The sequence below is a fragment of the Terriglobia bacterium genome (assembly GCA_020072565.1).
Lineage (GTDB): Bacteria > Acidobacteriota > UBA6911 > UBA6911 > UBA6911 > JAFNAG01.
In genome coordinates this window covers 1-57,671 of record JAIQGI010000041.1, presented here as the reverse complement: position 1 = coordinate 57,671, position 57,671 = coordinate 1, and the positions used below count along the sequence as shown (strand labels likewise).

The following is a 57,671-nucleotide window of genomic DNA, read 5'->3' as shown; positions in this document are numbered from 1 at the left end:
CAATCGTGAGCGGGCAGACCGTGCGCATGACTTACGACAAGATCGTGAGCGTGGAGCAAGGGACACCACCCTATTTTGCACAAATGGAAAGAACCAGTAATGTCTCAAATGGGCAAAACATGGTGGGTGGCGTCCCTAGTTTTGTTGTGATGGTTTTGGCGCCGCGTGGCCACAATTGAGTGACAATGCCCCGAAAATGGCGTTTCGCCTTGAAAACTGTAAAGGCAAAGATATAATCTTTTCTGCTATTTACAGGTTGGAGGAATGGCCGAGTGGTCGAAGGCGGCGGTCTTGAAAACCGTTAGGGGGGCAACTCCCTCGTGGGTTCGAATCCTACTTCCTCCGCCACACCCTTAATGTTCATCAATTCAGACTGCACACTGGCGCGGATTATTCGTGAATGTGCGACCAAAATGCAGTTTCGGACGCGGGAAAACGCTGACAGACGCTGACCGTTCGGTGTTGGCCGGCGTGCACTTCTGTCGCTTTTCACCGAGGTGCGGTTCTGCCTCATGAATCTTCTTTTCCTTTTTATCTGGTTCCGCCCGATTCCGGTCAGTTCTCAAACGAGTTTCCAGCGAACTTGACAGGGCCTCTTCTTGCAGGCTATACGTTGAGCAGCTCAAGCCGATCGATTATCGCGCACGCAAGGTCCACCACATCGGCAGGGCCTCAAAAGGGGTGCTTGACGAGGTTCTCTCCATTCTTGATGCCTGCATTTACCGGAGGCCTGACAAAGCCCTCCAGCGGACGCGAAAAGCCGCGCCGCTGAGCGCCGGTGTTGGGCGGCGGAGGCAACTGTGATGCTCGAAACGGTCCTCTGGGTCGTGGTCGGTCTCTTTCCCATTTCGGAGATCGCGCTCGCGATCCTCAAACGGGCCGACTCGCGCTCCGCCCAAAGTAAAGACCGCGGCTCGATGCGGCTCCTATGGCTCGCCATCGGGCTCGGCATCACCTGCGCCATAGCTTTCCAGTGGGTCCCCTCAGCCAGGCTTCGGTTACCCGGCAGCCTGGTTCACGGCCTTGCCCTCGCCTTTCTCCTCACAGGGCTCACCATTCGCTGGATCTCGATCGTGACTCTCGGTCGTCTCTTCACCGTCGATGTCGCCATCCAACAGAACCACGCGTTGGTTCAGCACGGTCTGTACCGCCTGGTTCGGCACCCCTCGTATTCGGGGCTTCTCCTGGCCTTGTTCGGCCTGGGTCTGTTTTACGCCAACTGGCTCAGCCTCCTCGGCCTCATGGCGCCGAGCACCCTCGCGGTCATCAACCGAATTGCGAAAGAAGAACGAGCGCTTCTTGTGGCCCTCGGTCCGCCCTATGCTGCCTACTGTGCGCGCACGAAGCGTCTCTTTCCCGGTTTGATGTAGCTCTGTGGCCGCTCGCTGCCGAAGCGGCGCCTGCAGCGGGCGGGCGCGTGGGGACTGAGGTTGACCTGGTTGTAGAGGTCAATTCACTATTCACAGCGGAGCACCTTGATCGGATCAATTCCTCCGGCGCGACGTCCAGGTATGTAACTGGCCAGGAGTGCAATGAAGATGACCAGTAATGAAACAAACGCTAAGGCAGGCGGATCCATCGGGCTGATTTCGAATAACAGGCTGGAGATGAACCGGGCCAGCGCCAGGTACACAAGCAGTCCTGCCGCGAGCCCCGTGATGGCCACGCCGCCCCCTTCCCTCAGTAGAAGCATCCGCACGTTGCGTGAAGGGGCTCCCAAGGCAATGCGGATCCCCAGCTCTCGGGTGCGCTGGTTCAATGAGTGCGCGATCAGCGCGTATATTCCGACAACTACGATCGAGAAGGCGATCACGGCAAGAACCGTGGTCAGAATCGTCAGCATCCGGTCCGTTGCGATGGAATCGCTGAGCATTTCTGCCAGCGTGCTGGTCTTTCCGAGTTTGATCCTCGGATCGACGGCGCTCAGTTCACCCTGAATGGCCGACAGCAGATGCTCCCCTCGGTGCGAGGTGCGCAGGCATAAGGTTCCCGGCGTCCCGTTGTCCTGCAGCACCGGGAGATCGATATGAGGAATCGCGGGCTCGCGCAGGCTGTGATACTTCCGATCCCCGGCCACCCCCACAATCTCATAACAGGCAGAACTCCTGGATCGGGAAGACCAGAGCTTTTTACCGATCGGATTTTGTCCCGGGAAATAAAGGCGTGCAAAAGCCAGGTTGATAATGGCAACCGGCGGCGAACCCGCGCGATCGGACTCGGCAAACCCACGACCCTGCAGGATCGGAGTTCCGATGAGTTCATGATAGCCCGGCCCCACAAGATTGTAATCAGCGCTGGGGATCACGTCCGACTGAGACTCATAACCTTCAGGCCAGATGCTTCGTCCGGCGCTCGCCCCGCCAAACGGGATAATATTGGCAGCACTGACCGCCTCGATTCCGGGGAGATGCTTGAGGCGTTCGGCGACCCGCAGGTAGAGATCCCCGTTGTGGGCTATGCTGTCTGCGCCCGGCAAATCAACGCGCACCAGAAAAACGTCATTCATTGCCGGATCAATTGCGAACAGATGCAGCAGATTCCTGATCAACAGTCCGGCTCCGAGAAGCACGACGACCGCCAAGGCGATCTCGATCCCCACCATCGCATGTCGCAGGCCATAACGGCGCACGCCGTGAGTCAAGCCTGCCCTGTCGCCCTTGAGTGCGGTGGTCAGATCCGGCTTGGAACAGTGAAGTGCCGCCGCGGATCCCGATATCAGGCCGGCAACAGCCGAGACCAGAAGCGCAAAAAGAAGAATTCGGCCATCAGGGGTCGCAGCAAGGGGGCTGGTGGCCAGATCAATGTTCGGCTGAGACGCGATCCACAGGCGAGTGATCCACTGCGCCAGCAGAATGCCGGCGACACCGCCGCAAATGCAGAGGATGACGCCCTCCATAAGAAGCTGGACAATCAGGCGGATCCTGGGAGCTCCCAAGGCCCGGCGAATTGCCATCTCACGCCGTCTCGAAATGGTCCGCGCCAGCAGCAGACTCGATATATTGATGCAGGCGATCAACAGGATCAAACCCACGACGACCATGAGCAGAGCAAGCGGCCTCTCCAGATTCTGGCGGAGAAACGAGAGACCCCTGCCGACAGGTTCGAGTGACAATTGGAGCTCACGGTGACGCGCAGCCCGATACCCAGCCGCATAGGCCGGATTGACAACGCGCTTCAGCAACACATTCATCGCCGTTTGAGCCTGAACCATGCTGATCCCCGGCTTGAGCCGGCCCCATACGTTCAGCCAGTGGTAAGTCGGCCGATCTGTATTGCGGTCGTCCGGCCGGACGCCGGCGCGCATCGCAAGAGGCACCCAAATCTCAGTGGCCCTGTCGGCATAGGCTCCGTTGAAGCCTTTGCGCGCCACGCCCACCACCACATAGCTTGCCTGATTGATCGTCATGGTCCGGCCGACGGCGTCGGGGGATGAGCCGAACCATCGCTGCCACAGACCGTAGGAAATCACCACCGCGGGCACCTTTTCCTCCGGCAGGAGAACCCGTCCTATGGCAGCATCCACTCCCAGCATGTCGAAGTAGTTTGTGGATACCAACGCTCCGCGCACGGTCGGCCGCTGATCGCCGACCCCTATGCTCAGACTCTCGTTTGAAAAGGCGAGCAAGCCCGAGAAGACTTCGTTTTCATCACAATAAGCCCTGTATTCGGGGTACGAGAATTGATTGTTTGCATTATCGGCCCGATAGCCCCAGGTGAGTGCCAGGAGTTCCTGAGGCGCTTTTACGGGCAGGGAGCGCAGGAGCAGCCGGTCTACCAGGCCGAACACTGCGGCATTCGCACCAATTCCAACCGCAAGGGTAACCAGGGCCATCGCCGCAAATCCTGGACTTCGACGTATCCCGCGCAAGCTGTAACGCAAGTCCTGCCCGAGTTCATCGAGCCATCGCAGGCCGCGGGCATCGCGGCACTCTTCCTTGTGCTGCTCGACGCCGCCCAGCTCGCGCAGAGCGGCATAACGAGCTTCTTCCGGCGCCATCCCCTGCGCAATGTATTGCTGGATCTCGTTTTCCAGATGGTAGCGGAGCTCTTCGTCGAGCTCCTTTTCGACACGGCTGCGGCGGAATAACGAGCGGAGACGCAGCGGCAATTTGTAGGTCCAGCGCGCCATTTTTCGCTTCGCCTCAAGGTGTCTCGAGCACCAGGTCAATGGCCGCGGACAACCGGTCCCAATTCGCGCGCTCCCGATTCAGATACTTGCGGCCCGCCGGCGTCACCGAGTAATACCTGGCACGGCGATTGTTCTCCGACTCGCCCCACTTCGCCTTGATCCACCCCTGCTGTTCCAGGCGGTGCAGGGCGGGGTAGAGCGCTCCCTGATTTACCTGCAGCACCTCCTTCGAGACCAGCTTGATGCGCTGCGCGATCCCCCAGCCGTGCATCGGTTCGAGCGCAATGGTCTTGAGGATCAGAAGATCCAAAGTACCCTGCACAAGGTCGGTCGGCTTACCCATGGGTTCTCCCCTCAATTATTGACAAGCGCAATATCGGCCCTCTCGTGTCAATAGTCAAGGGGAAAAAACGCGCCGCGAGCTGAATCCGGCCCGCATGTCAACCAACCGGGTGAACCCGGCCTCTGCGAGAGGGTCGAGATTTTCGTGTGGGGCGGCCTGATCCTGACCACTTATTGAGAACGCGCGGGATTGACTCATAGCCGGCCACAGACCATTTTGATCTCTGCCTGATCCAAAACAGTCCCTTATTGAGATGCGCGGCTGTCATGAAAGAGCAGGGACGACGCATCCATGAAGACCTTAGGCATCACCGCGTCAGAGCGCGCCGGCCGGGCCGCCGCAGATTTTTCTTGACTGTCTATACCGTATGGACTAATATGTCTATGTACTATAGACACCGGGAGGATCCGATGACCATCCACGAAGCGCTGCTGAAGAAGGCCCGAGCCGCCGGGACCCGGCTTGCCGACGCCGAACGTCAGGTTCAACTGGCTCGTAATGAGTATCACGCAATCGTCCGCCGAATGCACCTGGCCGGAGGTTCCTTGAGGGAAATCGCCCAGGCGCTCGATTTGAGCCATCAGCGCGTGCAGCAGATGGTCGACGGGGCCGGCGGCAGCTGGTGGCAAAGGGTCTGGCGCGCGCGCAACGTGAAGAACGACTTGACCTGCACCTTCTGCAATCGCCCGCAAAGCCAGGTTGCCAGGCTTATCGCAGGGCCCAAGGTCTACATTTGTGACGCGTGTATCGCAGCTGCGGAAGAGAGCATGACCGGCAGTTCCCCTTATGGTTCTCTGGCCTTGGCCGGCGAGGGTGCGAGGGCCCGGTGCTCCTTCTGCGGCAAAGGCAGGACGAGCGACAGGCTGCTGCTCACGGGCCCGCGAGGAAATGTCTGCGGTGAGTGCCTCAATGTCTGTCGACAGATTCTCATAGACAGCGCAGCGTGAGGGTCCGCATTGGGGTGAAGGGCGGACTCTGCGCGGCGGCGGACCGCGCGACCAGAAAACGGGTTACCGAAAAACCGGCGAGAATAAATGTACCAATCCGTATTCCGGTCAAGTGGCTGGCCGGAAATCAGCCTTAGGCCCGCATGATTGACTTGCTGACGGCTCCCTGGATTGCGGCTACTTGATAACCTCGGTGTCGACGAGTTTGCCATCCGGGGCAACCGTGATCTCCGTCTGCCGGCCGCCTTTTTCGAATACCGCCGCAAAAACGGTCTTGCCGTCTTCCAGGACCTTTTTCGTCGAGATGATCTTGCCACCCGCCGCTTGGGCATCAATGGTTTTGCGCGCGGCTTCGGGAACTTCGGACAGCGGTATATCTTCCTCGGAGCCGGTCAGTTTTCCATCGGGGGCTACCGAAATCTCTGATTGTTTCCCGCCCTTTTCGATCACCGCGCCAAAAGCCGTCTTGCCGTTTTCAAAGACCTTTTCTGTCGAAACGACTTTGCCGCCAGCAGCATGGGCATCCATGACCTTGCGCGCGGCTTCGGGAACCTCCGACGGTGGTATTTCCTCTTCTGAGGTCAGCAACTTCCCGTCCGGGGTTATTGAGACCTCGGCTTTTCTCCCACCCTTCTCGATCTCGAATTCATAGGCCATCGTGCCATCTACATCGCCCTTGGTGATCTTTTTGATTTCTGCTGGGGATGCGTACGTTTTGATCGCTTGTTGGACCTTCTGGGGCACCTGAGACATTTTCAGGACCGGATCTTTTTCTTCTGGTTTTGCCTGCGACCACACTCGAACCGCGCATCCCGCGGCGATTGCCAAAACAGCCATACTGAGGATGATCCGTCTCAACTTCATAGGCTCGCTCCCTCGTTTTGTCTTTGGTTTGTCCCCAATCACACTGCTCATGGAGAAAGGCCGGATCTGGGTAATGGATCCATGGGTACCCGAGCGCGGCAGGATTGACGAAGTCGATTGCCCTAAGACTCATGACGTCGCCATTCCGCCGTCGCCGGTTTTAGGCAAAACAAGACACGCGGCACATCTACACGGGGCCACCAGCCTTGTCAGAACCAAACCTCACAGATCCGGCTCCAGTCCCACTATCATGCCACAAAGCCCAAGACCATTCATCCATTTGCTGAGCGGATTTCACTGCTTATTCGGGCTTTTATTCCCCTGTGTCTGAGAGGCTTTGGCCTGGTGTCTGCGTTCCAGCTCGGCAGTCAGCGCGGCGCGGAACGGGGGATTGGGGTTGGCTTGAGGGAGCGGCGGCTTATAGGCCTCGGTGGTATACACATTGCGCGCGTTCCAGGCACAGAAGCCGAAGGCTCCGGCGTCGCGGAGCGCCTGGATCTGCTCCAGAATCATGTGCCGGTCATAGATGGCCCCCAGATCGAAGTCCTGAATCCAGGGCCGCAATTTCGCTCGTTGCCCCTTGATCTTGTCCAGCCCTCTCACGCAGCTGTCGTAGACCACTTTGTAAGGGTGTTCGGCAGGCTTTGCGAAGCCCATGTAGCCCGGTGGGTAGTGTGAGGGATATACCATGGGACAGAGATAATCCACATAGGGCGCTATGTCATCGATCTTCTGTCCGATGTTAAGGTCGTCCTCGGCGACTGTTGTGAGTCCGAAAATATCGGCAGACACGAGGACGTCCAGCGGCTTCAGCTCTTGGTCCAGGTATCTGAAAAATTCCTTTATCACCTGGTGCTTTGGAACGTCCGCCTTGTATAAGGGATATGCCAGATCCTCGAGACGGCCATCGGTGGGGAAGCGAACGTAATCGAATTGGACCTCGTCGAATCCCCTGGAGGCCGCCTCCTTGGCGAGGTTCAGGTTATATTCCCATACCTTGCGTGACGAGGAATCAACCCAGGTCTGGCCGTTGCGGTCCTTCCAGGTGGCGCCGCCGGTGGTCTTTACCGCCAGCTCCGGCTTGGCTGAGGCAAGCACCGGATCCTGAAAGACGGCAATACGCGCGATCGTGTGTATTTTCCGCTCCTGGCAATAGTTGAGCACCGCTCCCAGGTCACGGATGCGTCGCTCATGAGCCTTGATCTCGGCCACCAAAGGCACCGCCGAATCGTAGCCGACCTTTCCGGAACAATCCTTGATGTCGATGACCAGCGTGTTGAGCTCGGAACTGGCCATGCCGTCGGCGATTTCCCGGAACCGCTTCATTCCTGCTATCCAGGAGGTTACGTAGAGACCTCGGGCTTCCTGATTCAGGAAGTCCCGTTTCCGAGGCACCTGCGGTTGAGCCGGCGCCGCAGCGACCTGACCTGGAGCCTCAGCCGGGATGGGCGTGGAAAGCGCGCTTGGGCGCGTGATCTGGAGGGCCGTGACCAAAAGCGACACGCCGGCTGCGAAATACGAAACCAAGAGTGGCTTGTTCAATGGAAATTCCTTAATTTATCAGGGTTCTGCATAAAATGAATCTGAGCGGAGAACCACATCTGACAGCACATGCGCCGTAACCGAGGGGAAAGACAGATACGCTTCCTCTCTACTCTTCGGCCGGAATTTCCCTGCGGTTAAGGCTTTTCCGCTCGCGAAAACGCGGAACGCGACCGGGCCGGCATCGCTGCCTCAAATCTCCGGCAAACGGAGGTCGCACTGCCTTCAGTACTCGATGGGAGGAATCAACAACGAAGGACGTGTTCAGGAGTTGAGCGAAAAACCGCGTCGCGTACGGTCACCGAGAAGAGCAGCCGTCGCGGGTGCGGATGCGCGGATCTTTCATCCGCTTCACCTGCACGTGGATGGGCCGGCGGCGCGCGTCGTCCGAAGCAGCCGCTCATGCGCCGGGGCACACCCTAGGATGCATGAAAATAGGGGCGATGTTGGGAGACATGAGGAGGGGCGCGGCCCGCCCGACCGCGCCCGGCAGAGTCAATTTTTGGAACAGGGGTGGTGTACGCGATTTGTTTCTCACCTAACCGTGAATTCCCCGCGCAGGTGGATATCCTTGGAAGAGCTGCCGACGAGCACACGGAACGTCCCCGGTTCGACCACCCACTTCATGTCCCGGTCGAGCATTCTCAGCTCGGCGGGGCCAAGGGTGAACGCCACGGTCGCGCGCGCTCCCGGCGCGAGGTGAATGCGGCGGAATCCTTTCAATTCGATGACCGGCTGCGCCACCGATGCCAGCACATCGCGGATATATAGCTGCACGACTTCGTCGCCGGCGCGCGCGCCCGTATTTTCGACCGTGCATCGTATTTGTACCGTGTCCGACGCCCCTATTTCCTGCGGGTGGATCGCCAAGTCCGAGTACTCGAAGGTTGTGTAGCTCAATCCGAAGCCGAACGGGAAGAGCGGCATCCCGGTGAGATCTGCGTAGTCGTCTCCTCGACCGGTCGGTTTGTGGTTGTAGCAGAGCGGCAACTGACCTTCGAACACCGGAAACGTGATCGGCAGGCGGGCGGCGGGGTTGGCGTCGCCAAAAAGCACATCGGCCACCGCAGGTCCGCCCGCCTCGCCCGGATACCAGGCATCGAGCACGGCGTCCACCTGGTCGAGCCACGGAGACATCGTGATGGCGCTGCCGCCGACGAGCACCACGATGGTCGGCTTGCCCGTCTTTGCGATCGCCTCGATCAGTTCTTCCTGCCGGCCCGGCAGGCTCAGTCTTGCACGGTCGCGGAACTCGCCTTCTTCGAGACCGGCAACTACGACGGCCGCATCGCTCTCGCGGGCGACCGCCACTGCGCTGCCGATTTTCGCGCTCGATTCGTCCTTCACTCCCGCATCCCACACGAGGCGCAACCGCGCGTTGCCGGCACTCTCGAAGTACTCGAGCTTGATGGTGTGATGCGATCCTGGTAGCCACGCGGTTTCGGCGGTGCGCCGGCCGTAGGACCGTTTGATCCAATCGTCGATCACCAGCTTACCGTCCAGGTACAGACGGTAGCCGTCATTCGCCTCGACGCCGATTCGGCGGACTCCTTCCGCCGGCGCAGTGATCGTGCCGGTCCAGCGAATCGAGTACCAGTCGAAAGGGATGCTGCGTCCGGGAGAATTCAGCGTCCACCGGAAGTCCAAACGCAAATCGGCGCGTGCGAACCGCGGCTGGCCTTCGAAGCGCCGATTGTCAAAGTACTCGCCCGTGAGCCCGCGCACCTCCTGGCCTTTGGACTGCGATGCCAGCGCGCCGGCCGGCACAACCACGAAGTCCGGCACGACTCTCCCGGGGCCGGGCGCGTAGCGAATCTCGACCGTCGATCCGAGCGCTTGACGAATGCCCTCGAGAATCGACTCCTTCTTCGATCCCGGCCCGCTGTAGCCCCCGAGGCGCGCCTCCTCCGCGTCGGCGCCCACCACCGCGATCGACCGTATCGTCTTGGCGAGCGGCAGCACGCGGTTGTCATTCTTCAGCAGGACGATCGACTCACGCGCCGCCTCGCGCGCGAGCGCCCGATGTTCCACCGAACCGTTCGCCGCCGCCGCGGCGCCCGGATCGACGTACGGTTGCTCGAACAGGCCCAACTCGAACTTCGCGCGCAGCACGCGCGCCACCGCGGCGTCGATGATTTCCGGCGCTATCAGGCCACGCTGAAACGCGTCCAGATAGGGCCGCTGCTGGCCGTACTGCGACTGGAACACGACGTCCAGCCCCGCCTCGAACGCGTCCTGCACCGCGCTCGCCGTGCTCGCCTCGGTCATGTGGAGCACCGTCGCCCCGCTCGTGGCCGATGCGTCGGAGATCACGAAGCCGCGGAACCCCCATTCGCCTTTCAGAATGCCGTTCAGCAAGCGCCGATTCTGCGTCGCCGGCGATCCTTCGACGGAGTTGTACGATGTCATGACCGAGCGTGCGCCCGCGTCCCTGATGGCCGCGATGAATGGCGGGAAGTACCGTTCTGCGAGGGTGCGCTCGCTCACACCGATCGGATAGCTGTCGCGCCCCCCCTCGCCCACGTTGGCCACAAAGTGCTTCGGCGTCGCGACCACGCCTTTCTTCTCAAACGTCGCTACGAACGCGCGCGCCATCGCCGACGCCAGATATGGATCCTCGCCGTAGGTTTCCTCCACCCGCCCCCAGCGCACATCGTCGGCGATATTCACGACCGGCGAGAGCACATCCCGAATGCCGCGCGTCCTTACTTCATCCGCGATCGCGCCGGCTACCCGTTCCATCAACCCCATGTCCCAGGTCGCGGAGAGCGCGATCGCCTGCGGGAACACGGTCGCGCCTTCGCGCTGGATGCCGTGCACGGCCTCTTCGAAAGGGATGATCGGAATGCCGAGGCGCGTCTTCTCGACGAAGTAGCGCTGAATCGCGTTGATGCGCTCGGCGTGCGCGCGTGCGAGCGCCGCTGCCGTCGCCCCGTCCCCCGACTGCCGGCGCGCGGTCGCAATCTGCAGCCCGAAGATACCTTGCGAGTAGTCGTTTGCCGGATTATCGAGATCGCCGGGAATCATGAACAACTGCCAGAACTTTTCTTCGAGCGTCATGCGAGATATGAGGTCACGCACGCGCACCTCGACCGGCAGGCTGGCGTTGCGGTAGGGCGGCGGCTCCTGGCTCCGGGACAGAAGTGCCGTGCCGATGGCGCAGACGGCAATGAGGACGACCAGGGATCGACGGAAATGACGGGGCATGATCCTGCTCATAGTGGACCTCGGCTGAAAATAGCATGAGGAACTATGCCTGACAGCGATCCGGAATTCGGGCACCCGCGAGCCCGGATTATTCATGAATGTGCCACCAAAATGCATTTTTGGACGCGGAAAAACGCTGACCGACGCCGACCGTTCGCTCTTACTCGGCGTGCGGTTCTGCTTCGTGAACAATTCAGGCTAGCGCTGCACCGGTTCGCCTCCCTGTTCGTACACTATGCCGCCCTTCATGACAAAACGAACTTTGCGAATCGCTGAAAGATCACGGGTCGGATCGCCGTCGACCGCGATCAGATCCGCGAACAGACCGGCCTTGACCTGCCCGACCTGATCTTCCATGTGCAGCACGCGCGCGTCGACCGAGGTGGCGGAACGCAAGGCATTCAGGAGCGGCATGCCGAAGCCCACCATGATTTCAATCTCGCGGGCATTGTCTCCGTGCGCGAACACGCCGACGTCGCTGCCGCTGGCAATCGTGACGCCGGCATCGAGCGCGGCTTTGAAACTGGCGCGTTTGCGGGCCGAATTGGGCCCGGCAACAGAAACGGTTGGGCAAAGAACCGTGCCATGCTCCTTCATCAACTGGAAGACCTCGGGCGTGCCGCCGTCGCCGTGCTCGATCGTTTCCACGCCTGCGAGTACGCAGCGGCGCATCGCCTCGGCGGTTGTGGCGTGCGCCGAGACCGGTCTTCCGCTGCTGCGGGCGGTTTCCACGGCGAGCTTGATCTCGTCGATCGAAAAAGTGGGAGCGGTCGTACCATTCGCGCCCCAACGATAATCGGCGTACAGTTTGACCCAGTCGGCGCCATGGCCGATCTGGTCGCGCACGACTCGAATCAGGCTGTCGATCCCGTCCGCCTCCTCCGCACCTTGCGGCACGCGCCATTCCGAGGCAAAGCCTTTCGGCCCATAGCTCCCGGTAGCGACGATGGCGCGGGTGGCGACCTGCATTCTCGGACCCGGAATGATTCCCTGCTGGACCGCCTGCTTGAGACCCACATCTGCGTAGCCGGCGCCTTCCGTCCCAAGGTCCCGAAGGGTTGTGAACCCGGCCAGCAGCGTATTGCGCAGGTGATTCGTCGCCCGCGCCACGCGCAACGAGAGAGATTCATGCGCGACCTGGTCGTTCCAGGAAGTCTCACTATAAGGGTGCAAAAGAACGTGGGCGTGAGCCTCGATGAGGCCCGGCATTAAGGTTGTCCCGGACATTTCTATCACTTTGGCATCCGCGGGAGCTTTGACCTCAGCCGCGGGGCCGACCGCCTCGATGCGTTCGCCGCGGACGCTAACGACCCAGCCATCGTGCGGTTGATCCGTCACGCCATCCCAGACACGGGATGGCTTGAGCAGATATGCCGTCGCGGGCCGGCTTTGCTGATTCTGCGCCGCCGGCCGGTTCTGTGCCGGCATTCGAACAATGAGACACAGGATCAGGCACAAAAACAATATGGATGCCCTCGCGATTCTGCTCATAAGCCTCCTTTTCCGATGAATTGTAACTCTTCCAGACCCCGGCTTATTTCGCCGCCGAGATCTTGAGCAGCATGCAGCCGTGACGCGGAATTTCGCCGGTGTACTCGTTGGTGAATGTGCCGAGGTTTTTCTGCCGCCACAGGTCGCGCACTACCTGCCCGCCGCTGATGCCCAGATCGGACCACCTGGCTGTCACCCTCATCGGCATCTCTTCGAGATTGAACAGGCCGACCGCCTTGGAACCGTCCGACAGCGGGCGCGCCCAGACCTGCAGGTTTGCGCCGGGTGATCTGTAAACGGTCTTGGCTCCCCTGCCCATCGGGTCCTGATCGACTGCCAGAACTTCGTCGTTGGTCAGCAAACCTACCGTGAAGTCATCGGCCTGCGCCAGGTCGCACCCAAGGATGAGCGGCGCAGCGTGGAGCGTCCAGAGCGAGACGTGGCTGAGTTGCTCGGCGGGCGACAGGTTCGATTCGTGCTGCGGCTCGTAGCTCCAGCCGACGACGCCGACGACCAGCATGTCGACATCGTTCCAGTGGCCGGGCCCTCCGTACTGGCCGATGTCGATCTCCGACCAGCGGGGGTTGAAGCCGATTTGCATCGTCTGGGGCCAATTGTCGCGAATGTCACCGGTGGTGCGCCATGAATTGCCGCAGATGTCGGGCTCGGCGCCCCATTCCCAAACGTTGCCGTTGCCGTACTGGCATATGCTGTACACAATATCTCGCGGAGCCTTGTTGAGCAGAGTGCGCATCAGCTGGTAAGGCTTCTTCAGCCCCGCCAGGCCCGGCGCCTCCGCCCGGTAGCTGCACCAGTCGTACTTCAGGTAATCAACGCCCCATGAGCACCACTGCCTGACATCCTGTTCCTCGTGCTAAAGCTCGCCTCGAGCCCCTGGCAGGTGGTCGGGCCGGGGCTGCTGTAAATGCCGAACTTGAGCCCCTTGCTGTGGATGTAATCCCCGAGCGCCTTCATGTCGGGAAATTTCTTGTTGGGAATGAAGTTGCCCTGCTCGTCGCGCGTCGGCCCTTCGAACAACTCGTCGCTCTGGCGCGGGCTGCGTTCCCAGCCATCGTCGATGCAGATGTAGGTCCAGCCGTGATCGATGAGGCCCTTGTCCACGAAGGCGTCGGCCGTCCGGCGCACGAGGGCCTCGGTGACGTTGCGGCCGCGTGCGTTCCAACTGTTCCAGCCCAGCGCCGGGGTCAGCGACAGTTGGCCTTCGGCCACGATCTTGAATTCCTTCCGGGCTTCGCCCGCCGAATTCCGGGCGCGAAGTGTGACCGGGCAGGTCCCCTTGTTCTGGATCGTGCCGGTGATGATGCCGGTCGCCGGATCGACCTTGAGCCCTCCAGGAAGTCTGTCGACCGAATAGGAAATGGGCCTGGTTCCCGTTGCGGGGATCTTGTAGAGCACAGGTCGTCCGGGTGTCACTCCCGTCAGCGCGGGGCCATTGATCCTGGGTTTGGGACCGACCTTGGGCGTCAGCACCTCCCTGGCCTCGCCGGGGATCTCGACCACCACCGGCTTTGTGCCCGATACTTCGAATCTCGCCTCAGCCAGATCGTAGTGCGCAGAGCCGCCCCCGCCGCCTCCCCGTCCTCCGCGCCCGCCGCCGCCACTGTTGACGATGATGGCCATCAGACTGACGCCTTTGGTGTCGACTTCTATCGGCACACCATCGCTGCCGGGCGGGATGGCATTGTTTTCATAGAGCATTTTGTTCTCGTCGGCGAGAATGCGCACACTCATCGGGAGCGTCGACGCTCCGCCCCGGCCGCCTGAACCCTGGCCCGCGCCCCCGCGCCCCGATTGGCCGGCGGCCCCGCCGGAGGGTTGCGGGCTCACCTGACTTTCATCATCGACGCCCAGAATGGCGGAAAACTCATCGCTGCCGCCATTCAGCCGGATGTATAAGACTGTGTAGCCATTGACGCAAATGCCCCGGCCAAAGGTCTGTTTGTTGATAGTGAGTGTTTTGCCGTCGATGGTCTTGTCGATCGCCGGCCGGACCTTGTCCGTCACTCTTGCTTTCGAGAGATCAAGCGATGAAAGCCAGATCGTTTCGGTCCGGGGGGCACCCGTGAGGAGTCCGATCGCCGCGCCGATTGCGCATAAGCCTGCCAGGCATGGAATGCCGGGATGCTGCGTCATAGCCATTTTCCCCATTTGAAGTCTGAGATCCCGATTGATCATGGGAGTGCATATGGTCGCTGAGACGACGCGCTTATCTTAGAGAAACAGCTTGGAATTGTCGATTCAATACCGCAAAAACCACAGCCGGTGCGGAACGAGCATCGCTTACAAATGATCCCGAGTACGCCAACCATGGAGTACGACCTGCCGTCGAGCGTGAGGGTCCGTCCCGGGGCGGCGCGGTTTCTATCAAAAAAAGCCACTGCCAGCATCCGTCAATGGGGTGTTTGTTGCGCGCAACTCATTTCTTCAAAATGATTAGGATCAGGATGGTCAACTGACTTAAAATACGACCAGTCGACTTACTTGTAGCTCACCAAGTCCAACCAGATGTGGAGTACTGGGATGAATACCGCATTTCATAGGGTTCGGGTCGGGCTCCTCTGCAGATTCAGTCTCTCGATCCTTCACCTCGTACGATCTGGGGAGCATGAGCCCCACTGAGGCTGCACCCGTTACCTATCATTGGCCCTGGACCAGAGGGCTGGCGCTTTTCCTGCCGGCAATCATCATTTTGCCCTTCCTTCTCATCAAGCCCAACCGCCGAGCCGCGGCCTGGCTGATGCTGATCCCGCAGTATCGCGAGCGGCTGAAGGCTGTCTTCAATGTCGCCCCCGCGCCCCAACAACCACAGCGGCAAACTGCCGTGGCGGGTAGTCAGGCGCCCTGATAATTAAGCGGAGCGCGGGCGGACCGCCCGCGCCCACGACGTGGATCGCGGCTGCCAGCCGCGACCCTCCTCATGTCTCCCAACGTTGCCCCGATTTTCATGCGTCACTGAGTGCGCCGCGGCGCGTGAGGGGCTGCTTCGAAAATAGCGCCCCTCACAAACATCGTAGTCGTGATCGGTTTTATTGATGTACATAAACTACCGGGCACGACCGCGATCACGACCCATGACAGAAAAGGCAGGGCGGTAAATTGTCATTTTCATGCCGCTTCCCCTCGTCATTATCTTGACGAACGGCCTGGGGATGTGAGATGAAGACTCCCGGTTTGATCTTTCCGGAACCCTAGCGGACAATTTGTGGGAACCTTTTGATTGAAAGGCGCCAGTCCTGAGAAATTGCAGCGGCGCAGTCTCATGGCACATGCACACGACATTTTGATGAGAGCCGGAGTGAATCTGGAACTCCACGATCAGCTTGTGGCATATAACGACGCATTGCATGAGAGAACGTGCCGTGCGGCGAGGAACCGCCCGGCCGCAATGGAGTTCTTCGATCGGGCGTTTCATGCTTCCCACGCAGAGCGTGTCGAGGAGATCCTCGAGTACCGCGCAAAGGGGGGGAAGTCGATCGGGACATTCTGCATCTACGTACCCGATGAAATCGCGCTGGCTGCCGGTGTCTTGCCGATTCCGCTCTGCGGCGGCTCGCACTGGCCGGTTGATTACGCCGACAAGATGTTCCCGAGAGACATCTGCCCGCTGATCAGGTCGACCTTTGGCATGGTGTTCAGCAACACCTGCCCTTACCGGAGATTGAAGGATGGCGTGGTCGGCGAAACAACCTGCGACGCCAAGAAGAAAGCATGGGACCTCCTCGGTTTTGAAGTGATGGAGGTCCCTCAAAAGAAAAACGAGATGGACCGCGCGCTCTGGCATTCGGAGGTCAGGCGCTTCCGGGAATATGTCGAGAAGCTGTCAGGTGTGACTGTGACTGTTTCAAAGCTGAAAGAGACGATCGCCCTCGTGAACAAGCGGCGGAGGGTCCTCCAGCAGATAAACGCGTTTCGCAGGCTTCCTGATCCTCCGATCTCGGGTCTCGATGCCCTTCTTGTTTCTCAAATTGCCTTAAATCAGGATGTCCAGGTGTTCATCGCTGCCTGTGAAGAGCTGATCAGCGAGCTGGAAAGCAGGGTGAAACAGGGCATTTCATCATACGAATGGCGCGGGCCCAGGATTCTGCTGGCGGGGACCCCGTCGCCGATGGGAAATGTCAAAGTGCATTATGCCCTCGAGTCGTCCGGCCTGCAGGTGGTCGCAGACGAGTCCTGCACCGGGATGCGCTATTATCGTGATCTCGTGGACGAATCGCCGGATGATCTGGATGGAATGATGGCAGCCATCGCCGACCGGTATTTCTCCATCGATTGCGCCTGCTTCAGTCCGAACACGGAGCGGGTACAGAACATCTTGAAAACAGTCCGTGAGTACGACATTGACGGCGTGGCCCAGAGCATCCTCGCGTTCTGTCATACTTACAACATTGAGGCGAAAGTCATTGACAAAGCACTTGCGTCGGCGAATGTCCCATCGCTGAAGATTGTCACCGATTTTTCATTCGAGGATCTCGAGCAGCTGAAGGTGAGGATCGAATCCTTTGGCGAGCTCATCCAGTCGAAAAAGGCGCAACCGGCCTGATATGCTCGCCTGCGGATTGGACATAGGATCGACCACGATCGAGATTGTGCTGCTCGAGGGCAGGAGTGTGGTCGGGAAGTGCATGGCGCTTTCAGGTGCTTCCCCTGCCGAGCACGCCAAAAGAGCCCTGGAAGGACTTCTCGAGGAGGTTCGGCTCGAGCGTTCTGCCATCGCCCGCATCATAACCACCGGCTTTGGACGGAATTACTTTGCCCAGGCCGATCGCGCCATCTCTGAAATCACCTGTCACGCCGCCGGAGTCGTCTCCGAAATCCCCGAAGCCCGCACCATCATAGAAATCGGTGGCCAGGATTCAAAGATGATGCGGCTGGACCAACGAGGATTGGTGCAGGATTTTGTGATGAATGACCGTTGCGCAGCCGGTACCGGGAAATTCATCGAGACCGTGGCGCGGACACTGTCGATCCCCGTCGAGATGACAGGAGAGGCGGGCCTGCGTGCGGACAAGCCGCATGAAATATCGTCGATGTGCGCCGTGTTTGCCGAGACGGAGATTGTCGGGCTCCTGCATCAGGGAGCATCGCTGGAATCAGTGCTGCGCGGCGTGTTCAACGCCGTGGCGCGAAGAATCCTCGGCATGTCGGGAAGGATCGGACTGCAGAACGATGTTGTGTTCACAGGCGGTGTGGCCAAAAACGTGGGGGTCCGCAAGGCGCTCGCTGAAATTACCGGGCATGCAATCCGAGTCCCCTCGGAGCCTCAATTCACCGGGGCGCTCGGCGCAGCCATTCTCGCCGACCGATTTTCCCAAAATCCGGAGGCATTACTGGTCCGGCATCCGTGCGGAGGCTGAATGGAAATCGTCCCGACGCCGGCATCCCCGTCCGGAATGAGTATCGCTCCTCCGTATCGAGCACACGGTTCAAAGTTCGGCAGGGCTTACCCGCTGGACGCCAGCACCTGATGATGCGACAAACAATCCGCCCCAAAGGCGGCACGGTTCGCAGAGCTCCTGGACCCGCGGTAAAATATCAGGCGGATGAAAGGGATTGAGCGTGCGCATCCTCGTTGTGGAAGATGACAAGAAAGTGGCGGGATTCATTCAGCAGGGCTTGCAGCAGGAGAGCCATGCGGTGGATGTCGCCCACGACGGCGAGAGCGGAGCTTACCAGGCTGAGAGCTTCGAGTACGACCTGGTCATTTTAGACCTCATGCTGCCGCGCGTGCCGGGCTTGGAAGTGCTGCGGCGCATCCGGGCCAGGAATCCACAGCTGCCGGTTCTGATACTCACCGCCAAGACCGATCTCGAGGACAGAGTAACCGGCCTGGACAGCGGAGCAGATGACTACCTGATCAAACCGTTCGCTTATGCCGAGCTTTCCGCCCGGGTTCGCGCCTTGCTCCGCCGGGCCTCCAAGGAAGACGTCAAGCTCCGGATCGCCGACCTGGAAATGGACACCTCCACCCGCATTGTGAAGAGAGCAGGGCAGCGCATCGAGTTGAAGCCCAAGGAGTATGCGCTGCTCGAATTCCTGCTCCGGAATGCCAACTGCCCGGTGACCCGGAATATGATCGTCGAACATGTCTGGGACATTCATTTTGATGCCGTCAGCAACGTCGTGGATGTCCACATCAATTGGCTGCGCAACAAGATCGACAAAGGCTTTTCGCCCCCCCTGATACACACACTGCGCGGGGTGGGCTACCTCCTCACGGACACCCCTCCATGAAGCCGCCCAAGCTGCGCACCAAACTGGCCCTCTTTTACGCCGCGGTCATCACATTGCTCCTGGCCATCGCGAGCCTGCTGTTCTACAACCTGCTGGCGTACCAGTTGGACAGGGATCTGCATGCTGAATTGCGGGAACGCACCGCCGCTCTGCGGGGATATCTGCATTTCAAGGGCGATCAAGCGGATCTGGTCTATGACCCGGCTGACCCGGAAGAGGCGTTTTTCGTGGGAAACGCAATCCGGTACTATCAGATCTACGACGCTGCCAGCGGCGCCATGATCACGCGTTCACCGCAATTGGAAGCGCTGGGATTTCAATACACACCCGACGAGCTGAAGGAACTGGTCAGGCAGGTGGCCCAGGGCTCTGACTTCACCGGACTCGAGACGGATCAAGTGGAGTTGCTGTTTCACAACGATCTGGTACGACTCCCTGCCGGGCAATCCTATCTCCTGCAGGTCGGCGCTCCACTCACGCCACGGAAGACCACCTTGCGCCAATCACTCCAAATCATTTTATGGCTGCTCCCCTCCGGGATCATACTCGCCGTGTTCTCGGGGTGGTGGATCGCTGGGAGGGTGCTGCGGCCGCTGGAATCCCTGAGTGCCACCGTCCAGGAAATGAGCATCTCCCAGCTTCACAAGCGGCTGCCTTTGACGGGCACCGGGGACGAGCTGGACCGGCTGGCAAACACCTTCAATGACATGTTTGGCCGCCTGGAAAAGTCCGTCGGGCAAATGAAGGAATTCACAGCCAGCATTTCGCATGAGTTCCGCACTCCGCTGACGGCCTTGAGAGGAGAGGCTGAAATCGCACTGGCCAAAGCGGGCAGCGCGAGCGATTACCGGCGGGTGCTGGAAAGCCAGCTGGAGGAGTTTGCCAAGCTTTCGCAAATGACCGACCAGATGCTTACCCTGGCGCGCGCAGAGGCGGGACAGATCAAGCTCGCACGCGAAAATGTGAACCTCTCGGATCTGGCACGGTCCCTCGTGGAACAGATGGAAATCTTGGCCGCCAACAAAGCCATCACCCTCGAGGGCGTGCAGGAAGGCGAGGTTACCGTCGTCGGTGATGCAGGGTGGTTGGAGCGAGTCATCCTGAATCTTCTCGATAACGCGATCAAATTTACCCGCGACGGCGGCCGCGTCGAGATCAGCGTTCGCAGGCAGGATGGCGACGCTGTCCTGGAAGTGCGCGACAACGGTATCGGAATAGAGGCGCAGGCACTGCCGCACGTTTTTGAGCTCTTCTATCGAGGCGATCCATCACGCTCCAAGGAGCTGGACGGAGCCGGGCTGGGCCTCAGCCTGGTCGAGTGGGTCGTAAAAGAACATCAGGGCCGAGTCAGCGTGGATAGCCAGCCTAAACAGGGGACTGTCTTTCGCGTGACGCTTCCGCTGGCGCCTGCCGATTCCCACACAACCTGATCTCTCCAGATCTAACGGCAGCGAGAGGATTAATCAGGAAATAATTTGGGCTTAATCCTGGCTTAATCGTCCGGTTGGTAGCCTTTGTCTCGAGAGTGCAGTGGCAATCTCAAGCATGATTGAAAGGAGACAAGGATATGAAGCGTGCTGTAACTTTAGCGATGGGGCTGATCCTCCTCATGGCCCTCGCAGCTTTTGCTCAAGGAACCGCGGCTGGAACCAGTGCCAAGACGACCAAGCCGAGGGCGGTTGTAACCCATACGGCAATGGGAGTCGTCAGCTCAGTGGAAGCGAACAAGCTGGTGCTCTCCCACCGAGTGAAGGGCAAAGAGGAACAATCGACCTTCCTGATCAACGATCAGACCAAGAAGGAAGGCGATATGAAGGCAGGTGACAGAGCCACCGTGCATTACCGGGTGGAGAAGGGTCAAGACATCGCAACCATGGTCAAGGCCTCTCCCGCTGTGGCCAAGGCCAGCAAGCCCAAAAAATAGCCGGTCTGGAGGCTGTTAAAGGCAGCCGCGCACGGCACGAATTTCACGAATGTCGCTATTCTCGAAATCCGAGCCATTCGTGGCTGCTTTCCGTTCTTGAGGAGTCACTTCCGGAGCACAGGCCGGCTCCGGCCCCTAGTCCTGCAATGCCAACATGAGACAGGGCGATGCCGCATGTCCCTATTGATCAAGCCGTCCCTCTTGCGTAAGCTGTGTGTGTATTGACCTAGGAATGTCCAATCGGAATCAACTGCAAAGCCAAATGCAAAAGTAAGAGGAGTCTCTACATGAACAGGAAAACCGTATGGCTCAGTTTGGTTGCAACTATCGCCCTGCTGGCGATGATTTCCACAGTGTCCCTCGCCGCCCAGCAATCCCAGGACGTTTTGAAACCAGGAACGTATTCCGCCAAGGTGAAGGCGATCGTGTGTGGCGGGTGCGGCCCGCTCATCAAACAGACATTGGAAAAAATGAAGGAGATTGATGCTGTTTCGGTGGATACCTCGAAGATGACGCTCCAGTTTACCGTCAAAAAAGACAGCACCGTCAAATTGTCGGATGTTCAGAAAGCTCTCAAGGTCGCTGCCGACCAGATGAAGATGGGGGCAGACTATACGCTTTCTGATGTGAAGCCTACAAAGTAGGAAAATCAGGATCCGGCCAAGTTCGTCCATCTGCCGCGGAGATGTTGCCGAAGGCTGCAACACATGCAGCCTCGGCAACCGCTGTCGACCTCAGCCGGACGAGGATGGCCTCCGGGCTCCGCCACAGAATCCACGAAATACACGAAGCACGCGAAAAGGATTTCATGTGTTTGTGGCTTGAATGTTGGCCGCGGACGTCAGGCGGCATTGCGTTCCCCCGCGTCTATCCGTAGTTTCCTGGGTTTGAGCACGGCATGTTTGCCGGGCGAATGGGGTCAGAGGAATAACGTCCATGGAAAAACGGCAACTGGGCAACACCGGCTTTGAAATTACTCCGATCGGATTGGGGGCCTGGGCGATGGGGGGTGGAGGTTGGGCATTCGCATGGGGTCCCCAGGATGACGAGGAATCGCTCGCTGCCATTCATCACGCCCTCGACCTCGGCATCAACTGGATCGACACGGCAGCGGTTTACGGTCTGGGGCACTCTGAGGAGGTCGTGGCACGAGCACTGGCGAAATTGCCCAGCACCCGCAGGCCCTTGGTATTTACGAAGTGCAGCCTGGTCTGGGATGAAAAGGGCAACATCACGCACAGCCTGGAGCCGGCTTCCCTCCGGAAAGAGTTGGAGAACAGCCTGCGGCGTCTCCGCGCAGAGACGATCGACCTGTATCAGATTCATTGGCCGAGTTGGGCGCCCGGACCGACTTCGCCGGACGCAGGCATTGAGGATGCGTGGCGTACACTCTCCGGCCTGCAGAAACAGGGCAAGATCCGCCACCTTGGGGTCTCCAACTTTGACGTCACACAACTGGAACGCATCCGTGCCATCGCGCCCGTGAGTTCGCTCCAGCCTCCTTATTCCATGTTGAAGCGCGACATCGAAACCCGGATCCTGCCCTACTGTGCCGTGCACAACATCGGTGTAATCGTTTACTCGCCTATGCATTCCGGCCTGCTCAGCGGCGCCATGACGCGGGAGCGTATCGCCGGGATGCCCAAGGACGACTGGCGGCGCGCGCAAAGCCCGCAGTTCCAGGAGCCGAAACTCACCCGGAATCTGAAGCTGGTGGAACAGCTCCGCGCCATCGGCGCTCGGCACGGACGTTCTCCAGGCGAAGTGGCAATCGCCTGGACACTCCGGTTGCCCTCAGTTACAGGCGCCATCGTCGGTGCGCGCCGGCCCGCTCAGGTCGACGGTTTCATCGGAGCCGCAGAATTCCATCTCAGCACGGAAGAAATCGAGCAAATCGAGCGGGCCCTGGCAAACCATCAATCCCCCGATTAACAAGGACACCGACCGCAGAATACCAAAAGCGCAGGAGGATGTTCTCGTGCGGCTCGAGTGTTTCGTGGTCACCATTCTGGCTGCGGCTGTGTCCCGAGTGTTCCTCATATCCAGCTTGGAAAAATTGAATTTTGCAGAGACGACCCCGTCACGATATAGTGAGGGCACATCGAATCAAGCCGGGTGGAATTGAGGCATTTACCCAAACGCCGGAAGCTCAGGATCGAGCGTGAGCGAAGTCATTCACATCCGGCGAAAGGTCTCGCGGGAGCGATCACACTGCAATCTGGACAATATGGAGGCGGGTTATGAAGAAACGGTTGATCCTTGCATTTTTGCTGGCCGCGGCGCTTCTGCCGCTGGCGGCTTACAATGCGGCGCCACAAGCGAATGACGCGGCCAGCCTGGCCAATTTGCGCTGGCGCTCCATCGGTCCGGCCAATCCGGGCGGCCGCGTCACCGACATTGTGGGCGTGCCGGGCGATCCGAACACCTATTATGTCGCCGGAGCCGTTGGCGGCATCTTCAAGACCACCAATGGCGGGATGACATTCACGCCGATCTTCGACAACCAGGAGGTGTCCTCCATCGGCGCCGTCGCCCTCGCGCCGTCCAATCCGAATGTCATCTGGGTCGGGACGGGGGAAGGCGATCCACGCAACGATGCCGGTTTTGGCGACGGCGTGTACCGTTCGGCCGATGGCGGGCAGACATGGCAGCATGTGGGCCTGACGGATACCGAGCGGATCAAGCGCATCCGTGTCCATCCCACGGATCCCAACACCGCCTGGATTGCAGCGCTCGGCCACGAGTGGGGGCCGAACGAGGAACGTGGGGTGTTCAAGACAACCGACGCCGGCAAGACCTGGAAGAGGGTACTTTACCTGGACGCGGACACCGGTTGCTCCGACATCGATATCGATTCCCGGAATCCGAGCATCCTCTACGCCGGCATGTACACCTATCGCCGCAGGCCGTGGCGTTTCGACAGCGGCAGCGGCCGGACGGCACTCTACCGCTCCAAGGATGGCGGGGAGACGTGGGATAAGCTGATCCAGGGGCTGCCCAAAACGCCGATGGACCGCATCGGTGTGGCCGTGGCCCCGAGCAATCCGAACACCGTTTACATGATCACGGAGACAAAGATCGAAGGCAATCTGTTCCGTTCGGATGATCGCGGCGACACCTGGCGCATGGTGCTCAACAACCCGAATATCAACTTCCGCCCTTTTTATTACAGTGACCTGAGAGTGGATCCAAACAATCCAGAGAGAGTCTATTCCTTGGGCGGCAGCCTGATGATGTCCATCGATGGCGGGCGCACCTTCTCGAGCATCGCCCAGGGTGTGCACTCCGATCACCAGGCGCTCTGGATCGATCCGAAGAACTCCAATTACGTCCTTTCGGGCAGCGACGGCGGCTTCCAGGTTTCGCTCGACGGCGGGCGCACATGGGAAGTCATCAACAACATTTCGTTCGCGCAGTTCTATCACATCACCTACGACCTGCAGGTGCCCTACCTTGTCTACGGAGGCCTGCAGGACAACGGTTGCTGGGTCGGGCCGAGCGCGACGATGTTCAGCAACGGCATCCGAAAGCGCGACTGGTACACCATCGGCGGGAGCGACGGCTTCTTCGCCGTACCGGACCTCAATGCGCCTCACCTCGTCTACACCGATCTCGAGGGGGGCTCGATCACCCTGCTCGATCGCAACTCCGGCGTGTCGCGCAATGTCACGCCCTATCCCAAGGACGTCGGCCCCACGGGGAGTCCCATTTTCAATTACAGATACCGGTTCAACTGGAATCCGCCGATCGCCGCTTCCCCGCAAAATCCGAGCACTATTTATTTCGGCGCCCAGGTCATATTTAAGACGACCAATCAGGGCTATTCGTGGGAGATCATCAGCCCCGATCTGAGCACCAACGACAAAAGCAAACAACAGTCTTCCGGTGGCGAAATCGTAACCGACAACACCGCGGCGGAATTCCACTGTACGATCCTCACCATAGCCGAATCACCGGTCAGGGCGGGCGTAATCTGGGCAGGCACCGACGACGGCAACATTCAGGTGACACAGGATGGCGGCAAAAAATGGACCAATACGATCGGCAACATCAAAGGTCTGGCGCCCAACCCCTGGATCCCGACCATCGAGGCCTCGCACTACGATGCCGGCACAGCGTATGTCGCAGTGGATCGTCATCAGGACAACGACTTCGCGCCATACGCATACAAGACCACCGACTACGGCCAGACCTGGACCTCGATCCGGGGCGACCTGCCCGGAAAAGGTTACGTTCACGTGGTGCGCGAAGATCCGAAGGTGAAAAACCTGCTGTATCTGGGCACCGAGTTGGGCATTTTTGCATCCTGGGACGACGGCGGCCACTGGGTGCCGATCCGCAACAACATGCCGCCGGTGGCAGTCAGGGACATCGCCATTCATCCCCGCGACAACGACATGATTGTCGGCACGCATGGCCGCGGCGCCTACATTCTCGACAACATCACTCCGCTGCAACAACTGGCACAAGCCAGGGCGAGCGATGCCTTCCTGTTCGACATTCAACCGGCCATGCGCCGCCAGCTTGCGGGACGTGATGGCTCCGTCGGCGCGAAGGACTACGGCGCTCCGAATCCACCTTATGGGGCGGCCATTGATTACTATCTCAGAGCAGCCACGACCGACCAGGTAAGCATCACAATCACCGATAAAGCCGGCAAGGCGATGCGCACCTTCCGCAACCAGACGAACCGGGCGGGCGTGAACCGGGTGATTTGGGATCTGCGCATCGAAGGGCCGCAGGCGGCTCCCGGCGGTGCGCCCGGCACCGGCCCGGCGGCAGGCGCTCCCGGAGCCGGAGGGCGTGGCGGCGGCGGGCGCGGCGGCGGTGGTTCCAGCCCGCAGGTCGTACCCGGCGAATACAACGTCGTGCTCCAGGTCGGCAGCAAACAGATGAGCAAACCGGCCCGTGTCGTGCTTGACCCGAAAGTAAAGGTTTCGGCGGCCGATCTCCAGGCGCAGTCCAACACGGCGCAGGAGGTGCAGGCGCTCAGTGTCACAGTCACCGGTTTGGTCAATCGTGTGGAGGACCTGACGCGTCAGCTGACGTCCCTCTCCGATCCGGCGCGCCGCCCCGCACTGGATCAGCTCAATCAGTTGCATGCCAAGCTTGTGCGCGAATGCACCATGAGCTACCGTTGCGGTGCGAAGCTGCGCGAGAATGTCAACTCTCTGCTCGGCTCCGTGACGGGGACGATCGCCCGGCCCAGTGACGGCATGCTGCTGCTCCTGCGTGAATATAAAGAGGAGGCTGCGCAGGCAGCCGCAGACCTGAATGCAATCGTCTCGACGTCCATTAAGAAGGAAAACTAACCGCCTGATAAATCGGGGAACTGCAGGTGCACGCAGAGAAGCGCTGATGATCACTCGCGCTCATCTGCGTGCGCCTGCGGTTTCGTTATTGGAGCCTGGAAATGCCGAGTGTGTTCATTACCGGCGCCGGCAGGGGATTCGGACGCGAATTACTGGATGTATACGCTGGACGCGGATGGACCGTCTTTCCCCTCGTCCGGGATCCGGCTGTCGCAGCGGGACTGAATTCAGATTACGGAGCCGCGTGTCACCCGGTTGTCGGCGATGTTGCGTCCGCCGACGTGGAACGGCAGATCTTCGGCGTCCTGGAGCGGGACTGCGGTTCGCTCGATGTGCTCATCAACAACGCCGGCAACATCAAAAAGCTGCGCTGGCTGCCGAGCACGGCCCCGGAAGATATCGAGAGTTTGTTTCGGGTTCATTGTGTGGGCGCATTCCGCTGCACTCGGGCCGCGCTGCCGTTTCTGCGGAAAGCCGGGAGGCCCATCGTGGTCAACGTAACCTCCAGGTGGGGATCCATAACCCGCACGGTCGCGGGGCACTTCCGGGGCATTTACTCCTATCAGATCGCCAAGTGCGCTCAGAACATGCTCACAGCCTGCCTGGATCACGAACTCAGAGGTGAAGGCATCCGTGTGGTTGCCCTCCACCCCGGGAAACTGAAGACGGATGCAGGTGCGGTGGATGCCGATACACCGCCGAGAGCAGCCGCCATAAAGCTGGCGGATTGGGTTCAAGCTTTTGATCCTGACCAGGAGTGCGCCTGCCATGACCTGATGGGCGGCGGATTCATTGAATGGTAGCCGTTCACAAATCCAAAATCCGCAATCCAAAGTCATTTCGAGAGGGTCTTGCCGGCGGGCTCCGCGTGGATCACGATGCGCCCGAGCTGAGGAAACTCGAGGCGCAAGCGGCTTTCCAGTTCTTCGGCAATCCCGTGCACCTCGCCGACAGGACAATCCGTGTCGACGAGCAGGTGCAGCGAGAGATACACCTTGCCCCTCATTCGGTGAAGCTCGACATCCTGACAGCCGCGCGTGCGCTCCAGTTCGCGGCAGACGGCCTCGATCCGTTCGTGATAGCGGGCAGCTTCCGCCTCCGCGATTTCAAGGCCTGGCGCCAGCACTTCACTCCGGGGCTCAATGTGCACATGTACATCTGCGACCGTGGTGGGCAGATCACCCGCGCCCAATTCCTGGCGCAGCTGCGTCTCCAGCTCGGTGGCCAGCAAGTGCGCGCTTTCGAAGCTGAGCTCGGGATCGACCTCGAGGTCGAGGTCAATCCAGATGCCGCGCTCGGTCGAGTGCGTGGTAATGTTGTGCACCGCTGAATGCGAGCGCGCCGCCACCGCCCGGATTCTCTCGAGCACCCCTTCATTCTCGGAGACGGGGTCGGCGTGCACGACCACGTCGGCATTGGGCGATACGCCGCGCACCGCCTCCTGCGCCCGCTGAGTCACGGCGTGACTCTCCTCGAAGGACAGATACCGCGGCACATCCACGCTCAAATCAACAAAGACCTGGCTGCCGACGTTGCGCACGCGGATGCGCGAGACGCGCAGCACACCGTTGACTCCCGACAAGGCCGCCGCGTAATGCTCCGCCAACCCGGCGGGAGCGCTATCCAGCAAAATGTCGATGGTCCGGCGTCCGAGTTGCACGCTCACATACACCACGATAAGAGCGACAATCAAGGCAGCCGCCGCGTCGGCGCGCGCAAAGATCGACTTCGTGCCCGTGGCCTCGCCGTAGCGCACCAGTCCGAGTCCCACGAGCACGACCGCGGAGCTCCAGATGTCGGTGCTGAAATGCAGCGCATCAGCTTCCAGAGCCTGGCTGTGGTATTTGCGCGCGATGCGTCCCAGCGCCCGCGACCGTGAGAAGTCGATGACAATTGAAATCGCCATGGTGAGAAAGGCCCACACGCTGGGATTGATCTCAACTTCCACGAAGAAGAGGCGCCGGATGGCTTCGTAAAGGATCCAGAGGCACGTGATGAACAACAGCCCCGTCTCGGCGAGCGCGCTCAGATTCTCGACCTTGCCGTGACCATAAAGATGCGATTCGTCGGCGGGTCGATCACTCACCCTCACCGCCAGCAAGGTGATCACGGCGGCCGCCAGGTCGAGCCCCGAGTGTGCAGCTTCCGCCAGAATCCCGAGGCTCCCAGTAATGAGGCCGATGACCAGCTTGGTGCCTGTAAGAAAGATGGCGGCCGCTACCGAAGTTGCGGCAACAAGGCGTTTTTCACGGACTTGCTCCTGCAGATTCGCTTGTGTCACCAAAAGGTATCCTTTGCGATCATTCTACTCCATTCAAGCCTGAAATTCCGAATCGAAGGCGCACGAATACTTACCACATAAGACGATGCACACGAAAAAATCTTCGCGCATCTTGTGTGTTTCGTGGTTTGATGAGGCGGATGATGCAGAGAATGCCGGACCAGATCGTCGGGGCCAGTAGCCAAATCCTCCCGGTCAACCCCTGGATGATACTTCCCTTTGCGCTTCTGCTCCTGGCGATCGCCATCGCACCATTCATCAATCGCCATTGGTGGGAGAAATACTACCCGCACGTTTCGATCGGCCTGGGAGTCATCGTTTTTGCCTACTACGCCGTCTGCCTGGATTACCGCCGCATGATGGAGACCTTCGTCGAATACTTCAGCTTCATCGTGCTGATCGGATCGCTGTTTGTCGCAGCCGGCGGCATTTTCCTGCACACCGAGCGCCGCGCCACGCCGCTGGTGAACACGCTGCTTCTGGCCGCAGGCGCGCTGGTTTCGAACATTCTGGGCACGACCGGCGCATCGATGCTCCTCATCCGGCCGTTCCTGCGCATCAACCGGCCCCGTGTGCGCGGCTATCACATCGCGTTCTTCATCTTCATTGTCAGCAACATGGGCGGCGCACTGACGCCCACGGCCGATCCGCCCCTGTTCCTCGGCTACCTGAATGGGGTGCCGTTTCAGTGGACGATGCAAAAGGTATGGCATATCTGGCTGTTGGCCATGGTCCTGGTGCTGGCTGTGTTCTTTGCGGTGGATACATACGCCCATCGGAAGCAGGCTGATGAAAAATCCCGCCATGTCAAAAGCGCGCGGTTCGAACTGCGCGGAACCCACAGCTTCTTGTTTCTGTTCATTATTCTCGCAGCCGTTTTTGCCAGAACGCCGGTGCGCGAAATCATCATGATCTCAGCAGCCACCGCCGCTCACCGTTTCGCCCGGAAGGAGGCTCTGCGCGCCAATGAGTTCACCTTCGCTCCGATCAAGGAAGTGGCCATCCTTTTCGCCGGCATCTTCGCCACCATGGTGCCGGCGCTCGACTGGCTCGCGCTGAACGCCGATCACCTCGGGATCAGGACTGCGGGACAGTTTTATTGGTCCACAGGCATCCTCTCGAGCTTTCTCGACAATGCTCCGACCTATCTCAATTTTCTCGGCGCGGCGATGGGATTGCATCAGCTCACCCTCGGCAACACCGAGCACATTAAGATCCTGCTGACCGAGCATGGCCGGTTGCTTCAGGCGATCTCGGTAGGAGCGGTCTTTTTCGGAGCAAACACCTACATCGGCAACGGCCCTAATTTCATGGTCAAGTCGATTGCAGAGCACCATGGAGTCAGGTGCCCTTCGTTTTTCGGGTACATTTTCCGTTATTCACTGCCGGTGCTGATCCCGATCTTTATCCTGATCTGGGTTCTGTTCTTCCGGTAGTTGGGCATCATCAAAATCTCAAGGCAGAGGGCGCACGGAGCGCTGAGAAGAACGCCTCTGCCGGACGGGCTCCGGGGACTCTGTGTGGGTGCGTTGCTCTTCAGAATCGATGAAGCACGTGAAAAGAGTGTTACAAACGCCGGCGGCATGGCGTATAAGAGACGGGACCAGGGGTCGGAACGGGGATACGTTGACCTGGTTTTCCCCCAACATCCAATCTAGGAAAGGGTCGCACCTATGAAACGAGAGCGACGAACTCGTCACATCAAGATTTGGCTTGGATTGATGATTTGCCTGCTGCTCACAGCAGCGGCATGGAGTCAGGGACGCGGGGGAGCACCACCGGCCGGGCCTGCCATCAACCAATCCGAAGATCCAATACTCAAGGAGTTTCGCTGGCGTTCGATCGGACCTGCGAGCATGGCGGGCCGCATTGACGATATCGAAGCCGTGGAGAGCAATCCTGCCATGTTCTATGTAGGATTTGCTACCGGCGGCCTGTGGAAGACCGTCAACAACGGCACCACCTTTGAGCCGATCTTTGATACTTATCCTGTGATTTCCATCGGTGATATCGCAATTTACCAGCCCAATCCCAGCATCATCTGGGTCGGCACCGGCGAAGCCAACAATCGTCAGAGCTCGTCCTTCGGCGCGGGAGTCTACAAATCGGCGGACGCCGGGAAGACGTTCACCTTCATGGGACTGAAGGAAACTCAAACGATCGCCCGAATCGTGCCCGATCCCAAAGATCCCAACGTCGTCTATGTCGCAGCGCTGGGCCATCTGTTCGGGCCCAATAAGGAGCGGGGCATCTACAAGACAACCGACGGCGGCCAGACCTGGACCAATGTGAAGTTCATCGACGAGAACACCGGGTTCACTGATCTCGTGATGGATCCCGGCGACAACAAGACGCTGTATGCCGCCTCCTATCAGCGGCGGCGGACGGCTTGGGGATTCAACGGAGGCGGCCCGGGGAGCAGCATCTGGAAAACCAGCGATGCCGGCAAGACCTGGACCAGACTGACCGGCGGACTCCCCGGTCCGGAACTCGGCCGCATCGGTCTGGACGTATCCCGCTCAAACCCAAATATCCTCTACGCTCAGATCGAAGCCCTCAAATGGGGGGGAGCAGGCGGTGGCTCCGATGCCATGTCAGCTGAACAGGCTGCCCAGGCCGCTGCTCAGGCGGCTGCGGGCGGACGTGGTGGTGGATTCGGAGGTGGCGGTGGCGGCGGACGCGGCGGAGAGACGCCGGCGGGAAATCCCGATCCTGCGAAAGACGGCGTGTGGCGATCCGACGACAAGGGCAAGACATGGCATGTTGTCAGCAACAACAACAACCGTGCCATGTATTACAGCCAGATCCGGGTCGATCCCAGCAACAGCGAAATTGTTTACACGGGCGGCGCTCAGTTCTACAAAGCCACCGACGGCGGGAAAACGTTCAGGACGGTCCAGGGCATTATCCACACCGACAACCATGCCATCTGGGTCGACCCCAAGAACGGGAACCACGTAATGATCGGCAATGATGGCGGTCTGGATGTCACTTATGACCAGTGCGAAACGTGGGAATTCGTCAACACGATCGCAGTGGGCCAGTTCTATGCGGTCGCCGCGGACATGCGCAAGCCCTACTATGTGTATGGCGGGTTGCAGGACAACGGCAGCTGGGGTGGCCCCAGTGCGACCCGCAACAGCGATGGCCCCATCAATTCCGACTGGTTCCGGATCGGCGGCGGAGATGGTTTCTACTGCCAGGTGGACCCGACGGACTACAACATCGTGTACACCGAATCGCAGAACGGGAGCATGTCGCGCTACGACCTCAGAACCGGGCGGCCCACCAACATCCAGCCGAGAACAGGTGCCAGAGGACGCGGCGGCCAGGGCGGGGGTGCGCCCAACGCCGAGGTCACTCCGGAGCAACAGGCCCAGCAGCAGGCCATGGCGGCGCAGGCGGCACAGACGGGATTCGGCGGCGGCAACAACATCGTTCCTCCTTTGCCGGCCGGCGAGCAGCTCCGCTGGTACTGGAATACCCCTATCGTGCTGTCACCCCATAATCCGCGGACCGTGTACACCGCGGGCAATCGGTTCTTCAAGTCGTTGAACCGGGGCGACACCTGGATGGCCGGTCCTGACCTCACCAAAGGGATTGATCGCAAGACCCTGTCCATCATGGACGTGCCGGGAGACAAAGATATGTTCTCCAAGCACGACGGATATGGGAGTTTCGGCCATATCGTCACCCTGGCCGAGTCCTTCGCCGTGCCGGGAGTCATGTGGGCCGGCACGGATGACGGCAACGTTCAGGTAAGCCGTGACGGCGGGCTTAACTGGAGAAATGTGGCCGACAACATTCCCGGGATCCCGAAGGACAAGTATTATCAGATTACACGCGTGGCCCCGTCGCATTTCGATGCCGGCACCTGCTACGTGGCCATCGACGGGCATCGCTACGACGACCTGAGGCCCTATGTGTATGTCACCCGCGACTTCGGGGCGACCTGGACTTCCATCGCCGACAATCTGCCCCAGGAATGGCACGTCAACGTCATCCTCGAAGATGCCAAGAACAAAAACCTGCTGTATCTGGGTACCGAGCTTGGCTTCTATATTTCGCTGAACGGCGGGGGCGAATGGAAGAGATTCATGACCGGTCTCCCCAACGTGCCTGTCGATGACGTGATCATGCATCCGCGTGACAACGATTTGATCCTCGGGACTCACGGGCGCAGCATCTGGATCATGGATGACGTCACCGCCCTGCAGCAGCTGACGGACAAGGCGATGTCCGACGACGCGACCCTGTTCTCCGTGCGCCCGGCAACCATGTACCAGACGGACATCTATGTGGACCGGGGGCTTCCCCGCGACAAGATCTTCAGAGGTACCAACCCTCGAGCGGGAACAGCCATCAGCTACTTCCTGAAGTCTGCTGCATCCGCGGACGTCAAAGTCGCCATCATGGATGTTGACGGTAGGGTGTTGCAGGAAATGACGCCGGCGGGAGGCAAGGACGCAGGCCTGCATCGGGTGCAGTGGCAGGTCGGCGGCGGTGGCAGAGGCGGATTCGGCGGCGGAGGCGGTGTGCCGGGGGCCGGAGCTCAGGCCGCAGGCGGTAGAGGTGGTGCCGCGGGTGTGGCCGCAGCCGGAGCTGCCGGAGCCAGAGCAGGCGCAGCCGGGGCGGGCGCAGCCGGCGCCGCAGGTCAGGGTGCCGGCATCAGAGGCGCTGGCGCGGGTCAGGCAGCCGGAGCCCCGGGCCAATTCCCCGGTGGCGGCGGCGGTCGAGGAGGCGGCGGTGCCGCCGTCGAACCAGGCGTTTATCGCGTCAAGCTTACGGTTGGAGACAAGGAGTACTTCACCAGGGTGGTGGTCGAAGCAGATCCTAACGTCAAATAGTCCTGTCCTCGATCCCAGTGCGTGAGAACATCTCAACGCGGAGGGCGTGGAGCTCGCGGTTAAAATGTTCTTCTCCGCGGGCGCCGCGTCCTTTGCGTTGAGATTTTGTTTTTGAGCCCATTGTTTTCGGCGTTTGAATCGAATAAGATCGCTGCAAATGGCCGAGACTTCGGGAAAGAAGGAAGCCCAGCAACGCGTGGACCGCATCCACTCCTTCCGGCGCGAGCTGGAGCAGCTGACCCGCGAAGGAGTCCTGGGTCTCACCGACGAGCAGCGGGCGCGGCTCGATACCCACCTCGACAAGACGCTGGCCGAGCTGGCCGGGCGTTTCGACGTCGACGTCAGCGAATCCCAGAAGCAGATTTCACTCGCCATGCGCATCGCATCGGCTCTCGGCGGGCTGGCTTTGTGCGCGGCGGTGTTTCTGTTTTTCTATCGCTATTGGGGACTGCTGAGCACGCCGGTTCAGGTCGCGCTTCTCGTCTCGATTCCCATCCTCGGGTTGATCGCCATGGAGTTCGTCTCCCGAAGAGAAAGAACTCTCTATTACACATCGCTCCTGGCGCTCGTGGTATTTGCATCATTTGTATTGAACCTGAACGTGCTCGGTTACATTTTCAACCTGGCACCGTCGCAGAACGCCTTCCTTGCCTGGGGAGTGTTTGCACTGGTGCTGGCTTACGGCTACTCCCTGCGGCTGGAGTTGGCTGCCGGACTGGTCTTGCTCGTCATTTTTGTCGCGGCGCAGATTATGTCGCTGAGCGGCGGATCCTTTGATGCGGTCATGGACCGCCCGGAGACTTTCCTGCCGGGCGGCATGGCATTGCTGGCAATCCCCCTGATTCATCGCCACAGCAAGCATCCCGGCTTCGCCACCGTCTACCGACTGTTCGGACTTCTCTTCCTCTTCCTGGCGCTGCTCATGCTGGGTAACCTGGGCCACCTGACTTATCTCCCGTTCCCGAAGAAAGCCGTGGAAGGCATCTATCAAGTAACAGGTTTTGGCGCCGTCATCGCTGCCATCTGGATCGGCGTCCAGCGCCGCATGATGGAAGCGGTAAACCTCGGATCCGCATTCTTCGCAATTTATCTGTTCCTCCGCCTGTTCAATTGGTGGTGGGACTGGATGCCCAAGTACCTTTTCTTCCTCATCATCGGGATCATCGCGCTGGTACTTCTGGCGGTGTTCCGCAAGATCAGAACCGGAACCGGAAAAATGGAGACGGCATGAAGAGACCCTGCCTGATCCTGGGGATCGCGGCCATTCTTGCCACCAACGCCATCGCGTTGATCGGTGTCTCGAGGAATCGAGCGGGCGGACCCGTGCAGACGATCGAGCTCACCGAACGCGAATTGCCGTTGCAGAGCATGGGCCAGGACAACTCTGGCGTCGGCCTGAGACTTGAGTGGATCCGGCAGCCGGCACAGGCGGGTGAGGTTTTCAGTCGTGCCGAGCTGGAGGAAATCGGCTTCGATTTCCATATCCCCGCGGGAACGCCGGGCAGAGATCTCTCCCTGCTGCCCCGCGTGGCCTATGTAGCCCTGGAGTATGAGGGAAAGGCTTGGGAGCAATGGCTGCAGCAGGCGGAGGAGGAGAAAAAACGAAGGCAATCCGCCGCTCAACGCACACCCGGCAACCCGAGCGAAGAAAGAGATCCCCGCAACGTGTCGCACCTTGTCCCCGTGGGTGCGGCAAAAAGTCTGACGGCGCTCCGCAGCCGATATCCCGACCAGAGCAGGTACCTCATCGTGCAAGCTGTTTTGAGGGCAAGTCTGGAAGATGTGAAGGATCCGGCTTCCGGATCGATAACATCTCACAACTGCGTTGGATTTGTTTCCCAGATCCTCCCTTCCGACATCAATGTCCCCCTGCCCCAAGCCAGGCTCATCTCCCCACTGAAGCCGCAAATGGGTCAGGAGCCGCGCTACACCGTCACCCTGCAATACGGCCGCAACCTGGAGCCTTGGGTGGCATCCGTCAGGCTGCGAGACAACCCGGCAACAAAATAGCCCGCCAATACCCCTGGAAAGGCAAAAGCCGGAGATTCGACCTTGCACGACTCTTACGTTTACGTTAGCATTCGAGTGTGATGAATGGGTTCTTAATTTGTCTTTGTGACTACGTCGGTCGGGAATGTTGTCGGGGCTCCAGCTCCAAGAGGGAGGTTGGGCCTTAAGTTATTGTGAACGCAGTTGCTGGGGCCCGCTTTCTGATGGTGACAGGCGGTCTATTTGCGTTTTAATCTGGAAGAGCCTGCCCTGGAAACTGACAGCCGGGAGATTTCGATGGCCAAAATTGCCAACAGTATCGTCGACCTCATCGGAGGGACACCGCTCGTGCGCCTCAATTCGCTCTCGAAGGGCTGCGTCGCTGAGGTATTGCTCAAGCTCGAGTTTTCCAACCCGGGAGGCAGCGTCAAGGATCGCATAGGTCTGAGCATGGTCCAGGCTGCAGAAGAACGGGGGATGATCAAGGATGGCACGGTCCTGGTTGAGCCGACGAGTGGAAACACCGGCATCGCCCTGGCGCTCGTTTGCGCCGCCAAACACTACCCGCTGATTCTGACGATGCCCGAGACGATGAGCCTGGAGCGCCGCAAGCTGCTCAAGGTGTTTGGCGCCAAGCTTATCCTGACCCCGGGCTCAGAAGGGATGAAGGGGGCCATCCGCAAGGCGGAGCAAATAGTGGAGGAGCACCCTAATTATTTGATGCTTCAGCAGTTCAATAATCCCGCCAATCCGGCTGTGCATCGCCGGACGACTGCCGAGGAGATCTGGGCCGACACCGACGGCCAGGTGGACATCCTGATCTCCGGCGTGGGCACTGGTGGGACCATCACCGGCGTGGCCGAAGTGATCAAGCCGCGCAAGCCTGGTTTCAAGGCGATTGCGGTCGAACCAAAGGACTCTCCCGTGTTGTCTGGGGGCAAACCGGGTTCCCACAAGATTCAGGGTCTCGGCGCAGGATTCATTCCTAAGGTGTTGCGCTCCGAGTTGATCGATGAGGTCATCCAGGTCGGTCATGTCGAGGCCGGAGAGATGGCGAGGCGTGCGGCGCGGGAAGAAGGCGTGGCGGTCGGCATCTCGTCGGGCGCAGCCCTGGTGGCGGCGCTGCAGGTCGCTATGCGGCCGGAAAACAAGGGGAAAAAAGTCGTTGTGATCATCCCCTCAAACGCCGAGCGCTACCTGAGCACCTGGCTTTTTGAGGATCTGGATTCGGAGGGCGCCCATGTCTGAGGTTGGAGTGAGCCGTGTGGAGATGGCGTCAATCGTCGATGAGCTGAGCGGCTATCCGGGCCGCTTTGCCATGCTCGAGAAGCGTCCGCCCTGTGTCCAGCCGCTGCCTTCCCGAAAGGCCGCGGCCGAGATCCTGGAAGAGCTCCGGGCGATATTGTTCCCCGGATACTTCGGCAGCCCGGAAGCCGGCGCCGACAATGTCCGTTTCCACGTTGGCGCAACGCTGGACCTCGTCGCCCGGGACCTGGAGGAGCAAGTCCGGCGCGCACTTTGCTTTAACTGTTCGGCGCCGGAAGAAATTCCAGGCTGCAGCCAGCGCGCCGCGGACCTGACCCAGCAGTTCCTGCAGCGATTGCCGGAGCTTCAGCAGACCCTCCTGGAAGATGTCAAGGCGGCGTATCAGGGCGATCCGGCCTGCACCACGCCGGATGAAGCGATTCTTGCTTACCCTGGGCTCTATGCGCTCACCTTCTGTCGCATCGCTCATGCACTCTGGGAACTCGACGTCCCGCTGCTGCCGCGGATGATCACCGAAATCGCTCACAGCACCACGGGTATCGACATCCACCCCGGTGCCCGGATCGGAAAGCGATTCTTCATTGATCACGGCACCGGTGTGGTGATTGGCGAAACCTGCGTCATCGGCAACCGCGTTACGCTCTACCAGGGTGTCACCCTGGGTGCTAAGAGCTTTCCCCTGGATGAAAACGGCCATCCCATCAAGGGGGTGCCCCGCCATCCGATCATCGAGGACGATGTCATTATCTACTCGGGGGCAACCATTCTCGGCCGTGTCACCATCGGGCGGGAGTCCGTGATCGGCGGCAACGTCTGGCTCACCCGCGGAGTCCCTCCCGGCAGCCGGGTGACGCAGGGGAGTGCCCACTATGACGCCTTCCACTTTGGCGCCGGCATCTGAGTGATTCTGGATCACGGATTTTGGATTTCCTTTGCACGGTTGATCAGAGGCGGTCTGCCTGATCTCGCAACATTTGGTTTGAAGCCCTGATCCACACTCCAATCTGCGCAACCCTAAATCCAGAATCAAGAGGACAACCGACGAACCGGCAGCGCGGCCGCCGGGGGCCCGCAGTTGCGCGGGCACATAGTCGAATGTAACATCCCAAATGGACACCATGACTGCGGTAGCCAGCACACGAGGTTAAGAGCAAAGCATGGGGGCGGATCGCGCGAGGTCTCTGAGCCAGATTGAAATCAGCATCACGGATCGGAGCCGTCGTTTTGGAGTTATGATCTATACTTCTGGACGCGAGAGCAGCAAAAGGGTTGACGTAACCCGATATCAGAGGCTTGAAGCGGCACAGCGGGTATGTCATTTTCACGCATCCGTTTTGACCCGCGGATTCTGAATCCGGACAAGTTTTTCCGGATGAGGCTAAACAATGAAAACTTTCGGAATTCTATCCTTCGCGGCCGTGTTGTTTCTCTCCATCCCGCTCGGGGCCCAGACGCCGGCGCCCACGCAGCCCGTGCTGGTGATCTTCGAGACCGAGCTCGGCAAGATCACGATGGAAGTGGATGTGGTCCATGCGCCAATCACCGGAGAGAACTTCCTGAAGTATGTCGACGGGAAGTTCTATGACGGCGGGATCATCAACCGCGCCGTGCGGCTGGACAACACGACGCGGCACGATGTCGAGATCCAGGTCATCCAGATCCAGATCAACCCGGAGCGCAACCGTGAGCAATTCCCGCCGATCCCGCTGGAGCGTACGAACGTGACCGGGTTGAAGCATGTGAACGGCGTGCTGTCGATGGCTCGCAACGGGCCGGACACCGCGAGGGCCTCATTTTCGATTCTGATCGGTGATCAGCCCGAGATGGATTTCGGCGGCATGCGCAACTCGGATGGCCAAGGTTTTGCCGTCTTCGGCCGTGTCGTGGGAGGCATGGACGTCGTCAAAAAGGTTCAAGCCGCGCACACGTTGCCGACCGGTCGGCGCGGCGCGTACGGCACCGAAACGCTCGACCCGCCCATCCAGATCCTCAAGGCGTACCGGAAGTAGGTGCAAAAAGATGGCGGCCTCGATGCGGGCATCTTGCCCGCTGTTTTCTTTGGCCTGGATTACTGTTTAGGCCAAGCGCATGCCTATCCCTAGATCGGGCGGGACGGCCGCGCTCCCGGACAGCATCAAGCCCGCCGGTCCGTTCGGAGCCGCGCAGGGCAATGCCGTCGCCGGATTTGGACCGGCTACTTCGCAGCGCTTTGGGATACCGGCCCGTCAGGCCTCTCCCCGGAGATATCGGAGTCTCGTTTCCTCCGGGAACTTTTCGGTCGCGTAGCGCAGCATCGTGCGTGGCATCGTTCGGCAACGCTCTTTCAGGAAGGCCTCTGCGGCTTGCTGGTCGCGATTGCCGATTTCGCGGATCATCCATCCGGCGGCTTTGTGAATAAGATCCTCCGGGTCGTGAATGAGGCGGTCGGTGAGGGCCAACGTATCGATGAAGTCCCCTTGCCGCACGAAATAGAAGGTGGACATGATGGCGATGCGCCGTTTCCAGACCGAGCGTGATTCCGCAAAGCGGTAGAGCGGCGCGCGACTCCGGCGGTAAAGGTGGCGCCCGACGATGTGCGGCGCAGAGCAATCCACCAGGTCCCAGTTGTTGATGTGTTTCGCGTTCCGGAGATAGAACCTGTAGATGATCCGCCGAAGGCTTTCGTCGCCTCTTTCGTACCAGCCGGTCAGAATAAAGAGCGCTAGCTGGCGCTCTTCATGCAGGGGAGAAGACAATAGCTCAACGGCATCCTCGAGGACCAAATCGCGGTATAGTCTCGCGACCTTGCGCACCGCCGGCACGCTCACGCCGAGAAACACGTCCCCTTCCCCGTAGCCGCCCGGCCCGGTCTTGAAAAACCACTGGAGATCGCGCGCCTTCCGGGAGTCCGCGTAATGCCTGAGTGCGGCACGAATTTCCTCAAGACGTGTCGGCATAGGGGCAATCATCCGCAAAACCTGCGCATAGGTCAAAGACCAAATTCGAGATTGAAATTCGAAACCCATTTTGCATAGGTATTGCCGACGCTCGCTGCGATCGTTTCCGGCACATTGGCCTCCATGATCATAAGCGATCCCCCTTTTCTCAGCGCATTGCCGATCGAGCCCAGGGTCTTGACCGGATCCGTCAGGTGGTGAACCGTGTAGCAAAGCGTGATCAGGTCGAAGCGTTCCGCGGGCAGCGTGATGCCGTCATAGGTATCGAAATGGATGCGGTCGCCTAGGCCGGCCGATGCGGCGTTTTTCCTGGCCCTTTCAATCGAGGGTGCAAACACGTCCAGGCCGAAGACCTCAGCTTTCGGATAGGCTATTGCGCTCTCCAGCGATGCAAGGCCGCCGCCGCATCCGACATCGAGAGCGGCCCCGCTGGCGCGCAGGCGCGCCGCAATGTCGGGCATTGCCGGAATATAGATCTCGGTCAGGAAATTGCGGTAACCGGGCGCCGTGGACCTCTCGACTCCTTCCCAAAGTTCGGGCGGGTAATCCTCCGAGAGCGGGCCTTTGCCGCCGCGGATTCCTTCCATCACTTTGTTCGTCGGGAAGACGCAGGCCAGCAGTTCGACAAATCCGCCCATGAACAGGGGCGAGTTTTCGTCGCACAGAACCGTGGCATACTCGCGGGGCAAACGATACCGGGAATTTGCCGCGTCATAGAGGACATATCCGGCTGTCGCCATGAGGGCGAGCCATTCCCGCATGTAACGTTCGTTGAGGTGGGTTCTGGCAGCGAGATCGGACACGGTTGCCGGCCCGGCCTCAACCATTGCGCGGTAGATTCCGAGCCGGTCGCCGATATACGCTCCGAAGTGGAACGGCCGACTGCTGTCCGATCACTACGTAAGCAAGGGGCGATTCAAAGAGATTTCAAGCGCCAGACCGATGCGTCCGCTTGCTGAAGGACTGCTTGACAAATCCGGTCGTTTCAGTCTCAAATCCACGCTGTCACAAGGAGCTTAAATTGAACCATAGTGTTTTTGGCCGCTGGCCGGTTGAAAGAAAGATCGGCGCGGGATTCGTTCTGGCCTTCGTGGTTCTGCTGGTCGTCGGGGTAGTGTCCTACCGCACGGTCTCCGATCTCGTTGGTACCGGAAACTGGGTGACGCAAACCCGCCATGTGATGGAACACCTGTCCAATCTCCGCTCCCAGCTGGATGAGATTGAGATCGGGGAGAGCGCATACATTATCACACCGGAGGAATCGTACCTTCACCCATACGATCAGGGGATCGCCGCAGCCCACGAGACCATCAAGGAACTTTATCTGCTGATGGCTGATCCCGGCCAGCGGCGCGGCCTCGATGAACTGGGCCCACTCATTAATGAGCGTATTGCCCTGGCTCAAAGAGTGGTCGAATCAAGACCGGATAAGGGGTTCGGGATCGCGGTCGAGCTGATGCAGGCTGGCCGCAGTAAACAGTTGACCGATGAGATTCGCCGGCGCCTCGCCGGCCTGGCGGACAGAGAGCAATGGCTTCTCGATGAACGCCAGCGTGTGGCTGAGGCGCATGTCCGGCGGACCTATTACACTCTTCTCACTGGAAGTGCGCTCTGCGGGCTCATACTGCTAACTGCCGGTGTAATCATTTTCAGGGATATGGACCAGGTAAGAAAGACCGAGCAGGCATTGCAGCGCTCGAATGGCGAGCTCCTGCACTCCGTCAATGAGTTGGAACGCCGTGCCCAGGAAATCGGCCGGTTGAGTGACTTGGGCGATCTTTTGCATTCCTGCGAGACCGCAGAAGAAGCGTTCAAGGTGATCGCCCAATGCGTTCCTCATATTCTTCCGTCCGTTTCGGGAGCGTTGGGCGTCATCAGCAATTCGCGCAACATTGTGGAGATAGCAGCCGTGTGGGGAGAGCCCCGGTTAAATGAGCAGGTTTTCCCGCCGGCAGACTGCTGGGCCCTGCGCCGAGGGCGGTTGAACCACGTTCAGGACGCTGCCTCGGCATTGCGTTGCCGCCACGCCGGAGATATGACGGGCCCGTATGTCTGCCTGCCTCTGATGGCCCAGGGTGAGGCCCTCGGGCTCATTCATCTTCAGAGAAACAGCGGCAGCGGCGATGGGGAGGCCGCCTGGATGTCCGAAGCGGGGCAAAAGCTGGCCGGCACTGTCGCCGATCAGATCTCTCTCGCCGTGGCCAACCTGAGGCTGCGCGACGCCCTCCGCCAGCAATCGGTGCGTGATCCTCTCACGGGTCTTTTCAACCGTCGCTACATGGAGGAATCTGTAGAGCTGGAACTGCGCCGTGCGATGCGCAGTTCCCGATCCATGGGTATCCTCATGCTCGACCTCGATAACTTTAAGCGCTTCAATGACAGCTTTGGCCACGATGCCGGGGACATGATGTTGAGAGAATTCAGCAGCGTGCTTAAAGCGGGCATCCGCTCCTGCGATATTGCCTGTCGATATGGCGGCGAGGAATTTGCCCTGATTCTCCCTGAAGCGACGCTGGAAGTGTCCAGGCAGCGCGCGGAACAATTGCGGGAGTGCGCCCGCCACCTGAACGTGCAACACCGGCTGCAGAGCCTCGGCAACATAACTGTCTCTATAGGCGTGGCAGCTTTCCCCGAGCACGGAAACAGGCTGGATACGCTGCTGCAGGCCGCGGATGAGGCGCTCTATCGCGCCAAACGCGAAGGACGCGACCGGGTCATGACCGCTCCCGTCGGCTCCTGAAGGGAGAATTCCCCATCCTCTCCCCGGCAACCCTTGCTGCCTATGCTCAGAACCTCACAAGCAATTGCCTATTATTTCAACTCCGGCCGCATGTAGACGATTGACAATGTGCTACTCAATGTCAGACACTCGGCGGTCATGATGCGGCCAGGTCACGTCGCATTCACGAACGGTCTGATGAACTGATTGGTGGATCCCGAGTGGACAATGTAACGCACACGCTGATCGGCCTGTCGCTTGCAAGGGCAGGATTGGGGAAAAAGACGGCGCTTGCCGTGCCCGCGCTTCTGATCGGCGCGAACCTTCCGGATGCCGAAATCCTGTGGCAGCTGGGCAGGGGCAGTTACCTCGATGTGCACCGCGGGGTATCCCACACTCCGGTTGGGATCATCGGCCTGTCGCTCTGCCTGGCGGGCGCGCTCTGGCTCTATTATCGGTTCAGGAGCCCCGGAGCAGTCCGTGCGCCGGCTCTCATGCCGCTCTGGGGGCTTTCCCTGGCCGGCATGATGACGCACCCGGCCTTCGATTTCCTGAACGACTACGGAATCCGGCCGCTGCTGCCGTTCAGCTCCGCGAGAGTATACGGGGATCTGCTCACGATTCTTGATCTCTGGATCTGGCTGATCCTGGGTTGCGCTCTCGCTCCGCTGGCACGCTCGAATCGCGGCCGCGCCGCCTGGATGGTCCTGGGCCTGCTTGGTCTGCTGATCGTGATCCTGGGCTGGTCGCCGGTTACAGCTCTCCTGTGGATAGCGGGAGTCGCCATCTGCCTGGGCATCGCTCGCATGCTGCTCGATCATGGCTTCCTTCCGGCGCGTGCGGCTCTGCTGGCCCTGGCCCTCTACCTTGGCGCCCTGGCCGCCGCACGCCAAGTTGTTGTCGTCGAGGCTCACTCCGTGGGTCCCGAACTCGTTACCGGGCCGCTGGAACGGATCGATGTCATTCCGGGACGCCCGCAATCCCCGCTGCGCTGGACAGTCATCTTGCAGGCGCCGGACCGGTACTACATTTCGGATTCCGGCCTGGGGGACTGGCACCGGCAGCCGCCGCGGCTTGAGATGGTGCTGAAGAACCTCGAAGATCCTTACTTCCGGAATTCCCTGGCGGATCCCAAAATGGCCGATCTCGCCCGCTTTGCCCGTTTTCCCGTTGTTACCGTCGAGTCAGCGCCGAAAGGGATGGCCGTATTACTCCGCGACCTGCGCTATAGCCGTAATCGCGAAGGGGGCTTCGGCACAGTCCGGGTTGTGGTGCCCTCTTTGCCCTCGCGCCAGAAATCTGCCAGGTGACAGGCCTCACAGCCAAGAACTCCATGTTCCGAACTGCCGGGAACTCCAGGAGCTCAAAGTGCCCCGAAGCATGATCAGGGCTGTGGACAAATGGTTTGCGTCCCCATTTCCCGGAGCTGTGGACAAATGGTTTGCGTCCCCATTTCCCGATTTTCGGAACAGGTCAGAAGTATTTCTTGAAACCGGCAAAGAGGTTGGCCGGAATCGAACCGTACTCGCTGCGCGGAACCGGTCCGGGGGCGGGACGGCTGCCGATGCTGACCTGGGCGCCGAGGAGAACATCGGAGTTGTTGCCCGTGGACCATGTGAAGGTGGGCACCCAGAGCGCGGAAGGGTCGTTTCCATTCACGAGGATCGTATTGGCAAATACCCAGAGGGGATGGAACTGCCAAGTCGTTGATGCGCCCGCATAGATCCTCCCCAGGCCGGTGACCTCGCCGCGCAGCACTCGATCGGCCCCGATCAGGGAGAGGTACCCGGAGGGGTCGGCCACGCCATATCCGTTCCAGGCCAGTTCCAGCGTCAACGTTACCGTAGGGGTCAATTGCCGGTCCGCGCCGAGAGTGCCGCGCCAGAATTTCGGGCGGCTGCGGGCCGGATCCTGCGGATCACCCGAATGGGTCCAGGTCAGCTCGCCGCGGAACCCGGTGCCGCTCAACGATGAGGTAAAAAATCCCCCCGCCACCGTATCGCCATGGAATTTGCCCCCCATGAATCCCAAATCGACACGGCCCGCATGAATGCGCGCAAGCGTGCCGGCGGCCCAATCCCTGGAGGGAGAAGAACCCAGTGAACCTCCGACCACGTCGATCTCGGAATAGGATCCTATCGGAATCGTGAAGCGGACGGCGTCCACGCCGGGCTTGTAATCACGGTCGACGCGCTCGGGGGCAAAGGGAGCGAACAGATCCATCACCGGCCAGAAATAGGATACGCCCCAGGTAATCGGCTGGCGGCCCGCGACGATCCGGACGGACTTGAGATCGAGCTGGAGATTGAGGCGGTCGAAGCCGGCAGTGAAGTTCGCGCTATTCCCGGTCAGAGAGGAATGCTGCAAAGGCAGGTAGCGGAATGTGTCGGAGGTAGCCACGCGCGCAGCAACCGAGAAGGGCGGCGAAAGCAGGCTGGCAATCGCGTGGCTCTCGAGCTTGATCCTGGGCGTGATCTCAAAGCCGGTGGTCAGGCGGAAGATTGAAAACTCCGCATCCCGGCGCGTCGCCCCCGGCGAATCCTCGATCCGCAGGAACTCATAGCCGCGCACCGATGCCCCCCAGGAGAACTGCTGCGCATGCAAGGGGGGCGGATACTGGGCCGCAACGGCGGCCAGCAGCAGACCAGCGATCTTAAGGCAACGGCCGATTTCCGAATGCATTATGCCTGGTCACCCTTCGGAATGGTCTCATCGCTCGCGATGCGGCCGTCCATCATCTTGATCACGCGGCGCGCCCGCTGCATGACCCGCGGATCATGCGTCGAAAAGAGGAACGTCGTCCCCTGTTCCCGGTTCAAGATCACCATCAGGTCCAGTAAGGCAGTGGCAGCCACGCTGTCGAGATTGGCCGTTGGTTCGTCGGCCAGGACCAGGGCCGGTTCGGCGACGATGGCGCGGGCAACGGCTACGCGCTGCTGCTGGCCGCCGGAAAGCTGGTGCGGGCGCCGGTGCTCCAGCCCTTGCAGGCCGACGGCTTCCAGCGCCGCCCGCACCTTTGCCCGCCGCGCCGCTGCCGGCACGCCGCGGAGCAAGAGGATGAATTCCGCGTTTTCCTCCGCGCTCAGCACGGGGATCAGGTTGTAGGCCTGAAACACGAAACCGATCGCGTGCAGGCGGAGTTGCGCCAATGCCCGCCTGCTCATGGAAGTCAAGTCGTGCTCTTCGAGCCACACCTTCCCTTCCGTAGGCCGATCCAGCCCGCCGGCAACGTTTAGCAGCGTGGTTTTGCCCGATCCGGAGGGTCCGGCTACAACTACCATTTCACCCGGCCGGATGCGCAGGCTGACATGATCGAGCGCGTGGACCGCCTGGTCGCCCTGGCGGTACACGCGGGACACGCTATCCAGTTTGATGACATACTCGTTGCCTGCCATCAGGTCCGCCCCAGCAGATAGGCCTCCGCCGGCCGCGCCGCCCGCCGTGCGGGGATCAGGGCCAGCAGAAGGGTTAAGAGAAAAACAAGACCGATGCAGCCGAGAATCCTGTTCCCCGACAGATTGGAGTAGATGACAGGATCGAAGGCAACTCCTGCCGCCGAGATCTCGCCCGAGTAGAACCAGTCTATCGGCATCCCATGGACGGCAAAGTACAGGTGGCCCAGCAATCCGAGCGCAGCGCCGAAGGCGGCCGACAGAAGGGCGATGAAGCCTGCCTCCAGCATGATCATGGAAAAGCGGCGATCGGGTGTGAGCCCGAGGGCGTCGAGCAGCGCAAACTCGCGTTTCCGTTCCAGCACGGACATCAGTAGCGTGTTCAGCACCAGGAAGGCAATCAGCACAAAGAAGACCGTGTTGAACAGATAGTTGCCGGCGTCGTCGACGCGGATGAAGTCATTGAGCTCGGGCAGCGCCTGCGCCCAGGTCAGCACATCAAGGCCGGGGAGCTGTTCCCGGCCGAGACGCGCCAGAGGCTCCGCAAGACGGCTGTCCGCAATCAGCATGGCAACCTGATGCACCCCTTCGCCCATCCTGAAAAAACGCTGCGCCGTGACCAGCGGCAGCAGAAGGACCGATTCGTCGAAATCCTCCATCCCGGTCCGCATCACCCCGCCGACATGCACCAGCATCGACTGAAGCTCCGCGCCGCCGACTTCCTGGACGGTGAGGACGAGCTTGTCCCCCGGCCTGAGCGCGAGCCTGCGCGCGACTCCGCTGCCGAGAACTACATCATCCGAATCATCGGATTCGAGAAACCTGCCTTCGACCAGCTTTTCGGCAAAGCGCGATACCGCCTCTTCCCGGGCCGGCTCGATGCCGATCATTTGCACCCCGGCGGAATCCTCGGCTGAAGCGGCGAGACCTGACGCGAAGACCCGCCTGAGCACGGTCCGGATTGCGAAGCGGTCGTGGACGGTGTCGAGCATCGCCAATGCCCGGCGTTGCGCACCGCCGTCGATCAGCTTGGCGACACCCCGCGACTGCTGATAGCCCGGCGCCTGAATTACCACGTGGCCGGAGCCGAGCCTGACTGCGCTGTCGATCATCTGGTAGTGTCCGCCGTCGCCGAGTCCAACGGAAAGCAAGAGCAACATCAAGCCGAGGGCCACCGTGCCCACCGTCAGGAGTGTGCGCCGCGTGTGCCGCCAGATGTTTCTCCATGCGATCGTGAACAGGACCCTCACAGTGTCTCAGCCTTCCGTCGGCGCAGTCAATGCGGCTACGGGCCGCATCCAGGCTACGCGGCGCGCGGGCAGAAAGGCCGCGAACAGCGTGGCCGCGATCAAACCTGCGGCGGCCCAGATCACCTGGTCCCAGACCCATGCGCCCTTCAGAATGGGATCCATCCGGGTGCCCAACATCGAAACCTCGCCAATCCACCGGCTCAAATCCAATCCATGGCCCGTCAAATAGGACATCATCAGTGCCCCGATGCCGAAGCCTCCTGCCAATCCCAGCATGGTGAGGAACAGGCTCTCGAGCAGAATGGTAAAGAGAATCAGTGCCGGATGCATGCCGAGAGACCCGAGCATGCCGATTTCGCGGGTCCTCTCGAACACGGCCATCATCGTGGTGTTGAGGACTCCGAACGCCGCGAACAGAGCCACCATGAATATCATGAACCCGTTCGTGCTTTCGCTCAATTTCACATAGTCCCGTAACTGGGGCGACAGGTCCCCCCAACTCCGGGCCTGCGAGCGCGGCGGCAGCACCCGGGAGCCGTTCAAACGGGCGCAAATCCCGTCGGCGAGGAGCGGATCCCGGATTCGCCCCGCCAGTTCGTGGATGCGGCCCGGCGCCAACGCCAGCAGCTCCTGCAAATCGCTCCCGTGAGTCACCGCGAGGGACCGGTCCTGATAGGTCAAACCGGTGCGCAGGATGCCGACGACTTGGAACAGGTCATTGCCCAGAGTGCCGTCGGCGGCCTGGGTCACCACAGCCACCTCGACGCCGATTTTGGCGTGGATCTCTTCTGCCAGCGCATGCCCGAGGATCAACCCCCGCCCGCCCTTCGCGGGAAAGCCGCTCCCCGGAAGGAGCCCACGCAGGAGAGTGGTCACGCTCAGTTCGGCGGCGGGCTCGACGCCGAGGATCTGGGCCCCGGACGAGAAGGAACCGGTGGAAAGCAAACCGAATCCATAAACGCGGGGAGAAAGGCCCTCGATCTCGGGTTGCGTGGAGACGCGGGCAAGCAGCGCTTGCAGATCGACTCCCTCGTCCCCACCTATGGTGTCGTTGATGTTCCGGTCCGGGAGGTAGCTGCTGTCGTGGATCTGAAAGTCACCCAGCTGGAGACGGGTGCCGTTACGGAGCAATTGGTCCTTGAGCCCTTCCATGAGGCCGATCAGGCCAATGAGAAACGCATAGGCCGCGGCAATCGCCGCCAGCGTGATCATGCTGCGCCGCGGATTTCGCCAAAGATTGCGCCAGCCCAGCCGTGGTGCGACCCAAAGCGCGCTCATCTCTTCCTGTTTATTTGCGCAACGCTGCCAGCGAAAACGTGTCCGGCGGCAGAGGGATGTCGAATTTGAGTTCGGTATATCGTATCTCGGTATATTCCCCCGGCTTATCTTCCGGGGTCATGTGCATGACACTCGGAACCAGCCGCCCTCCCAGCTCCCGAAACTGGGAGAACACCAAGGTGCGCTTGAGCCGGCCGTCTTCCGCATAATACTTCGCCCCAAGGGGCATCAAGTCGTTCTTGCGGACCACCATGGTGATGCGCCCCCAGACGACCGGCGCCTGCGGCAATGGGGTCAACGTGAATTCGTAAACCTCCTGACCGTCGCGGGCGCCGTCGAACGAAAGCTTGATGTCATAATCCCGTACGAGGCGGCTCTCCTTCACCAGGTCGTCGTTGGTGAAATGAGAGCCCATCCACGAGGCCATCATCATCGAAGTGGGGATCCGGATGGTGCGATCGATTTTCGGCAGGTAATTCCAGATGTCCGAACCGACTTTCAAGGTCGCCGTCCCGGCCTCCTTCTTCGGCGCCAGAACCTTCACCAGGACTTTGTCTGTCCCTTCGGACCATATAGCCAGAGTCATGTCACGGCGCCAGTGGCTCGTAACCACGGACATCTCCATCGTGCCGATCGACGAGTTGCCTCTGAAAATGCGGTCAATGCGATCGATGATCTTGCGGACATCGATTTCGGCACGCGGAAATGGACGGTGAGTCCCAGGATTCGCGAGCGCGGCGCAGACCGCAAACAACAAGAGAATCGTCAAAAGCCCGTTTGGGGGGCGTTCCATGATGCTCCATTGATCATCATCGCGCGGCTGAGACCGCTCCGGTTCAGACAAGCGGCCAGAAGGGCAGGCATCAGCCGACTTGCTCTATCGGCCTCTGTGGAACAGAGACCCGACGGATACATTTAGTTTCTACCGCCATCATATCATGCCATTTCGCCCGCAAAAATCATCAGCCTGATCAAGAGGACGCGGATCGGCGAGGGCGGGAGCATGGTTGAATTCCGCGTGCAGTTATTCAATGCCTTCAACAACACCAATTTCGAGGAACCCGAATCCACTTTCGGAACTTCCGTGTTCGGAAAAATCTTCGGCGCCGGGCGCGCGCGCGAAATTGAGATCGCCCTCAAATATTCTTTCTGACCGCTGAGCCGGTGCGTGTGACCTTTTCGCCTGGCATGATGGCAAAGCAGTAGCGGCGGATGCCGGCGGCGATCCGGGGAACCCCGGTGCGCGTGACAACCAACGGGCGCCACCCTGTTCGGGTTTGCCCTTCCCTTCGGTTCCCTTCCCTCAGCTGCTTGTGTCCGCATTCGCGAAAGCCCAATCGAATATGAGCGCAGGCAGAACACCGCATATCGATCCGCCGTTCCGCGATCAACGGGAAACCGGGTTCGAATTCGTTTCCGTGTGCAGGGATGCCAACCTCAAAGGATCGGGATCCTCAGCCTTTCAGGTCCAAGAGTATGGGGGCATCCTCGGATATCTCTTCAAACCGAATTGAGGTGCCAGCCGACTTGTTATTGTAACGTATCAATAACAGCAAGAGTGATCCTGCAAGACCATAGAAACACAGGATTTCATAAGGGTGACCCGCCAGGTGGGACCCAAGGTTCGCCAGGCCAAAAGCGAAACCGCTGAAACCCAGAAAGTAAAACGGAAACATAAGGACGATCTGGCCCGCTCCCGACCGGTAGGAGCATGTGAAGGGTATCTTGGGGAATTGAAACAGCAGCAATTCCATAAGCACACATGACACGGTGACCCCAAAGCACACGTGCAGCCAAACGATGTTCCAATTCCAGACCAACGCATATAGGAACCCGGCAACACAATAAACAGGAAGGACAACCGCGCCAATCAGATATTTGCGCAGTCCCTCATGGCTGTTCTGGATCCGTTGCATGGGAGCAATCTGGAATAGCCAGTTGGCCTCCAATTCCACAGGGATCGCAAAGATCACTCTCATTCCCACCAGAAGGAAAAACGACAGTATCAGCGGGATTGACAGGAGGACACTGTCCAAATGGCCGGCAACGGCTCGATCGTCGCTCACAACCACTGTTGCCAGGCCGGTGGCTGCGATCGCAAGCCCCACGGCAAAGAATGTCCCGATATACAGGGTATGCCTCGTGCTGCGGAACAACGTTTGTGCCACGAAATGATAGGATGCCCTGCTTTCCGAGCTTCTGACAACCCAACGATCCAGAATGCAATTGCCCAGCCTTCTGATACCTCCTGCTTTTTGCAACCGGCCACCGCAGAATTCAATGGTCTTGTGGAGGAATCGCCGGTAGCACACGGCGTAACTCAGTATGGATAAGGCACATGCAAAGGCCAGCCCCGTAAGAGCTCGCCCCGCCATCGCCCGCAACATCGGATCCTTCGTTCCAAGCAGAACGTCGTAGACTCCGACAAACCAGATTGGCGGATAAAAGGCGGAGATGGGATTTGCACTATGGATGAGCTGATCCACCGATGAGATTTGAGGGAAAGAGAGCAAAGCAGACAAGAACAGCAGAAGGCAGAAAAACCGCATCCAACGCGAAATCCAGGGCGCCAGCCTCAGCGTCATAAGGATCCCCTGCAAGGAGATCGCTGAGAGGAAAATGAAAATGTTGCCCAAAAGCATGCTGATCGCGTGGCTGACGACATATCGAATGCCGAAGGATACCGAAATCGTCTTGCCCATTTCCTCGTGGCCAAAGCGGTTGTTGGCGAGGACGGCGCCCGGAAACAGGAAGGTCGGGCAAAGGTCGATGGCAACGGTGATTACCAGAAGGAATGCGGCCAATGCGGCTGCCTTTGCATAAAACAGCGTGCGCGTCGCAATGGGCAGATGCGTCAGATTCAGGTAGTCCTTACGATCCGGAAACAACATCTCCCATTCGAACACCGTGATAAATCCGACCAAAATCATCGACAGGGAAAGGAAGAAACACTTGTCGGTGAGCGAAGCGAGATCGCGTTCCCAGATTGGCCGATAAATGTAATACCCGTATTTCGGAATGAGGAACAGGCTCTTCAATACACCGGGCAAAACCAGCAAGGCCAGGATTTGAAATGTCAGAAGGTTTTTTTCGATGAGATCCAATTGGGGCGCGGAGATGGCATCGAAATCAAAGAACCGCCTGAAGAAGTGTTTCACCAGGTGCTTATATTGAACGGCCGGATCCGGGTCAGGCATCTCCGCTCCTAGTTCTGAATAATTTCGGCCATTTGCCGGGCAACCTGTTCCGTGTTCTCATCCTGAACCAGCTGAGTGAAGATCTCCTCCAGTGACGGGAGCTGCATGAGTTGCTTCATGTTTTCCATCGAGTCATCCGCCACGAGGTTGCCTCTGTGGATGACCAGCACCCGATTGCATATCTTTTCAACCACCTCAAGAACGTGAGAACTATAGAGGACAGCCTTGCCTTGAGCGGCCAGAGATTTGAGTAGACTCCTGACAATGAGAATCGAGGTGACATCGAGGCCTGAAAGAGGTTCGTCAAGAATCAGAATATCCGGATTATGGAGCAATGCGGCAATCATCATGATCTTTTGCTTCATACCCTTGGAGTAGGAAGAAATCGGCGCGTGCTTGGAGGCGGTGAGTGAAAATAATCGCAGCAGCTCATCGATTTTGGCATTCAGCGCATTTTCCGGCATGGAGCGGAGGCGTCCGGCGAGCTGAAGATATTCGCGTCCGGAAAGGTGAGAATAGAGAAGCGCTTCCTCGGGCACGTAGCCGAGATGCGACTTGAATTCGATGATCTGTTTTTCTATGGGATGACCCTTGAATAGAACCTGGCCGTTCGAGGATCTGAGCAGCCCCACAATCATCTTCACAGTTGTGCTCTTCCCGGCCCCGTTCGGGCCGAGATATCCGACAATGTCATTCGGATGGATTTTGAAGCTGACTTCCCGGACCACACACTTGCGGTTGTAGTACTTGGTAAGGCGTTGCGCCTCGAGCATGTCGAACCTCCGGTTTTCACATCGCAACCAGGCTCATCCCACGCAAGACAGTCCTCGACCTCGATAGATGCTTGGGAATTAGACGCCCTGGAGGTTGAAAAGTTCCTGCCGCATTTTGTTCAGAGGGCCGAATCCGCGGAGTCTCAGGAAAGCCCCTTCATGCCAAGATTGCGGGCAGGCATCGAAGCGGATGCAAAGGACTGTAGGTGGCTCTTGTTTCCCGCGCAAGGCTCATGGAAACGGACGCACCGAGCGCGAGACGCGCGCGCTCCATCCTCGCCCGACCTCGCACTCCTTTTCATACGTCACAGGGTGCATCCCAGCGCATGAAAAGCTGTCCCGAAAATAGACGTAGAAAGCGCGCCCCGTCGGAATCGGTATCGGAATCGCAATCGCGATCGCAATCAGAGAAGGTGGACACCCAGAGAATGTGGGAGAATGTGGACACCCATCAAGGATGCGAAGAACAGTGGGTGTCCACGTTTTCCCGCTGATTACGACCATAAGCGAGATATCCAGATATTACCTACTGGGTTGGTCCATCGATCCTGAAAAGGTGCAGCCTTGCAAAAGAAGTACCCTTAAGGCTTCTATAAAGGGACGATCTGATCTCACAGTGCGTGTACGCCAAGGGTCCGTCGATCTCTCCAAGCGGGTAATCGACAAGAAATAGGCACCGGTTTTCCGGCGCGAGTGGCAGACTGGTACATGCCTGCTATATCGGGGGACAGTCGAAGATGCACGTGGCAGGGGCAAATGTCGTGGTGAGATAGCCGTGTAACTATGTCCCTATGATTTCCATTACTCCATCCACAACTTTTGCGAGTTCTTCCGGCGCCGCTCTACCGAGCCGGGAACCTATCCGCTCGATCGCAAGCGTGCGGATCTGGCTAATCTTGACCCACGATTTCTTGGGAAGATCCTGTGATTGAAGCTCCAATGTCAGCGGGAACCCCGCTCGCTGCTGCTGGCTCGTCAACGCCACCGCAATCACCGTGCCGGACCGCTCATTAAAAACGTCGTGGCTGAGTATCAGCACAGGACGCTTTCCTTCCTGCTCGTTTCCTCGGGCCGGATTCAGGTCGGCCCAGCGAATTTCTCCCCTCAGTATTCGGGCCATTGCCTTAGGTCCTCTGACATCCCTTCCTCCGCTAGAGCCCGCTCGAATTCAGGATCGAGCTTGGCACATTCCCTGGCCAGCCGGGTGCGCTGCAATCGGGAGAGCTTCTCCCCAAGGGCTTCTTCAATTGCCTGGCTGCGGCTTGGGAACATGGACTGCGCGACTAATTCATCCAGCAGTTCCAGGGTAGCTTCCTCAAGGGTTATTGCGATCTTTGATTTTGACATTTTGACCTCGCGGTATGATTGTATGTCATACCACCCAATGGCGTCAACACGCTCATTCATCACATTGCGAGAGACGCCTTCGACTTACTATTGACTTACGGAGAGAGTCGACGTTCGATCGCCGCTCGCTGCCCGGCATGATCGCCTCGCTGCAGAGCCACGGTGACGATCCCACACGGTTTCATCCTCATCTTCATAGTCTGGTGACGCTATGATCGCAAATATGCATTTGCGTATAACGGTGAGTGTCCGTGTACCAGAGACGGGACGCCAGAATCCGTGCTCGCGCTCGTAGCGCTCGTCCCAGACGCGCTCGAGCTCGTCGAAGTGGTCCTCGACCAGCTGATAGAGCGCACTGTTTTGAGGGCTTCGCGGCCGGTAGACTCCCTGAGAAGGACATTCCACATAGGGTCTAACCGGGCCGCGGGCTTAAGTGCCAATCTTATTCTTTGCCGAATCTGCCGTAGCGCAAAGCCAGAGCCGGCAGGACGAGCAGACTGAGAGCCGTCGAGGTGAACAGTCCGCCCAGGATGACGACGGCCATAGATTTCATCAAGGAAACCGAACGTAACTCACTTGAAGTCATGAAATATGCGTGGTCCGACCCCGGCCCACCGATCTTAGTGAACTCTTTGGCCGGTTGAAGCGTCCAGAAATGTAGAAGCGAACGCGGAACTTTGCCAACGGCCGGGATGCGTCGATGAGGCTCCTGTTTGAACGCAGAATCACTTCATTTGCGGCTGCAGCGGCGGTATTGCTGCTGTTCAGTTCAGGATCCCAGCCTGCAGAGACAGAGAAGCCGCCCGTGCCGCAGAATGTCTTCAAGATCAGTGCAAACCTGGTGGTTGTCGATGTTCAGGTTGTGGACAAGAAGACCCTGAAGGCAGTCGGTGGTTTGACTGGATCGGATTTCGCGGTTTATGAGGGCGGCGTCCGCCAAGAAATTACTCATTTCAGCAGAGATACGATGCCCCTGTCGATAGTCTTTCTGTTCGACATCACGGCCACTGTACGTCCGGTGCTTCGGCAATTGGCTGAAGGTGCAGGACAGGCATTGCGCCATTTGAGACCTGAAGACGAGGTAGCGGTGATGGCCTTCACCAAAACCGCCCGGGTGGTTGAAGACTTTACGTTCAACACGCAAAAGATCGCAAATGCCATCGGCCGAGCGAGCCGGTTGCTGAGCTTAAACAGCGAACGTGCTCTTATGAACGAGGCGGTCTACCAGGCAGCCGTGCAGTCACGCAAGTCGCACAACGCGCCTGGCCGCAGAGTGATCATCGTGCTGAACGATGCGTTGGTGGCCAACTTCCCTCGAGGTCACGTCCATTCGGAGAGGCAGGCGTTTGGGGAGTTGTTTGAATCGGACAGCATGGTTTGCGGTTTGGTGGCTCAGAGTTCCCTGTCCAAACTCATGGCGGTCTTGTATGTCAACAATCCCATGTTTCTCCCGGCGATCAAAGCGCTTCATCCCGGGAGCCTCCGAAACTACGCCCAGAGAACGGGAGGAGAGGTGATCCTTGCAACCGAGTCCGGTATAAGCGAGAAATTGGCCGATCTTCTCGATCATCTGCGCGCCCGCTACAGTCTCGGATACTCACCATCAAACGTTGCTCGAGACGGCAAGTTCCGATCGATCAAGGTCAAGCTCTCGCCGGAGCAACAGGCCCGATGGCAAATGAATCTCGTCATCCGGGCGAAGGAAGGATACTACGCCCGTTGAGTAACGAGTATTGAGAGCGCCAGGTGCGGCATCATGTGAGGGTGCGTTCAGTCCTGCTCTGCTGTCATGCCTCTATGCGCTCGATGTGCAGGGTTCCTGCAACAACCCGTCGGTGTCGGTGCGCCGCGGCCTTATCGTCCGCGAAGGGGAAGCTGGACACCCACTACTTGCTTACATTCCTCAGCCTCAGCCGGAGGAACGGCAGTTTGGCGAACAGGAAAAGACTGGTGCCAATTGGGTGAAACGCATCCGGCTGGTCAGAGCGATGGCGGACGTTGCCGGCGGGCGTGGAGGATACCGTCTAAACCATGCCGGAGGCGATCAGGCGGATGGAAGAGAAATGCAGATCTGCGGCGGATTGCGCTCCTGAGCGCGCGTTGCGTCAGGCCAACTGCGGCGGCGGGGATCCGAAAACGGTGCGAGCCATGGCGGCGCCCTGGAGCCAGCGCCTGCCCAGGCGATCTGCAAAATTGCGCAGACTGGAAACCATCCCGGCGGCAAGGCGGAATTTGGATCCGAAGCGGGAGACGGTTCCAAACCAGGCGTCGGGATTGGCGCCGATCCGACGCAGGATTGGCTCGAGATCGGCATCGATGGCTCCCAGTTTGCCCGACCGCATCATCCGTCCCGACTTGTCCACGAGATCGAAATACTGGGCTGGAGTCATCTGTAGGATCCCGCGCCTTCCGGACTCTGATTGAATGGGACAAAGCCAATCATCTGAGGGATGCGCCCAGATGGAAAGGTCGTCAGGAATGGGGTCCGAGATTGCCGCGGCATTCTCAGGCACTGTCGTGCGCTTGCCGACCGATTCATGATTGATCGGTTGCCCGACCTCTTTGCTCGGAGCGGCGCCGGCAGTCATCGTTGTTTTCCGCCAGGCGCGGATCCGTTCCTGGATGCTGGTGAAGTCGCTCTCTTCCGGAGTCGCTGCCAGACCGGCCCGGATGGGATTGAGGTCAACATACACCATGCAGCAGGCGGTGGCGGCTTCATCGAGCAGCGCCTGGCATTTGAACCGCGATTCCCAGAACCGGCCCTTGACCTTATCCTCTTTGTTTGCCGCCCGGGCGATGAATTCGTTGAGCCGACTCATGAACCAGCTCAGGCTGCACAGACGTTTGCGTAGTTCGGCGATGCGCTCGGGACGATCCGCCAAGGCGGTAATGTCCTTCTCGACGGGTGGCATGGGAGCGCCGCTGATGTGGCGATGTTGGGGGAAGAGTGTCAGCCAATGGGTTGCGACTTCCCGATCAGACCACAGCGCGACGATGTCAGGACGGGTACGCAAAATACTGTGGTAGTGAGTCTCCATGACGGCGTAGGCGCAGACTTCGATGGCGAAGATGGCCGCCAGATACCGCAACCTGTCGACCAGCCATGCCTTGCGGTGGGAGAAGTCCCGGAGTGTGAGCGTGTCGAACCCGCACAGGAATGCCCGGCGGACGCACCGGCTGAAACAGTGATAGACCCCTTCTTGCCCTTCCTGGACGTATTTGCTGCGTGGCAAAGCCATGGTTCACCTCTCTTGACGTTACTAACGGCGGACTCATGGAATGTGCCAAGAAAAAATCCACAGAAAATGGGTGTCCAGGTTCATTCCCATTACGAGAACTTGTTTTACTTTGGGTTACTTAAATACCGAGCTAGGGAAGCATTATGGTTGCTGCACTTCTCAGCCAATTTGTTCTTCAAAAACGGAAGGTAGGTAGCAAAGAATGCGATGATCAGATGGACAGCCACAAAAATCAAACGCATCCACGCCTCTATACCGGCTCCTTGTGATTCCCATATAACCACGGCCTTAACCGGAATGATAAGCAACCAAATCAGAATAATGAGTAACACGCGGATCTGGAACAAGCTTGCAAATCGAAGCGAGGAACTGCTGAAAAATGTCGCAAGAACAAACGAGCAAAAACCGAGAACCAACCCGGGCAGTTGAATAAAACCCGGGTAGCCAGGGAATGGAATGCTGTTTCGCAGCAAGCCGCCTTGGAACAGCACCGCAACGTACGATGGGCCAATGCGCCCAATGTATAATGATAATAGGCCGACTAAAAGACAGCTCAAGGGGCAATAAATTATCAATGCAATCCTGATGCACAGGAGGCGCTGATCCCTGGTCATGTTATCCTCCTCAGGCCAATTTGAAGGCATCTGCATTCAACGGCGGTCATCGTTTTCAATGAAAGGCGGCCAACATGCCTGTCACGCTTCCGACTGTTTCGTCTTTGTCATTTCAGCCGAAGTCAATCATACACCCACTGTTATAGCGCGGCTCCGAAATACCAAGGATAGTGCAAATTGTCCGCAAAGCCAGGAATGAATGTCGCAGGAGACTAAGGTGCCATGGGGGCGAGTAACGGCGTAAGGTAACGGTTAACGGCCTTATCGTACATAACCCCCTCGCCGATCAGGCCCTAGCCGTGGCACCTGCAGAAGCGGAGCTTCCTTCGCGATCTAAGGTGTACCCCATTGTCTAGACAAAAACTCGGCCTTCTTAAGGTGCTTTCGCTACCGGGTGTTTTTGTCTTTACATCAGAAAATAAAAAACCAGTAGGGCCTGTGGGAAATGTGGGAAAGTCTCGCTGCTTTTTGCGAGACTTTTCCAAGTCTCTGTGGGAATCCGCGCTTTTTGCGGATTTCCATAGAGACGGCA

Annotated in this window: 48 protein-coding genes and 1 tRNA gene (1 of these 49 running past the window's edge); 27 read left to right on the top strand and 22 right to left on the bottom strand. The window is 59.4% G+C overall.

Translation table 11 applies throughout. The features are described from left to right. The 3 genes from LAP85_21555 to LAP85_21545 all read left to right on the top strand — a co-directional run. Positions 1–179, top strand: the final stretch of a protein-coding gene (locus tag LAP85_21555) for a hypothetical protein (protein MBZ5498993.1). Its footprint begins 646 nt before the window's first position; 179 of the gene's 825 nt are visible here — the last part of the coding sequence; the start codon falls outside the window, past its left edge; the stop codon is at positions 177–179. Positions 180–258: 79 nt separating this feature from the next. Next, positions 259–348 (top strand) — tRNA-Ser (locus tag LAP85_21550). Between the two features lie 452 nt (positions 349–800). Beyond that, positions 801–1,370 carry an isoprenylcysteine carboxylmethyltransferase family protein gene (locus tag LAP85_21545; protein MBZ5498992.1) on the top strand — a complete coding sequence of 190 codons (570 nt, stop codon included), beginning with the start codon at positions 801–803 and terminating at the stop codon, positions 1,368–1,370. Between the two features lie 86 nt (positions 1,371–1,456). On the opposite strand, the gene LAP85_21540 is transcribed toward LAP85_21545, so the two are convergent. Together LAP85_21540 and LAP85_21535 are read right to left on the bottom strand one after the other, a co-directional pair. Next, on the bottom strand, positions 1,457–4,129 hold the full coding sequence (locus LAP85_21540; protein MBZ5498991.1) for an ABC transporter permease: 2,673 nt from the start codon (positions 4,127–4,129) through the stop codon (positions 1,457–1,459). A gap of 13 nt (positions 4,130–4,142) precedes the next feature. Further along, entirely contained in the window at positions 4,143–4,472 is a 330-nt protein-coding gene (locus LAP85_21535; protein MBZ5498990.1) for a PadR family transcriptional regulator, read from the bottom strand. A gap of 410 nt (positions 4,473–4,882) precedes the next feature. Here LAP85_21535 and LAP85_21530 point away from each other — a divergent pair, with 410 nt between their 5' ends. Continuing rightward, a complete protein-coding gene (locus LAP85_21530; protein MBZ5498989.1) occupies positions 4,883–5,419 on the top strand; it encodes a hypothetical protein in 537 nt (178 codons plus the stop codon). Positions 5,420–5,596: 177 nt separating this feature from the next. On the opposite strand, the gene LAP85_21525 is transcribed toward LAP85_21530, so the two are convergent. The 6 genes from LAP85_21525 to LAP85_21500 form a co-directional block, all read right to left on the bottom strand. After that, positions 5,597–6,283: a hypothetical protein gene (locus LAP85_21525; GenBank protein MBZ5498988.1), complete on the bottom strand. Its 687-nt coding sequence runs from the start codon at positions 6,281–6,283 to the stop codon at positions 5,597–5,599. 294 nt (positions 6,284–6,577) lie between these two features. Then, positions 6,578–7,825 carry a putative glycoside hydrolase gene (locus tag LAP85_21520; GenBank protein ID MBZ5498987.1) on the bottom strand — a complete coding sequence of 416 codons (1,248 nt, stop codon included), beginning with the start codon at positions 7,823–7,825 and terminating at the stop codon, positions 6,578–6,580. Positions 7,826–8,359: 534 nt separating this feature from the next. Beyond that, positions 8,360–11,032, bottom strand: a complete 2,673-nt coding sequence (locus tag LAP85_21515) for a glycoside hydrolase family 3 C-terminal domain-containing protein (protein ID MBZ5498986.1) — start codon at positions 11,030–11,032, stop codon at positions 8,360–8,362. 198 nt (positions 11,033–11,230) lie between these two features. Then, complete coding sequence (locus LAP85_21510) at positions 11,231–12,460, bottom strand: amidohydrolase family protein (protein ID MBZ5498985.1); 1,230 nt, start codon at positions 12,458–12,460, stop codon at positions 11,231–11,233. 106 nt (positions 12,461–12,566) lie between these two features. Then, positions 12,567–13,241: a hypothetical protein gene (locus LAP85_21505; protein MBZ5498984.1), complete on the bottom strand. Its 675-nt coding sequence runs from the start codon at positions 13,239–13,241 to the stop codon at positions 12,567–12,569. 104 nt (positions 13,242–13,345) lie between these two features. Then, a complete protein-coding gene (locus LAP85_21500) occupies positions 13,346–14,677 on the bottom strand; it encodes an NPCBM/NEW2 domain-containing protein (protein MBZ5498983.1) in 1,332 nt (443 codons plus the stop codon). A gap of 472 nt (positions 14,678–15,149) precedes the next feature. Between LAP85_21500 and LAP85_21495 the strand changes: the two genes are divergently transcribed. The 10 genes from LAP85_21495 (at position 15,150) to LAP85_21450 (ending at position 26,814) form a co-directional block, all read left to right on the top strand. Next, a complete protein-coding gene (locus tag LAP85_21495; protein ID MBZ5498982.1) occupies positions 15,150–15,389 on the top strand; it encodes a hypothetical protein in 240 nt (79 codons plus the stop codon). Positions 15,390–15,839: 450 nt separating this feature from the next. Beyond that, on the top strand, positions 15,840–17,084 hold the full coding sequence (locus tag LAP85_21490; protein MBZ5498981.1) for a 2-hydroxyacyl-CoA dehydratase family protein: 1,245 nt from the start codon (positions 15,840–15,842) through the stop codon (positions 17,082–17,084). Position 17,085: 1 nt separating this feature from the next. Beyond that, a complete protein-coding gene (locus LAP85_21485; protein ID MBZ5498980.1) occupies positions 17,086–17,898 on the top strand; it encodes an acyl-CoA dehydratase activase in 813 nt (270 codons plus the stop codon). Positions 17,899–18,100: 202 nt separating this feature from the next. Beyond that, the gene (locus tag LAP85_21480; GenBank protein MBZ5498979.1) at positions 18,101–18,775 is read left to right on the top strand and encodes a response regulator transcription factor; all 675 of its coding nucleotides are present in this window, start codon (positions 18,101–18,103) and stop codon (positions 18,773–18,775) included. Then, positions 18,772–20,205 carry a HAMP domain-containing histidine kinase gene (locus LAP85_21475; protein MBZ5498978.1) on the top strand — a complete coding sequence of 478 codons (1,434 nt, stop codon included), beginning with the start codon at positions 18,772–18,774 and terminating at the stop codon, positions 20,203–20,205. Before LAP85_21480 ends, LAP85_21475 begins: the two co-directional genes overlap by 4 nt. Before the next feature lie 137 nt (positions 20,206–20,342). Further along, positions 20,343–20,699, top strand: coding sequence for a hypothetical protein (locus tag LAP85_21470; GenBank protein ID MBZ5498977.1), 357 nt, complete (start codon positions 20,343–20,345; stop codon positions 20,697–20,699). A gap of 287 nt (positions 20,700–20,986) precedes the next feature. Beyond that, positions 20,987–21,343: a cation transporter gene (locus LAP85_21465; GenBank protein MBZ5498976.1), complete on the top strand. Its 357-nt coding sequence runs from the start codon at positions 20,987–20,989 to the stop codon at positions 21,341–21,343. Between the two features lie 292 nt (positions 21,344–21,635). Continuing rightward, positions 21,636–22,631 (top strand): aldo/keto reductase, encoded by a 996-nt coding sequence (locus LAP85_21460; protein MBZ5498975.1) that lies wholly within the window; start codon positions 21,636–21,638, stop codon positions 22,629–22,631. 308 nt (positions 22,632–22,939) lie between these two features. Beyond that, a complete protein-coding gene (locus tag LAP85_21455) occupies positions 22,940–26,011 on the top strand; it encodes a hypothetical protein (protein MBZ5498974.1) in 3,072 nt (1,023 codons plus the stop codon). Positions 26,012–26,112: 101 nt separating this feature from the next. After that, a complete protein-coding gene (locus LAP85_21450) occupies positions 26,113–26,814 on the top strand; it encodes an SDR family NAD(P)-dependent oxidoreductase (protein MBZ5498973.1) in 702 nt (233 codons plus the stop codon). Between the two features lie 32 nt (positions 26,815–26,846). On the opposite strand, the gene LAP85_21445 is transcribed toward LAP85_21450, so the two are convergent. Then, positions 26,847–28,292: a cation-efflux pump gene (locus LAP85_21445; GenBank protein MBZ5498972.1), complete on the bottom strand. Its 1,446-nt coding sequence runs from the start codon at positions 28,290–28,292 to the stop codon at positions 26,847–26,849. Between the two features lie 152 nt (positions 28,293–28,444). On the opposite strand from LAP85_21445, the gene LAP85_21440 reads away from it, so the two are divergent. From LAP85_21440 to LAP85_21410, 7 genes are all read left to right on the top strand, one after another. Continuing rightward, the gene (locus LAP85_21440) at positions 28,445–29,728 is read left to right on the top strand and encodes a sodium:proton antiporter (protein MBZ5498971.1); all 1,284 of its coding nucleotides are present in this window, start codon (positions 28,445–28,447) and stop codon (positions 29,726–29,728) included. 237 nt (positions 29,729–29,965) lie between these two features. Beyond that, entirely contained in the window at positions 29,966–33,139 is a 3,174-nt protein-coding gene (locus tag LAP85_21435; protein ID MBZ5498970.1) for a hypothetical protein, read from the top strand. A 157-nt stretch (positions 33,140–33,296) separates the two neighbouring features. Continuing rightward, the gene (locus LAP85_21430; GenBank protein MBZ5498969.1) at positions 33,297–34,370 is read left to right on the top strand and encodes a DUF2157 domain-containing protein; all 1,074 of its coding nucleotides are present in this window, start codon (positions 33,297–33,299) and stop codon (positions 34,368–34,370) included. Then, positions 34,367–35,149, top strand: coding sequence for a DUF4824 family protein (locus LAP85_21425; protein ID MBZ5498968.1), 783 nt, complete (start codon positions 34,367–34,369; stop codon positions 35,147–35,149). The genes LAP85_21430 and LAP85_21425 overlap by 4 nt, the downstream gene beginning before the upstream one ends. A 276-nt stretch (positions 35,150–35,425) precedes the next feature. Then, positions 35,426–36,376: a cysteine synthase A gene (cysK, locus tag LAP85_21420; protein MBZ5498967.1), complete on the top strand. Its 951-nt coding sequence runs from the start codon at positions 35,426–35,428 to the stop codon at positions 36,374–36,376. Beyond that, positions 36,369–37,295 (top strand): serine acetyltransferase, encoded by a 927-nt coding sequence (locus LAP85_21415; GenBank protein ID MBZ5498966.1) that lies wholly within the window; start codon positions 36,369–36,371, stop codon positions 37,293–37,295. Before cysK ends, LAP85_21415 begins: the two co-directional genes overlap by 8 nt. A gap of 484 nt (positions 37,296–37,779) precedes the next feature. Further along, positions 37,780–38,403, top strand: coding sequence for a peptidylprolyl isomerase (locus LAP85_21410; protein MBZ5498965.1), 624 nt, complete (start codon positions 37,780–37,782; stop codon positions 38,401–38,403). A 216-nt stretch (positions 38,404–38,619) separates the two neighbouring features. On the opposite strand, the gene LAP85_21405 is transcribed toward LAP85_21410, so the two are convergent. Together LAP85_21405 and LAP85_21400 are read right to left on the bottom strand one after the other, a co-directional pair. Then, the gene (locus tag LAP85_21405) at positions 38,620–39,342 is read right to left on the bottom strand and encodes a DNA alkylation repair protein (protein ID MBZ5498964.1); all 723 of its coding nucleotides are present in this window, start codon (positions 39,340–39,342) and stop codon (positions 38,620–38,622) included. A 20-nt stretch (positions 39,343–39,362) separates the two neighbouring features. Continuing rightward, positions 39,363–40,157 carry a class I SAM-dependent methyltransferase gene (locus LAP85_21400; protein MBZ5498963.1) on the bottom strand — a complete coding sequence of 265 codons (795 nt, stop codon included), beginning with the start codon at positions 40,155–40,157 and terminating at the stop codon, positions 39,363–39,365. Positions 40,158–40,351: 194 nt separating this feature from the next. Here LAP85_21400 and LAP85_21395 point away from each other — a divergent pair, with 194 nt between their 5' ends. Beyond that, positions 40,352–42,070 (top strand): diguanylate cyclase, encoded by a 1,719-nt coding sequence (locus LAP85_21395; GenBank protein MBZ5498962.1) that lies wholly within the window; start codon positions 40,352–40,354, stop codon positions 42,068–42,070. A 200-nt stretch (positions 42,071–42,270) separates the two neighbouring features. After that, positions 42,271–43,359, top strand: a complete 1,089-nt coding sequence (locus LAP85_21390) for a metal-dependent hydrolase (protein MBZ5498961.1) — start codon at positions 42,271–42,273, stop codon at positions 43,357–43,359. Positions 43,360–43,522: 163 nt separating this feature from the next. Here the strand turns inward: LAP85_21390 and LAP85_21385 are convergent, their stop codons facing one another. From LAP85_21385 to LAP85_21365, 5 genes are read right to left on the bottom strand one after another with little or no spacing between them, the layout of a single operon-like run. Further along, positions 43,523–44,731: a hypothetical protein gene (locus LAP85_21385; protein MBZ5498960.1), complete on the bottom strand. Its 1,209-nt coding sequence runs from the start codon at positions 44,729–44,731 to the stop codon at positions 43,523–43,525. Beyond that, the gene (locus LAP85_21380; GenBank protein ID MBZ5498959.1) at positions 44,731–45,444 is read right to left on the bottom strand and encodes an ABC transporter ATP-binding protein; all 714 of its coding nucleotides are present in this window, start codon (positions 45,442–45,444) and stop codon (positions 44,731–44,733) included. The genes LAP85_21385 and LAP85_21380 overlap by 1 nt, the downstream gene beginning before the upstream one ends. Continuing rightward, positions 45,444–46,691 carry an ABC transporter permease gene (locus LAP85_21375; protein MBZ5498958.1) on the bottom strand — a complete coding sequence of 416 codons (1,248 nt, stop codon included), beginning with the start codon at positions 46,689–46,691 and terminating at the stop codon, positions 45,444–45,446. Before LAP85_21375 ends, LAP85_21380 begins: the two co-directional genes overlap by 1 nt. A gap of 6 nt (positions 46,692–46,697) precedes the next feature. Beyond that, entirely contained in the window at positions 46,698–47,969 is a 1,272-nt protein-coding gene (locus LAP85_21370; protein ID MBZ5498957.1) for an ABC transporter permease, read from the bottom strand. Between the two features lie 10 nt (positions 47,970–47,979). Further along, complete coding sequence (locus tag LAP85_21365; protein ID MBZ5498956.1) at positions 47,980–48,762, bottom strand: outer membrane lipoprotein-sorting protein; 783 nt, start codon at positions 48,760–48,762, stop codon at positions 47,980–47,982. Between the two features lie 210 nt (positions 48,763–48,972). Here LAP85_21365 and LAP85_21360 point away from each other — a divergent pair, with 210 nt between their 5' ends. After that, positions 48,973–49,122: a hypothetical protein gene (locus LAP85_21360; GenBank protein MBZ5498955.1), complete on the top strand. Its 150-nt coding sequence runs from the start codon at positions 48,973–48,975 to the stop codon at positions 49,120–49,122. A gap of 301 nt (positions 49,123–49,423) precedes the next feature. Here the strand turns inward: LAP85_21360 and LAP85_21355 are convergent, their stop codons facing one another. From LAP85_21355 to LAP85_21340, 4 genes are all read right to left on the bottom strand, one after another. Next, entirely contained in the window at positions 49,424–51,166 is a 1,743-nt protein-coding gene (locus tag LAP85_21355) for a hypothetical protein (protein MBZ5498954.1), read from the bottom strand. Positions 51,167–51,174: 8 nt separating this feature from the next. Then, a complete protein-coding gene (locus LAP85_21350; protein ID MBZ5498953.1) occupies positions 51,175–51,939 on the bottom strand; it encodes an ABC transporter ATP-binding protein in 765 nt (254 codons plus the stop codon). Positions 51,940–52,720: 781 nt separating this feature from the next. Continuing rightward, positions 52,721–53,059 (bottom strand): type II toxin-antitoxin system PemK/MazF family toxin, encoded by a 339-nt coding sequence (locus tag LAP85_21345; GenBank protein ID MBZ5498952.1) that lies wholly within the window; start codon positions 53,057–53,059, stop codon positions 52,721–52,723. After that, positions 53,044–53,286, bottom strand: a complete 243-nt coding sequence (locus LAP85_21340; GenBank protein ID MBZ5498951.1) for a ribbon-helix-helix domain-containing protein — start codon at positions 53,284–53,286, stop codon at positions 53,044–53,046. Before LAP85_21340 ends, LAP85_21345 begins: the two co-directional genes overlap by 16 nt. Positions 53,287–53,986: 700 nt before the next feature. Here LAP85_21340 and LAP85_21335 point away from each other — a divergent pair. Next, on the top strand, positions 53,987–55,009 hold the full coding sequence (locus tag LAP85_21335) for a VWA domain-containing protein (protein ID MBZ5498950.1): 1,023 nt from the start codon (positions 53,987–53,989) through the stop codon (positions 55,007–55,009). Positions 55,010–55,019: 10 nt separating this feature from the next. After that, on the top strand, positions 55,020–55,379 hold the full coding sequence (locus tag LAP85_21330) for a hypothetical protein (GenBank protein ID MBZ5498949.1): 360 nt from the start codon (positions 55,020–55,022) through the stop codon (positions 55,377–55,379). 12 nt (positions 55,380–55,391) lie between these two features. Here the strand turns inward: LAP85_21330 and LAP85_21325 are convergent, their stop codons facing one another. Next, positions 55,392–56,525 carry a transposase gene (locus tag LAP85_21325; protein ID MBZ5498948.1) on the bottom strand — a complete coding sequence of 378 codons (1,134 nt, stop codon included), beginning with the start codon at positions 56,523–56,525 and terminating at the stop codon, positions 55,392–55,394. Between the two features lie 104 nt (positions 56,526–56,629). Further along, positions 56,630–57,139 (bottom strand): hypothetical protein, encoded by a 510-nt coding sequence (locus LAP85_21320; GenBank protein MBZ5498947.1) that lies wholly within the window; start codon positions 57,137–57,139, stop codon positions 56,630–56,632. A 348-nt stretch (positions 57,140–57,487) separates the two neighbouring features. Between LAP85_21320 and LAP85_21315 the strand changes: the two genes are divergently transcribed. Then, a partial coding sequence (locus tag LAP85_21315; protein MBZ5498946.1) for a hypothetical protein occupies positions 57,488–57,671 on the top strand: 184 nt, incomplete at its 3' end.

What these genes read in the sequence shown, in the direction of transcription:
- LAP85_21450 (MBZ5498973.1), top strand. Translation starts at nt 26,113, where the DNA reads ATGCCGAGTGTGTTCATTACCGGCGCCGGCAGGGGATTCGGACGCGAA.
- LAP85_21320 (MBZ5498947.1), bottom strand. Translation starts at nt 57,139, where the DNA reads ATGACCAGGGATCAGCGCCTCCTGTGCATCAGGATTGCATTGATAATT.
- LAP85_21535 (MBZ5498990.1), bottom strand. Translation starts at nt 4,472, where the DNA reads ATGGGTAAGCCGACCGACCTTGTGCAGGGTACTTTGGATCTTCTGATC.
- LAP85_21380 (MBZ5498959.1), bottom strand. Translation starts at nt 45,444, where the DNA reads ATGGCAGGCAACGAGTATGTCATCAAACTGGATAGCGTGTCCCGCGTG.
- LAP85_21435 (MBZ5498970.1), top strand. Translation starts at nt 29,966, where the DNA reads ATGAAACGAGAGCGACGAACTCGTCACATCAAGATTTGGCTTGGATTG.
- LAP85_21495 (MBZ5498982.1), top strand. Translation starts at nt 15,150, where the DNA reads ATGAGCCCCACTGAGGCTGCACCCGTTACCTATCATTGGCCCTGGACC.
- LAP85_21370 (MBZ5498957.1), bottom strand. Translation starts at nt 47,969, where the DNA reads ATGAGCGCGCTTTGGGTCGCACCACGGCTGGGCTGGCGCAATCTTTGG.
- LAP85_21440 (MBZ5498971.1), top strand. Translation starts at nt 28,445, where the DNA reads ATGCCGGACCAGATCGTCGGGGCCAGTAGCCAAATCCTCCCGGTCAAC.
- LAP85_21325 (MBZ5498948.1), bottom strand. Translation starts at nt 56,525, where the DNA reads ATGGCTTTGCCACGCAGCAAATACGTCCAGGAAGGGCAAGAAGGGGTC.
- LAP85_21415 (MBZ5498966.1), top strand. Translation starts at nt 36,369, where the DNA reads ATGTCTGAGGTTGGAGTGAGCCGTGTGGAGATGGCGTCAATCGTCGAT.
- LAP85_21425 (MBZ5498968.1), top strand. Translation starts at nt 34,367, where the DNA reads ATGAAGAGACCCTGCCTGATCCTGGGGATCGCGGCCATTCTTGCCACC.
- LAP85_21430 (MBZ5498969.1), top strand. Translation starts at nt 33,297, where the DNA reads ATGGCCGAGACTTCGGGAAAGAAGGAAGCCCAGCAACGCGTGGACCGC.
- LAP85_21400 (MBZ5498963.1), bottom strand. Translation starts at nt 40,157, where the DNA reads ATGGTTGAGGCCGGGCCGGCAACCGTGTCCGATCTCGCTGCCAGAACC.
- LAP85_21410 (MBZ5498965.1), top strand. Translation starts at nt 37,780, where the DNA reads ATGAAAACTTTCGGAATTCTATCCTTCGCGGCCGTGTTGTTTCTCTCC.
- LAP85_21470 (MBZ5498977.1), top strand. Translation starts at nt 20,343, where the DNA reads ATGAAGCGTGCTGTAACTTTAGCGATGGGGCTGATCCTCCTCATGGCC.
- LAP85_21340 (MBZ5498951.1), bottom strand. Translation starts at nt 53,286, where the DNA reads ATGTCAAAATCAAAGATCGCAATAACCCTTGAGGAAGCTACCCTGGAA.
- LAP85_21485 (MBZ5498980.1), top strand. Translation starts at nt 17,086, where the DNA reads ATGCTCGCCTGCGGATTGGACATAGGATCGACCACGATCGAGATTGTG.
- LAP85_21335 (MBZ5498950.1), top strand. Translation starts at nt 53,987, where the DNA reads ATGAGGCTCCTGTTTGAACGCAGAATCACTTCATTTGCGGCTGCAGCG.
- LAP85_21350 (MBZ5498953.1), bottom strand. Translation starts at nt 51,939, where the DNA reads ATGCTCGAGGCGCAACGCCTTACCAAGTACTACAACCGCAAGTGTGTG.
- LAP85_21525 (MBZ5498988.1), bottom strand. Translation starts at nt 6,283, where the DNA reads ATGAAGTTGAGACGGATCATCCTCAGTATGGCTGTTTTGGCAATCGCC.
- LAP85_21385 (MBZ5498960.1), bottom strand. Translation starts at nt 44,731, where the DNA reads ATGCATTCGGAAATCGGCCGTTGCCTTAAGATCGCTGGTCTGCTGCTG.
- LAP85_21475 (MBZ5498978.1), top strand. Translation starts at nt 18,772, where the DNA reads ATGAAGCCGCCCAAGCTGCGCACCAAACTGGCCCTCTTTTACGCCGCG.
- LAP85_21460 (MBZ5498975.1), top strand. Translation starts at nt 21,636, where the DNA reads ATGGAAAAACGGCAACTGGGCAACACCGGCTTTGAAATTACTCCGATC.
- LAP85_21455 (MBZ5498974.1), top strand. Translation starts at nt 22,940, where the DNA reads ATGAAGAAACGGTTGATCCTTGCATTTTTGCTGGCCGCGGCGCTTCTG.
- LAP85_21500 (MBZ5498983.1), bottom strand. Translation starts at nt 14,677, where the DNA reads ATGACGCAGCATCCCGGCATTCCATGCCTGGCAGGCTTATGCGCAATC.
- cysK (MBZ5498967.1), top strand. Translation starts at nt 35,426, where the DNA reads ATGGCCAAAATTGCCAACAGTATCGTCGACCTCATCGGAGGGACACCG.
- LAP85_21540 (MBZ5498991.1), bottom strand. Translation starts at nt 4,129, where the DNA reads ATGGCGCGCTGGACCTACAAATTGCCGCTGCGTCTCCGCTCGTTATTC.
- LAP85_21515 (MBZ5498986.1), bottom strand. Translation starts at nt 11,032, where the DNA reads ATGCCCCGTCATTTCCGTCGATCCCTGGTCGTCCTCATTGCCGTCTGC.
- LAP85_21355 (MBZ5498954.1), bottom strand. Translation starts at nt 51,166, where the DNA reads ATGCCTGACCCGGATCCGGCCGTTCAATATAAGCACCTGGTGAAACAC.
- LAP85_21360 (MBZ5498955.1), top strand. Translation starts at nt 48,973, where the DNA reads ATGGTTGAATTCCGCGTGCAGTTATTCAATGCCTTCAACAACACCAAT.
- LAP85_21530 (MBZ5498989.1), top strand. Translation starts at nt 4,883, where the DNA reads ATGACCATCCACGAAGCGCTGCTGAAGAAGGCCCGAGCCGCCGGGACC.
- LAP85_21345 (MBZ5498952.1), bottom strand. Translation starts at nt 53,059, where the DNA reads ATGGCCCGAATACTGAGGGGAGAAATTCGCTGGGCCGACCTGAATCCG.
- LAP85_21365 (MBZ5498956.1), bottom strand. Translation starts at nt 48,762, where the DNA reads ATGGAACGCCCCCCAAACGGGCTTTTGACGATTCTCTTGTTGTTTGCG.
- LAP85_21405 (MBZ5498964.1), bottom strand. Translation starts at nt 39,342, where the DNA reads ATGATTGCCCCTATGCCGACACGTCTTGAGGAAATTCGTGCCGCACTC.
- LAP85_21510 (MBZ5498985.1), bottom strand. Translation starts at nt 12,460, where the DNA reads ATGCCGGCACAGAACCGGCCGGCGGCGCAGAATCAGCAAAGCCGGCCC.
- LAP85_21465 (MBZ5498976.1), top strand. Translation starts at nt 20,987, where the DNA reads ATGAACAGGAAAACCGTATGGCTCAGTTTGGTTGCAACTATCGCCCTG.